Origin of the sequence: Desulfogranum marinum, assembly GCF_016918565.1 — a bacterium.
GTDB lineage: Bacteria > Desulfobacterota > Desulfobulbia > Desulfobulbales > Desulfobulbaceae > Desulfogranum > Desulfogranum marinum.
Genome location: NZ_JAFFQD010000013.1, coordinates 1 through 57,671, shown reverse-complemented (window position 1 = coordinate 57,671; position 57,671 = coordinate 1). Strand labels below are relative to the sequence as shown.

Below are 57,671 nucleotides of genomic sequence, written 5' to 3'. Positions count from 1 at the left end.
TCCGCAATCTACTTTTACCCAACACAGCCCCTACGGTATCCCCAAAAAACCGGTTGCCGAATTACTCGCTCAATCAACAAGCGACCAAAACCTGCCCCTATGCCTATAAACAGACTATGCCCCCTTGCAGAGATGGCTTCAATATTTTCCATGGTGGGCATGGCTGTAGGCTCGGTCAACCATTTTGACAACTGACCGCCTTAACGAATAAAGGTATTTTTGATCAAACTATTGAGACCGAATGGACACGATCTCTCCAAGAGAGACACCCCATGAGCCTTGCATATAAAGAACATTGACGTATCTAAACGAATTAATCCACTCAATTGAGTCTGCCTTGCCGCTCTCTATGCAAGTAGTCCCTCCCAGATTTTTTCTCGTTTTGTTGGCAATCACGGATGTGATTGCATACAAAAGCTAGAGGCTCGGATCATTTTTCATTTGTTTCAATTGATCTTTATGGGCATACATCTCGTGGTCGGCTTTTATCAGCAACTCTTTTGCTGTGGTTCCATCTTCAGGACAATAGGCTACACCGATGGCTGCGCCATATAAATTGATGGAACCACTTCCCATATGCATAGGTTCGGAGAGTGCAGTAGCTATTTTATTGTAAATGACTTTGAGATCGTCGCGTGAATCGATATCGTAAAAAAGAACAACAAACTCATCACCTGCAAATCGGGCAACCATATCCTCCTTGCGCACTTGGGTACGCAGCCGAAGCGCCAACTCAATCAGTACATTGTCACCAATTTCGTGTCCATGTTTATCATTAATCTTCTTGAAATCGTTCACATCGATAAACATAACTGCGAATTTCTCAATCGGTGATGATTCAATACGGCATATCGCTTCTCCGAGCGCTTGTTCATAGGCGTATCGATTTGGGAGTCTTGTCAGATGATCCGTCTGCAATCGCTGCTGCATAGCTTGAAAGCTTTGAGCCAGCTCACCTATTTCATCACTACGCCTGATATTGATGGGATGTTCGAGTGAACCGCTCCCAACCTGATTGGCAGCAAAAGATAATTTTTTGAGATCTCGTGTAACCCAATTGAGAATAGAAAGTCCTATGAGTACGACAAAAAGCGTAGCCAAAGCAGCCAGGAAAATTGTACGCCGGACATTATGACTAATGCCCCCCATGAAATCCTGGTCAGGTATTGCCACAATATTGATCCAGATCAAGCCCGATTGATCCTGAAATCTGGAATAGGCTACATGGACTTTTGCGCCCTCTTTATTATAAAAATAGAAAGGATCTATCTGCACCTTGTTTGTGTTTCCCGCACGGCGCTTTTCAACTTGTTTGTACACCTCAACCAGCATCTGGTTTTCACTTTCCGCTGCATTCAATCTCCTCATCTTCCCATCTTTAAGACTCCTTATATTTGGGCTGCAAGAGGAGGCTATAAGGTCTCCGTTAGGCTCAATGATAAAGGCAATACCATTCTTGGAAATATCCAACGAACTAACAAACGTATTCAGGGCTCGCAACGGCATATCCGTAGCCACCACCCCCTTGAGATTTCCGAATTCATCCAGGACCCGACGTGCCCTGGTAGCGACCAGATCATTTGTTCCGAAATCAATATATACGGAAGTCCAGATATCGATATCACTGGTTTCGGCAACCTGAAACCAAGGACGGACTCTTGGGTCGAATAATTTCTCTTCCTTGTGGCTAAGAACGGGTTTCCCGTTCAATCCTTCAAAAAAATATATGGTTCGATGCTCTTCCGGTTTAAACTTAATCCGCAATTCAGCTCGTTCTTCAGAGTGACGGTAAAGACCAAAAGCCTGGCCGCTGGTTGATCCATAATAAACATAGTTATTGGGATCAGTATGCAACGAAGTGGCTATCCAGAAACGGGTTTTGATATTTTCAAGATCCTGCTCGATTGAATCCGGTGCAACCATCTTCTCAGGGAAAGCCGCTTTGAGTGTCGCCACTGAACCAACAACATGCCTATCCACGGCCAGACTGATACGGCTGGCAGTCTCTTCAAGTAAGTGATTGGAAACCAGCAACACAGCGTCACTGCCAGTCCGATAGGATAAAATTCCAAGCACTGTAGCTAGCAGAACAACAAGTGTTACGTACGGTACGATCAGTACTATTCGCAGAGATGAACCGGGGATTCCCCGATGGAGCTGAAATGACATAGTAAAGCTACTCCTGCACAGCTGAAAAAGAGAAAGGGGGCAACGTGTACAGCGGACTAAACAGCTAGGACATACTATTCTTGTTTTTCTTGACTTTTCATAGTCTCGCAACAAAGAAGGGAACAGCAATAAGCTAGTCTAGAAAGTTATCATAAACTCTATGGTAACACCAGCACCACATTCTTTTTCACTTGAAAGCCGGTTACAAAAACAGACTGACAGCCTGTTTCTATTTTGCCCCGGGAACCTCTCAAATGTCCTCTGTTCATTTATGCCCAGCCACCCCGATGTTTCATGGGACCAACTTTATTAGATAAAGATATGAATCGTTGTCACCCAAATATTGTTTGATACCAAATTGATATCATCATTTCTGTTCAACCAATGGAAGACAGGCCACCCCAAATCGAAGTACCGGCAAGCCTCAACCCACTCTTTAAACAACAAAAACGGATTATTTGCAGAGAACATCCATCCAGTGTATCAATAATGAAAGTTATCGAAAAAATAACGATTCAGCCAATAATCAACGACCTCACCTTCCCCCCGATTTGTAACTTGTTCAGTAGAGCTTCAGATGCATGCAAGCCGGCTGGATAATTTGAATGACGCAGTGTTTTCCTGCCCGATCGTGCGCTGGTGTGCACTGCTGAAGAATAACACGGAAAAGAAATTTGAATGCACTAAAATCTATTGTTGAACAACACAAATCAACAATTTTCGACTACCGACATACATTGCACCGTATTCCAGAAACTGCGTTCACCGAGCGTAAGACCAGCACATTTGTGGAGGAGCAACTCAAAAAACTGGGTCTTGAGCTGGAGACAGGCATCGCCCAATATGGCCTCACGGGCCTGATGAAAGGTCATGGGCCAAAGACCGAAACAGGCAAGACCCTCATGATCCGAGCGGATATGGACGGCCTGGCTGTGACTGAAGAAACAGGCTTACCTTGGGCTTCCACTCATCAGGGTAAGATGCATGCTTGTGGACACGACGGGCACATGGCCATGGTTCTCGGTACGGCCCTGGTTCTCAATACCATAAAAGAAAGGTTTAACGGCCGGATTAAGTTCTTGTTCCAGCCTGCAGAAGAAGGTCCTGGCGGAGCAAAACCCATGATCGATGCTGGAGTCCTCGAAAACCCCCATGTAGATTATGCTCTGGGTGCTCATCTCTGGCCTGCTTTAGAAAAGGGTATGATCGGAGTTAAAGAGGGGCCATTGATGGCGGCTATGGATTTTTTTGATCTGACCATAACCGGAAAAGGTGGTCATGGAGCCATGCCACACTTCTGTATTGACCCGGTCGACACTGCCGCCCAGGTAATCAATGCCCTCCAGCGCATAACCAGTCGCCAAATGAGCCCAATCAGCCCAACTGTAGTCACCATTGGCAGTATACATGGGGGAAACAGTTACAATATCATTCCAGATACGGTGAACCTTAAAGGGACCACACGAACCTTTGACCGGGACGTCTGGGTCTCATGGCCGAAAAGAATAGAAAAGATCATCAAAGGTGTATGCGAATCCATGGGGGCAGAATATACCCTGGATTACAAAACAGGCTATCCCCCGACATTCAACGATACAGAGATGGCGGCACTCGCAGGGGAATGCGCAGCCAGGGTGGTAGGAGAAAATAAGGTTACCATTCCCGACTCCACCATGGGTGGAGAAGACATGTCCTTCTATCTGGAAAAAACCAAAGGGTGTTTTATTTTTCTCGGAACCGGGCACCCCGGATGCTCCCCTCTCCATAACAGCAAATTTGATTTTGATGAAAACGTGCTCTTAACAGGGGTCGAACTTTTCTGTGATATGGCTTTGACTTTACTGAAATAAGATTGATAGGCTCCCCTGGGATGCATTCTTCAGAGGGAGCTTTACTTTCTCACCATCCTCTTTCTTGCCTACCCAATCGCCCTTTTATCGTATTCGCCCTTCCAGGTAAAAGGAGATTCTGTATGCTCAAACATTTTTACTGGGTAATCTTAACAGGGCACCTTTCGCTGGCGTTCCTGGTCCAGAACTCTTTTAATTTCAACCTCCCTACACTACTCTTTGAGATCGAAAACAAGGCAGAGACCTTGCCTCCGATTGTAATTTTATGCTAAACTAACATTAGGTTGGAAAGAGCACATGGTAACGTTCGGAATTTTTCTCGGCCTGATTGTAGTTGGCACAATTGTCATAATAGCCAGACTCACCCTAAAAATTTTTTACAAAGCTCCTGGTTGCTCAACAACACATAGCGGCCTCCGGCATTGTTCATTATGCAACTCTTTCAAATGGATCAAGCTGGAAATACAACGCAGACAATGACAATAAGGCCATACCTTCTTATGTTGTAGTAAATGCGGTAATAAAAAATCGGCCTGAAATGTTGAAAAATCCATTGCCGAAATAGCATCAATTGCTATTAATCCGTCCCCTTCTCTCTCCGAAAAGGAGGCACTAATGATAAATACAACCGACGCCTACAATGCTGTGATTGGCCCAGGCCCTCACTCGGCCAATCACTTGTTTAGGGTATTACCTCATGAACCTGCGAATTGCAAAGCGCTTAATGGTAGGTCAACAATTAGGTGTACTGCAAATCTCCAACCCTAACTGCAGCAGTTGAATGCTTTGCTGTTCGTTACTCTTCATTTCAATCGATATTTGAAAAAAAGACGTTACGTCGTCATCACCTGTAAACAAAGGCAGCAGGAATAAAAGATACAACCATCTCACTCTATTTTTTTACCTTTTTTACAGAGATATAGTTATGCATGAAATAGAAGCTTTAAGCTGGCAACAGGAGAGATATCGCGCCATCCTTTCCCAGCACATTGATAGATTATACAATGCATTGGAGGAACTTCAACGCACCACCCTACTCTGTATGAGTTTAGACACTGCCTCAGACAAACAGATCGACGAGTGGTTGCAACAGGAGGGGTTTGCTGTTGACGAAAACGGTTTTTTCCAAAGCAAACCATTGCTGTCATCGTTTAGACAAGGCACCGCCCCAAAGGAGGCCTTCAGCATTTCCTGGGGAAAACAACTCAAAAGCGACCCAACCGTACGGCGTCATATACACACCCACCGAAATATTGGGAACCATCTCAAGCATATCCACGATCGCTTGGGAAATGTTGGCTGGATCTATTACCAAGATGCCGCAAACACCTCGCTTCAGTATCCATTCATTGATCAATGCACCGCAATTCCCTTTGATTTCGACTGGACCACATACCACACCTACCTTTCCGTATGTCCGCAGAATAATCCCAAACGCTTGATCCGCTGGACAACTCCCACTGTCGATTATGCCGGCGAAGGTATAATTCTTTCCGTTTCTATCCCTGTCTGGCAGGGCGACAGCTTTATCGGCTTGTGGAGCATTGATCTGCCTATCCGCTACATCTACCAAGATTTTGCCTCTGCAAAACCTTTTCCCCAGCAAAAGCAGTTCATTGTGAACAAGCAAGGGATGCTGTTATTGCACGAAAAGCTAGATGCCGAAATCGACAAAACAGAGGGGACCGTTTTTCTGCATCCATTGTCAGATCTCGGGAAACAGTGGCAAGATCTGGACTTGGCAGAGCTTATCGTAAAACAAGCAGGTGTATTGCAAATAACAAACTCTGCCGGCACGAACTGGGTATACAGTTACAGTCATGTGCCAGGTGTCGATTGGATTCTCTTTTCAGGCCTCCCCAAGGTAGCTGTGGAAGAGGCAGCCACACAACGACTTCAGGAGGCCTTTCGACAAATATCCGATGGAGATTTCTCGCACAGAATCGAAGCAATGCCAACCAGCACCCTGTCTACTCTGGTTGACGAATTTAACAATATGACTACGCGGCTGGATGTAGCGGAGAAGCATCGGCAGGAAATGGAACGGCAGTTGCTGCAAAGTCAAAAAATGGAAGCAGTCGGCAGGTTGGCAGGTGGGGTTGCTCACGACTATAACAACATGCTCAGCGTCATTATCGGCTATTCGGAAATGGTCCTGGAAAAAACGCCGGCCGACAACCCTTTATATCACTATATCAAGAAAATTGAGAGTGCAGCAAATCGCTCCAAGGAACTTACCCGCCAACTTTTAGCCTTTGCCCGCTGCCAAACCATTGCGCCCAAAATACTCAATATCAATGAGGCGGTGCAAAGCATGCTCAAAATGGTCAACCCTCTGATCGGTGAGGATATTAAACTCGCCTGGTGCCCGGGAGAGGAAATATGGCCGATAAAGATCGATCCGACTCAAATTGACCAGATTCTGGCTAATCTTTGCGTTAATGCCAAAGACGCTATGAACGGGATGGGAAAAATCATTATCGCAACGGCAAACACAAAATTTGACGACCACTTTTGTTCCCAGCACCAGGGATTCTTTCCCGGTGAATTCGTTCGCCTCTCATTAAGCGATGACGGTGAGGGAATGGAGGCATCAATTTTAGACCATCTCTTCGAACCATTTTTCAGCACCAAGGATAGCGGCAAAGGGACCGGACTCGGTCTGGCAACAGTGTATGGCATTGTCAAGCAAAACAATGGGTTTATTAATGTTAACAGTGATCTGGGTATTGGTACCACCTTTGAGATATACCTGCCCAGGGCCAACGGTCAGCCCGTTGAGACTCTTGCAAAAAGCACCGTGGAAACATCCAGGGGCAATAACGAAACCGTGCTGCTGGTGGAAGACGAAGCTGCGATACTCAATCTAACCAAGAGAATGCTCAGACAACTCGGTTACCACGTTATAGCCACAGACTCGCCCATGGAAGCCATCAGTATCGTCGAAAGCCATGCCGAACCGATTGACCTGCTGCTTACCGACGTGATCATGCCGGAACTGAATGGACGTGACCTGGCAAATAGGTTACAGCAAAATAATCCTGCTCTCAACGTGCTGTTCATGTCCGGTTATCCATCCAGTGTTATTATTAACAGGGGTGTATTGGACAACGACGTTTTTTTGCTGCAGAAACCATTTTCTAAAAGTGAGCTCGCCACCAAAATAAGAGAGGCCCTGGCCACAAGCATATCCCTCTCTTGATAACAGACAGTTCGCCATTATCACACCTCAAATTCAAGTAGTCAAGGTTCGATAAATTTCCGGCATAAGCATCGGTAGCTTCTTCAGGTTATCCACAAAAATATAGTTTGCAGTTCCATACATATGGCTAATATACGATTGCGCCTGTTCATCAATGGTAATGCAAAATGGATGAATACCGGCAGCCTGTGCTTCAAACAACGCGTGCCGCGTATCCTCAATGGCATAGTCACCCTTATAATCATCATAGTCCTGTGGCTTGCCGTCGGAAAGTACAACCAGTAAGCGCAAGGTAGCATCAACTTCCTCAAACAATGATGACATATGCCTGATGGCAGGCCCCATGCGTGTGTATTCCTTCGGTGAGATACCAGCTATACGCTGCCTTATTTCAGGGCTGTACTTTTCATCCAGAGCCTTAACAGGGAAGATCTCACAGCCTAGACGACATCTCCCGGAAAAGCCATAGATCCCATACCTGTCATTGAGCATCTCCATGGCCTCACTTATTAATATAAGCGCTTCCTTTATAGAGCGACCAACCCAGCCTTCGGTGGAACTGGACATGTCCACCAAAAATAAAACCGCGATATCACGGCTATCGGGTAGCAGACGAATAAACAGATTATCAGAGGGGCTACAACCAGCCTTTGCGTCCGCTATTGATTCCACTACAGCATCAAAATCGATATCATCTCCTTCCTTTTGCCGATAGACATATCTGTTTGCAGTTTTCAACATCTCAAACTGTCTTTTCAGCATTGCTATCTGATACTGATACCGACTTAAGGTTGCCTCAACAAAGGAGGACTGTACCTGGGAAACAGGCTTTTCATTAACAATGCACCAGTCTTTGCGATACCCCTTGCGACGATAATCCCACTCATCATATTTAAATTGCACACCTGCCGATACGGTTTCATCACCCCTTTTACGAGGCATGCCCCTGTTCTGGTCGGCTTCCATGACTGCGCTATTCACGTAATTGAGAGGAAGATGCCCCAGGTCATTAATAATTTCCTCGGTGAGTTCGCTAAGCTCTTCAGTAAGTTCGACCTCTTGATCTCCGACAACAATATACACAGGTTTTCCAGCTTGATTCTGTTCTTGCGGCTCTGTTTTCAGAACAGCTTCCTGTTCCACACCAGCAGAATTGCCGGCAGTGCTTTCTTCCGCACCATCCTCATTCGCTACATCGTATTCTAAAGAATCAGCCAGATAGGAAGAGAATGTTTCAATAAACTGTTGCTGCTGTATTTTTCGTTGTTTTTGTATGGCTGCCATTACCTCTTTAAGACGCAACTCTCCTTGAAAAACAAGGGGATCTCCATCAATTGAATAGAGCTCATCTTCGGCAGCCACAAGCACAGCGATATCCCTTGCGGCACGTTGACTGGTTGTACGTACAGCCGACTTGCCTTCACATTGCTCTACCCAGTGGCCAATACGCTGCATAAGGCGTGAATGCACTTCATCGAATCCAACTCCACCAAGCAGCCTTTTTTGTAGATAGGGGATAAGGTCTGTTGTGTTAACAGTATCAGGTAGATCGCGTCGCAACTGAGAAGCAATACAGGTAAATGCTTTCATGAGCCCCGGCAATTCTCGGCGCAGAAAAGCAAGGGTCCGTACCATTTCAAAAAAATGATACAGCTGCATAAGGGTCAGTGGATCTGAACCGGATGTGAAAAAATCCTGCAGTGGATGGATAGTTTTTGCCGGTGTATTTGAGTAGCCGCTGATATTCAAGGTGCCTACCTGTAGGGATGCCCACTGATAAGAAACTATAAACTTGTAGAGAAGAAAAGCATCATTGTCATCCTCGAGCAAATCCAATTCCCAGGGCACGAAAATAGAATGAGTGTCTGTATAGGTTGTGCCGGAGGCAATAAGGGGTAGTTCTCTACCAGCAAGCCCATTAAGATACAGTTGCAAACGTCCGTGCACATCATCAAGCCGCAGCCCTTGTTTACCATGCAGTCGAGCACTGGAAAATCGCACTGTTTCTATACGGGCCAGAACAAAATGCAAACCTTTTTCCTCATACTGCCCCAGCATTTCTTTTACCCATGTATCGAGATTGTCCGACGTGATGTAAGGTATCGCTTTATGCACGTTTGCCAAATACGCAAAGCACAAGGAGTAAGAAACAGACCAAAGAGCAGGAACCTGCTGTAAAATATCGTTTACAATATTTTCCTTTTCACCTACAAGCGGCTGAAGGCTTTCTTCTACATCCATCTCACTGGGTATGCTCGGTGCTACGAGCTCGTAAAACAATTCACTTAGTTCGGTTATATCCATAGCTATAAAAAAGAAGTTGGTTATTTTGGCGAAAATACCGCCGACGCAGGATGCACTCTCTCTGCGCTGGAAAAAAGACTGTGCGCGGGGCGAATTCTCTCACAAAAAAAATCACCTTTTCCTGCAAAGGAGAAGTAGTTATTTAAATTTTCTCTCCATTTTAAGCAACATACATAACATTTCCATAAAATAATCTCCCAGCCGTTTCTTGACTTTTTCCTCAAATGTGTTGCTGCTCTTATTCTGGAGTGTCACAGACACTTGGATTCTGTTCACCCATTCCAAGCAATCACTACCTGGAATTTGCGCCGGTTCGCGTCTTAGCCCTACCGAGACTTTGCTACAAGGGAAATCAAAAGCAGGCCAATCAAACCCGTGCCCTACCCCAATGTGACACCTCTTCGATAACACGACAAAATTCATTACAACCCTTGCTCCTCCCACATATAAAAAACGAAACAATCTCGACCTTGACAGACGGCTATTCCTCCATTAACGATAGAATGTGTAGTATGTAATACTTTTAAATAATAACCAAATGTTAGAGGCAGAGAGCGGACGCACACCGGCACATAAAATCTGTGCGAATGTCCGTCCTTTTAAGTACGAAGCGACAGCCGATCTTCTCTCACGGCAGAACGATTGTCTCTCTTCCCAACACTTAACCCGGATTTTCGGATAAACCATTGTGTCAATTTGTTCCATTGCAAACAATTTCAACATGTTGAGGACAAGTAGATGGAATTATAAATGTTCACAATGTTCACCCAAGGCCATCTGCACTGATAATAGATCCGGGTTAAACAGTGCTCATCCACCTGAATCGAGGAGGTTTGCTATGTTATGGAAACAATTTTTTACTCCGGTCACTTCAATTGACGCCAATCAGGCCAAAAAACTGGTCCTAGACGAAGGGGCCGATAATGTCACCTTTCTGGATGTTCGTCAGCCTAAGGAATATATGGCAGGCCATATTCCAGCCTCTCACCTCATTCCCATGGGAGAGTTGGATAAAAGATTAGGGGAACTTGACCCCAACAAACCTGTGGTGGTGTACTGAGCCATTGGTGGTCGCAGCCGGGTAGCTGCGCAGATGATGGCAGGTAAAGGCTTTACACGAATTTACAATCTGAGTGGTGGCATTAAGGCATGGAACAGCGAGGTAGCCGTTGGCCCTCCAGAGCTTGGCCTGGAGCTCTTTGACGGCGCGGAGAGCGCCGAACAAACAATCATTGTCGGCTATGGCCTGGAGCAGGGTTTACGGGAATTCTATCTCGATATGCAGCAAAATGTCGATGACAAGGAAGCGAAAGAATTGTTCCAAATGCTTGCCGATATTGAACTGCTGCATCAAAAACAACTGTTGAAACTCTACGATCAAGTGACCGGCACAAGCATGCCTGAAGATACATTTGAAAAAGAAAAGGTACAACCAGCCATGGAAGGCGGGTTGACGACAGCACAATACCTGGAACGTTTTAGTCCTGACCTTGAGTCAAAACTGGATATTCTTTCCCTCGCCATATCCATAGAAGCACAGGCGCTGGATCTCTATCAGCGGGCTGCAGACAAAGCTGATCAGGAAGACGTCAGTTCGATTCTGCGGCATATCGCCAATGAGGAACGCACCCACATAAATAAATTGACTCAATATCTCGACGCAATGGCATGAGGTGAAAAAATGGCAAAAAGAAGACTGGTGCTCATAGGCGGAGGCCACGCCCACATGGTCACCCTAGCCAATATCCGCACGATTGTAGACAAAGGGTATGACGTCACCGTTATTCAGCCCTCAACCCATCACTACTACTCGGGCATGGGACCAGGAATGTTGGGAGGAACCTATCACCCCGATGACATTCGTTTTGCCACTCGCAAGGTAGTGGAAAGTCAGGGCGGCACTTTTGTTAAAGATAAAGTGGTTTCTATTGATCCTGAAAAACAGGTGGTTCGGCTTGACAATTCGGACGAGGAGGTTGGATATGATGTCCTCTCATGCAATGCAGGTTCCTCTGTTCCACGTGACATCATACACGCAGATAGCCCGGAAATTTTTACAGCCAAACCCATTGAAAGCCTTTTCCGGGCACAGGAAAAGATCCTTTCCCTGAGTAAAGAGCGAGCTCTTAACATCGCCATTATCGGTGGAGGACCTTCTTCAATAGAGATTGCCGGGAATGTGCAGCAACTTGGTCAGCGCCAGGCACTCCACCAACCGCATATATCCATTTACACAGGTAGAGAAATAATGGTCGGCAAGCCTGCAAAAATTAGAAAACTGGCCTTGGCATCGTTGACCAAGAGGGGTGTAAAGGTGCTGGAAGGCAACTATGTCAAAAATATCGACCAAGGCATAATCCACCTGGAAGATGGGACCAGTCACCCTGCTGATATTATTTTTCCTGCAGTTGGCGTGCGGCCGTCTCCTATTTTTGCCGATTCAGGCTTGGCTACCGGGCCTGATGGCGGGCTGCTGGTAAATCGTTTTTTACAGTGTCCTGCATATCCCAATATCTTTGGTGGCGGTGATTGTATTTATTTTGAACCGGATCCATTGGATAAAGTCGGTGTCTATGCTGTCCGCCAAAACCCGGTATTATATCATAACCTGATGGCCGGCCTTGAAGGGGAAGATCTGGAGGCCTTTCAGCCGGGCGGTTCTTACCTGCTCATCTATAACCTGGGCAACGATGAAGGGGTTTTCTGCAAATGGTCGGTTATTTTTGGCGGTAAGCTTGCTTTCAAGATTAAGGATTATATTGACCGCAAATTTATCGAAAAATTCCAGACTATTGAAAAATAACACTTTAGCAAAATGCAGGTTTTTTCCGGTTATCCTGTAATAAAATGGGATAGCCGGTTCCTTATTAATTGCTTATCCCTATCGACTTGATATAAAAGAGTCAGAATAAAATAACCTCGAAAATTTCAATTAACTCTACCCCTTTTTTCCTTGATTCAATAAAAAGGAAAGAATAATACAATTATTCAACCGAATTCGTTGAAACTCGCCAGTTAAGTCACCCTTCGCCCAAAAAACTCTGAAGGCAAGTATCTCATGAGTAATTCGTCAAAAAATTCAGAAAAGCTCGCCATAGAGAAACAAAAAACGTTTCGTTTTTTGATGACCATAGTCGCCCTGCTGCTCCTGGCAGGCGTTGGCTTCTACGTGCTGCTCAAAGGGACCGAAAAAGGTGGTTCCGGCAAGGTAGCGGTGGACTTCACAGAGGGGAAGTTCAGCCTCGCCTTGGAGAAACCTATTGTTGACCAGATAGCCATAGGTACATCCAAAACAGAAGGTGCTGGCGATACAATTCAGTTTACAGAGGGCTTGATCACAAACCAAAATATTGTTGACCAGATCACCACTCTGGGATCGACGAGTCCAACCGCTTTCTCTGGCAAAAACTTTATCAGTAACGATCTACGTTGCCTTTTTTCCGTGCAGCACCCTGATCAATGGCAGATTCAGTATAATCCGGCAGGCCTGCAAAACTCCTCAGTTCCAGTGTATACCATCTTTAACCAAGAGGGATCTCACCTCAACATTGGAGTGGGATCGATACCACCCAATGTTAATATCCAGCAATTTGTTACGTTGAACATCCAAGCCATGCTGCAGACAGGGCAGCTGTGGCAGCCTCCGCAAATAACCTACGATTTCCCTTCAGAAACCGCTTTTGTTGTTTTTACCAATCCGCAGACAGGGGGAGAGTCATATCAAAAAGTTATAATCAATAGAGCCAGCAACCGGGTATTTATCGCTTCAGCAAATTACAACCATATGATTTCTCACCCGGAAGGTATTCAGGATTTGACCAACATGATAGCCACATTCACCACATTCTGAGCTCCGTATCTCACATCTCCCCATCAGCTTTTGCTTCCCCCACAAAAAAAAAGCACCTGCAGCAAACGCTGGAGGTGCTTGATTAAAATCAAAATGGTCGAGATATCAGCAACAAACCCTTTTACACCTCATTCAACTTTCGTTGCAATATGTTTTTTCTTGTTTCCCGGGAATGGCCTGCGACGCTACAGTCTGTGCATCCTGCAAAAGATGTACATCCCGTTGCGGGAATGGAAAAGATAAACCCTCAGCATCAAAACGTTCTTTCACTATTCGGGTGATATCCCAATAAACCTCCCAATAGTCCTCGGTCTTTACCCATGGGCGGCAGATAAAATTCACAGAAGATTCCGCCAGCTCATGCACTTGGATATTTGGTTCAGGAGTTTTCAGTACTAGTGGATGCTTATCGACAATATCCATCAGCACTTTACGGGCAAGGTCGATATCATCGTCGTAGCCTATACCAAACACAAGATCTACCCGGCGCTGCTTGCTACCGGTAATGTTGATGATGATATTGCCCCAAATTGAGTTGTTAGGTACAACCATGATCTGGTTATCGGCAGTGGTGATGGTGGTGGTTACCAGGTTCATGGAACGAACCACCCCCATAACACCTGCTACATCAACAAGATTACCGACATCAAAAGGCTTATACAGCATGATCATGATACCGCTTGCAAAATTGCTCAAGGTATTCTGCAAGGCAAAAGCAACAACAAAACCGGCGGCACCAATCAATGCCAGCAATGGACCTATATTGATTTCCAGAGCAGATAGTCCAAAAATCAAACCAATGATAAATGTCACCCGCCGCACGGAGTGAACAACAAAATTGCGCAACAGGATAGAACTGTTTTTAGCGATGCCAAATGCTTTTTCAGCCAATTTGCCAAGAATCAACCCCAGAACCCAAAACGCAAACACGGTAGCAATAAACGCAACAATGTTTTTCGCCCAGCGAATACCTCCTTCATCTGATTGCACCCACCCCATAACAGTAGCCCAGGCAGCTTCTTTGTCTGAGACATCGACCTTGATACCGCCTACGGAATCCATATATAGCCTATAGGGAACAACTATTTCGTTATCTTTTCCCTCTGGTGTTCTGCCAAGCTTGGCGTTCAACTCATCAAGCACTACACCGAGTCGATCGATGAGACCGGTGCGCTCGTCTCGAAGAGCTGCGACTGTATCCAGAATCTTACTTTTAAGTTCTGCCTCGGTATCAGCAACCTTATCCATTTCAGTACTAATTTTGGCGAGCTTTTCAGCATCATTCACCATTTTTTCAGTGGAATCTATGACTGCCTTCTTAATCTCTTCCTGCGTGGTTTGCAGCGCCTGCTTGGCATCATCTGCGGCGGCTATCATTTGTTCCGCTTTTCGGGTACGATCGATGTCTTTACCCTTTCCGCCTGCTGCCTCTGTTTGCTTGGCAACTTCGGTAACGGCTGTGGTTAAGGCCTCCGCTTCCTGGGCTGCTTTGGAAGCTTTCGCTAAACCTGGCGGCGGCTGATCCTTTGCAGGAGCTTCTTCACCTGCTGCTTTAAGCGCTATTTTCACTGATTCATCCTGGGCAACCTCTTGAGCCTTGGCCTTGGCCTCCTCAATTTTTGCCACCACCGCTTCCGCAGCTTGCTCTGCCTTTCCAGCTGATTCCACAGCTTTTTCAGCAGCCTTTCCTGTTTTATCCTCCACGGCATCCTGAACAGCTACCTTTACTTCATCCAGGCTCTCCTTGGCTGCCTCAATCTCTTTTTTTACTTCTTTGGCTTTTTCAATCTCTTTATTTTTTTGTTTAACGGCAATTTCCGCTGCACTGACTTCCTCGACCTTTTTCTTCAACAAGTCAAGCCAAGCATCGGCTTCACTAATCAACTCATCTTTTTTCAGCGGCTTAACCAGCAACTCCAACTCATCAACGGGAATATCTATATTTTTGGTGGTAACGGCTTTAGGCGGTGGATCATCTTTGGGTTTGGCTTCTTTGGCCAAACTCTCCGTGATCAAAAACATACTTGCAATCAGCAGGGAAATTGATAACCAGAGCCAACAATTTCTAGGTTTTTCCATTGCTCATTCTCCGTAATTTTTCATTGTAAAATCATTGCATAACCACAGTACTGTTAACCAAATCAGCTTTAATAAACAAGCAAATAAGGTCATTTCATAATACTGCTGATAACAAAACAAAAATAAAGGATGCAGCAGGGGGAAATAAAAAAATCAACGTTCAGCAAAGCTATCACCACGCTCTTTTAAAAATAATCACCCCTCTCTCTCATTTTCACATTTCTTTCATATTTCTTGCGTTATTACGGAGTAAAAGTCTCAGTGTGAAAAGAAGAAAAGATTGCTTGTTTTTGGATAACCAAAAACTGCATACTCACCATTTAATACGGTAGCAAATTGTGCTACCACAACACCCGGAGCCGTGAACAATGAAAAAACCAATTATCAGCAAAATCCACCTCACGCTTTGCAGTTGCCTTGCAATACTCCTTTTATGCTTCAACGTGGCACCGGCTCAAGAGACTGGTCTACCCAAGAGGAGCGCCGACCATGACATAGTGATGAAGCATCTTTTGAATTTAAGTAGTGAACAAATTGAAGCAATCAAGACAATTCGAAACAGTTATAAGGAGCCAATGATCAAAGAACGAGAAAACATTCGTAGAGCCAAACAAACATTCAGACGGACAGCAGAGAGCAGTAATGATGTAGCAGCCATTCATACGGCATATGCTCCAGTAGCTGAGGCAATGAAAAATATGGCTGTTAGCCGCATACTAATGAAAAAAGAAATCGACAATGTACTCACTGCCCAACAAATTGAAAAAGCACAAGCAGTGCGCGCAGAGCTTCTCAAAAACAAACCCAAACAACCCCCTATTGAAAGGCCTGAATGGGAATAAGCCCCCAAGACGCATGAATCCGCCAGACGATGGATTTGCCATTTTCTTTATTTTTCCAGCGTAGGGCAACCGTTTGCATCATCGTAATTATGACCCATCATTTTTTCTGATTACGTACAAAACTCAGCCAATTATCTACCGAAACAGACAGGGGACTGATTTTATTTCTCTTTTAAACCCGGGAGACAGATCGAAGACTCCGATCTGTCTCCCGAGTCCCCCAAAAAAATGGCTGAGTTTCATGGGTAATCAGATTATTTTTTAAACAAAGGAGCATACCTTCCATGGCACTAGAAAACAGTGGCCGGCCAAGCGGTTTCCACACACCTTCACCCGTTACCGTTATTATTATGTTTCTTCTCTTCCAGCTCATCCTTCTCGGCGGTCTGCCATTGCAAGCTGCCGCAGCGCACAAAGGGGGGAAAGATGAACATCGTCAGACAAAAGAAGTAAGTCTAAAGAAAATTATGGAAACACTTACAAATAAACTGGAGCTTAACCAGGGACAAATTGCTGAGGTTCAGCCAATAATGAAAAACTTTTTAACGCAATCTAAGCAATTACAAGAGGAGGCTATGGGTGGCCGACATTCGGGTAAAGGAGGAAATTCCGGAAAACAGATGGCTACCTTGGTTCAAGAAACCATGGATCAAATTGACGTCTTTCTCAATGAGGAACAATCTGAAAAATTTAAGGAACTCGTTCAATCGCTTACGAGGAAAGAAGGATTAAAAAAATTGTTTAGTTGAGCATAGAATTACTCCACTTCACCCAATGGGAAAGCAAAAGGGCTATTGGTCGACAAAAAGTAAAATGATGAAGCAGCAGGCCTATGGGTTTTTAGTAATGAATATATCAAACTATCATCCCATGACCTGCACAGCTCCGTACAGGCGGTTGTTTATTGCTATACCATCCTGATAATAAGCAGGTTTACGCACCCAATAAGAAATCCGAGAAGAGCCCCAAAGAGATTGATATACTTGAACTGTTCTTCCATGATCGACAGCAGCAGACGTTCCAGTTTGAGTAAATCAAGTGAGTTTACCTTTTCGGTAACCAATTCACTAATGTTCAACGAACCAACCAGGCCGGGCACCTCTTTTAATAACATAGTATTGGTGGTCAACACCACATACTCGGTCAACCCTTTTTGCACGCCTTGAGGTACAACCGCATGTAAAGTACCAACCGGTCTTTCCAAAAGGACATCTATGGCTCTATCGGTAAGAATATGGAGTATATTTTCAATATTTGCCGACTGCAGTAGCTCCACACTTTGTCGTGCAATCAGATCACGTATCTCTCCAGCTTCCCCACCTCCATATATCTGCTTGCCAAGGGCATGTAATGTGAGCTCACCCTGCTCGCACCACCCTTCAAGGGTTTCTTGCAGTATACTTCTCTCGCCCTTACCAGGCACGGAATACATAGCTAAGACCTGCTCTGCTATGCCGTCACAGAGCCCTTGCACACTTTCTTCCCCTGCTTGATCGAGCAGCTCGCCAAGGGGACGATCCAGCACTGCATCCACCTGCGCACACAGGACGCCTGCCAAGTGGTCATTCAGGGTCGGTTCTTGTAACCAGCCGACAATATCATCTTCTTTATCAGTGAGATACGCATCAACAGTACTTTCCAGCGAATCCATATCAATAAAGCCGCGTGCCATCGCTCCCATGGGGCCAAGCGATTCAATAAAATGATCGACCCCGCCTAAAATTCCAGTAATAATTCGTTCACGGATAAAGGGTTCTGAAAGCTGACGCCCTAATTGCTCCAACAACGCCGGGGTGTGCTTGCGTATTGCGGCATGAAGCAGCTCAAGGACCTGCTCCGGCAGTTGGTCTTTGAGCGTTTTCTCCTGGTCTGCTTCCGCCTCGATCCAGCATCTTATAAAGGCAGAAAGCCTGGAGGAAGTATCCGGACTTGCAAGAATGTTTTGCACCACACTATCCAGCACATTGTACAAGGTAGTTCTTGCCTCTGGAGCGATGAGCTGATTTATCTTTTTATCGCCCATGGCATCGAGCCGTTCTACGATAAAACCGTGTACCTGTCCTTGCCATTTTTCGCCGGCAAGAAACGTCCCAAGACCAACACCTAAGCGGTACTTCATGGTTTGCACCGCGACTTTAAAATAGGATTGAAACCGTTCAGGGATAAATGAAGAAACTGGGCCGAGCTCTGTTTTCAAAACTGCTTGCACACGTGTATCGACTAAAGAGTAAAGGTGCTCCTGAAAAGGCTCCCTGGAAAGAGCTGTGCCTATTTCTTTGCTTGTCAGCAGGTGTTCGCCAACCATCTCACCTATATTTTCGGCAAGTTCAGCTCTTTTAGAAGGGATAACCCCAGGGGTCATCGGCACCCGAAGGCCGAATATGTGCCACGCTTTAAGCGGCCTGAAAAGCATCCGGATAGCTATCCGGTTGGTAAGATAGCCGATAAAAGCACCGATGATCGGTGGACCTGCATAGGTGGCAAAAAAAAGGACATCTGAATATTGCATTTTAACAAGCCTGCATAAAAAGGGAGAGTAAGAGGTAAAGAAAAAGGAAAATGTAACCAATTAACAACGAATTATATCGATTATTTCTCCAGGATGATTGACAAGATATTTGGCACCATTTTGCTGAAGTTCTTCAATATCTCTGAATCCCCACAACACGCCAACACTATCGAGTTGGGCACCGACTGCTGTCTGCATGTCCACAGCAGTATCACCGACATAAAGAATCTCGCTCGCCTCCATCGCTTCTGCCGCCAGCTCTTCAATTATTTCCAGTGCACCTGCCGGATCCGGCTTTTTGGGAACCTGGTCACGCTGCCCTAGTACAGGCTCAAAATGCCATTTTGGTAGTAATGAATCCACACACACCCTGGTAAACCCGTCGGGTTTGTTGGAAAGAATACAAATTTTAACGCCCATCAAGGTCAGTTCATCCAGCATCTCCGCAACTCCGGGGTACATTTTTGTTTCCACAGCCCAGTTCCGCGCATAGTCTTGTTTGAAGTATTCTATTGCTTGGGCCAGGACGGCAGGTGTCCTATGGTGTTCCGGCAAAATACGCTCAACAAGGCTTGCCATGCCATCACCCACGAAATAACGATATGCTTCGGTTGGATGTGGGTCAAAACCAAGTTGTTCCAAAACCTTGTTCCCTGAATTGGCCAAATCGGCAAGTGTATCAAGTAAGGTACCGTCCAGATCAAAAATAACTGCTTTATAGCGCATCACGTCTTCCTCTATAAAAACAAAGCAAGCAATCTCTCAATTGTTTGACACTTTTTTTAATAACCCTTTTTTCCCAAAAACTAAGAATGTGTTTCGTTGCTGTTCTATTAGTCGATACATGCCCATAGGCCTACGTTAAAATTAAACCTAGGCCAATCGAAAAATGGACTGAAGCCTACCCAACGATTAACATCACCAGCCATATGCAAAGCCATCTTATACCAGTCCGTGAAGGACCGCGTAAATATTTTTTGTACCGTTGCTGCAGGATTTCCTGCATTTTTTTAAAAGTACATTAACAAGAGCGACACTGCGGCAAAAGTGCTCAATTCGGCTGCCGTTTTTTGGTTTTTACTGGGAAAAACAGGGTAGCTAAGCTATATATGCATCACAAGACGGTGTGTAGGATGTCAGGACACAGCCCTCAATAGAAGAGACCTGTATACAGCAAGTCTTGAGCAAGCACCGGCCAAAACATGCAAATTCAATCACTTGAAATAAAACCAGGCATCGATGGAGCAGCAAGAACAGGCCCCAAATATCATAATTGATCTTATCAAGGTCACGAAACTCTATACTCCTGATGTGCATGCACTGACAGATATCACCTTTTCCGTCAACAAGGGAGAGATGATCTTTCTCACCGGCAGAAGCGGCGCCGGCAAGACAACACTACTCAAGCTTATCAGCAAGGTCGAAACCCCGACCAAGGGCATGGTGGAGGTAGACGGCATTGACATAGCAAAAATACCGAGACGCAACCTGTATTCCCTGAGAAGAAAAATAGGTATGGCCTATCAGGATTTCAAATTACTTCCTGAACGGACTGTTGCGGCAAATATCGCTGTTTCCATGGAAGTTGTTTACCGAAAAAATTCTTTTATCATCAAGCGTACCAGAGAACTGCTGGAACAACTGGGACTGCAATCAAAAATAAATACCCCGGCGGCTGAGCTTTCCCGCGGAGAACAGCAACGAGTTGCCATTGCCAGGGCAGTTGCCAACTATCCGGAAATTATCCTTGCCGACGAGCCCACAGGAAACCTCGACGCTGAAACAACCGGGCGCGTGATGTCACTTTTTCATGATCTCCATCAACAGGGAGCGACCTTGTTGATCGCAACCCATGATATGTCGATCTACAACGACCAACATAGAGTTATTCAACTCGAGTTTGGTCAACAAAACAGCTACCAAGCGTCTGGATCAGATATTTCAACACAAGCCACCAACTATTAGCGTCTGTCCATGAGTCTTCTATCATCAGCTTTTCGTCATACCGGGCGCAACATGCTCCAGACCTGGAAATCACAGGTCATGACCCTGTTTACAGTCTCACTTTCCATCTTAATTTTTTCGTTCTTTTACCTCTCGTACTTTAATGCTCTCCATATTGGTCAAGAACTAGGCGATGACCTGCGGCTTATCGTTTATCTTGATGAAGAGCCCTCTCCTCCCCTGCAGGAAGAGTACAGGCGAAAAATTAAAAAATTCGACCAAGTCGAGCAGATTGTTTTTGTCAGCCGTCAGGAGGCTTTTCTCCGTTTTGAGAAGCAACTAGGTGATGACAAAGACATTCTACTTGATATACAACAGGATTTTCTGCCGCCATCAATTGAAGTCTATCCGATTAAAACACTGGACAGCCTTTCGCGGATAAAAAGGTTTTCTGATTACCTCTATACCTTACCTGGTGTACTGAAGGTGCAGTATGGTAAAGACTGGATTGAAAGATTTTACTCTTTTATTCAATTGATGCGCATCATTGTTATCCTATCCGGCTTTCTGCTTATCATGACCACTACTTTCATGGTGGCCCACACCATTCGGTTAACCCTGCTTTCCAGGCAAAGAGAGCTCGAACTTCTCCGCCTTGTAGGAGCTACCGATAATTATATTCGCATGCCTTTTCTTTTTGAAGGTGCGTTTCAGGGACTTATTGGTGCGTGCCTTGGCATTGGGGCCTTATACGCACTCTATAACTGGATTATCCTCCAATTTTCCGGCTCCAGCCTTTTTCAACTTTTCCCTTTTTCTTTTCTTCCGCTCCCCATAGTCGCAGTTTTGATTGTTGCTTCAACTTTGCTCTGTAGCTTTGGCAGTTTCTCTTCTGCCCGCAAAACTCTTCGCCTCTGATTAACGATCAATGCACTTTTTCTCATCCGTCCTCATCTTTCTCTGGCTTTGCATGATCCCCAGCCAGCTGCTCGCTCAAAATATCAGTCAAAAACCGATCCAGAGGCACAAAATCAGCATTGGTAAGCTACGCAAGGAAATAGAACGGCACCAGGGGAAGGTGGTCCAGAGCAATAAACAGGAAAAAACCATCCTTGAAGAGCTTGAAGACATCGATGTTCGGTTAGAACAACAGCTGGAAAAGATAGCGTCCATTGAACAGCAGGTTGCCGAGCAGGATAAGCTTATTGAAGCGAGGCAGCAGGAAATCATAGCTATTGACGAGGAAAAGAGTGCTCTGCAAGCCCACTTGACGAACCGGTTACGATCCTTTTATTTCATGGGAAAAACAAATTTTCTCAAGGTAACTTTTTCTCAAAAAAACCTGCCGGACCTGCTCCTTTTTGACGACGCCTTTCACAACCTTCTCATGTATGATCGTGAAGTTTTTGAGGCCTACAGAGAAAAGAAAAACCAGATCCAGGTTGCAAAACAAGTCCATGAGCTGGAAAAATCCGTCAAGATGGATTTTTTACACCAGGCAGAAGAAGAAAAGAAAGCGCTTGATTATATTGCAGCTGAAAAAAACGCCCTTTTAAAACAGACCAAAAACCAAAAAAGTCTCTATGCCCAAGCACTCAAGGAAATGCAAAAAGCTGAGGGCGATTTAACATCCACCATAATACAGTTGAAAAAAAATCAGGAAAAGTTGAACAAGGGCTTTCTCAACAGTAAAGGCAAACTGCCGGCCCCGGTCAAAGGAACACTGCAATCAGTCTTTCAACCAGATGGTACAGGCACAAGTCCGCTGAGTAACGGCATAACCATTAAGACTGTTGACGGTGCCAAGGTGCATGCTGTATATGACGGCAAAGTCATATATGCGGGTTATATGAAAGGGTTTGGTAAAACAATCATCATTGACCATGGTCGGCAGTACTATACGGTTACGGCAAGGCTAGATTCTATCCTGAGTCAAAAAGGTGCTAAAATAAAAAGCAAACAGATGATTGGCACCACCGGTGATATTGCGACTCTTTTCGGCAGGGGAATGTATTTTGAAATCCGCCATGGATCGATACCTGAGGACCCTTTACGCTGGTTACAACCTGACACTTTTCCTCAATAACGGCTGTTTTCCACGCAAAAACAAGCTGCGGGCAAATTTCCGTACATATGGATTGCGTCTCAGGTACATTCCCGTTAGTTTATGTTCTCTCAATATTTTTCCAACACCACTACAGGCCAGTAGCACATAACGCCATGAAGCTTACCACACTCTTGCCGGACATGATTCTCACCCAAAAAAGGCTATGCCTTTCGCTGCTCTTCTCATTGTTACTCTTCGGTGCCGGCACAACGCAGGCTGACGACAGTCAGCTCAACCGCGACACCTATAAGCACTTGGAGATATTTTCCAATGTACTGGTCTTACTCCAACAGCATTATGTTGACGAAGTTGATACCGAAAAAATAATTAACGGTGCCATCAATGGCATGCTTAATTCCCTGGATCCGCATTCTTCCTATATGTCACCCGAAGATTTCAGTGAACTGCAGGAAGAAACCCAGGGCAGCTTTCATGGTATTGGTATTGAAATTACTGTCCGAGACAACATCCTCACCGTAGTTGCCCCCATCGAGGGGACGCCTGCTGAAAAAAAAGGGCTCCAGGCCGGCGACCAGATTATTCGTATCAACGGTATACTGACCAAAAATATGTCATTGATGGATGCGGTTAAATCATTACGAGGGGAACTCAATACCGAAGTAACCCTGACCATTTACCGAGAAAAATGGAAAGAGATGCGGGAAATAACTCTCTTAAGAGACATTATCCCCCTTTATTCAGTTAAATCCCTGATGCTTGAACCTGGGATTCTCTATACCCGTATTACCAGTTTTCAAGCCACCACCACGCGGGATTTTCGCAAAGCACTTCTTGCTGGTGCAAAGGAACACCCAATCAAGGGGCTTGTTCTTGACTTACGAAACAATCCTGGCGGGCTGCTTGATCAGGCGGTCAAGATAGCAGACATCTTTCTTGATGATGGTATTATTGTTTCAACCAAGGGACGTAACGGTAGAGAACAGATGGTCTTTGAAGCCCACAACGGCGGACCGAAAAACGATTTTCCCATGGTTGTTCTGGTTAATGGTGGCTCAGCGAGCGGTTCTGAAATCGTTGCCGGAGCCTTACAAGACAACAAACGAGCCATCATTCTAGGGACAACAACTTTTGGCAAGGGGTCAGTACAGACAGTGCTCCCAATGCCAGGTGGAGCGGGTATACGCCTCACCACTGCCAGATACTACACCCCCAGCGGCACCTCAATCCAGGCAACAGGTATTCACCCTGACATTGAGGCTCCTTTAAGCACTGAACCAGACAAAAAAAACGAAGACCTCTCGGCACCACAGGTCAGGGAAAAAGACCTGCCCGGCCATTTCATCAACACCACCCAAAAAAAGTCCCAAGCCGAGACGGAAACGGTAGATACAAAAAATGACAATAAACAAAAACAACAGGAAATTACCGAAAAATTAGAAAAGGACAGTCAACTGCGAACTGCCCTTATTATCCTGAAAAGCCTTGAAATAGTTGCTGAAAAATAAGAACTGCCCCTATAAATAACAGAAAACCGAAATTTGGCAGGTACCTCGCCCAAGGCATATTAACTCAGTCCGAATTCTCTGAGTATATGCTCATTGTCGGTCCAGTTTTTTCTGATTTTTACCCATAGCTGCAGCCTCGCTTTACAGCCTAGCATGTGTACAATATCCGCAGTTGCCTGTTTACGGATAGTGGCAAGCATCTGCCCGCGATGTCCGATGACAATACCTTTTTGGGTGCTTCTTTCAACAACGATTGTTGCATGAATAACCACAGACGATGGATTGCTTTCATCAAAGGAATCAATCACCACTGCAGTTGAATAAGGGACTTCCTCCCGGGTAAGCCTGAAAATTTTCTCCCGTATTATTTCGGCCACAATAAATCGTTCAGAAGCATCGGTTGGAATGTCATCCGGATAGTACTTTGGCCCCTCAGGCAACCGGCTCACCATTTCTGCGACCAGGGTATCTGTGCCCCCCCCCTTGAGCGCCGAAATAGGGATCACGGCATCAAAGTCATGTCGATCACTGTACCATTTTGTCAGTGGTAAAAGTTGCTCCGGCTTTATCAAATCTATTTTATTGAGCGCTAGAAGAGTCGGCACTTTGATGTTGCTGAAATATTGCTGATATTCTTCTTCTCTTTTCTTCAATAACTTTTCAGATAATCCCGCACTGTCATCGATGAACAGAACAAGGTCAGCTTCACCAAGGCTTTCCAGAGCAACCTTCATCATCTCCTTATTCATTAAATCCTTTGCCTTGTGCAGACCTGGGGTGTCCAATACAATCATCTGGTAATTGTCACCAGTGACTATTCCAAGAATCCGATTTCTGGTTGTTTGCGGCTTATTGGACACAATGGCAATTTTTTGCCCCAACAAATGATTAAGTAAAGTTGATTTTCCTGCGTTGGGAGGACCGATTATGGCTACGACCCCTGAGCGGTATGATTCTTGATTCACGTGCTACCCTTTAATCTATATTCAATTGACTTGATGGCTTGCTTGAGAAAGTGTTTATTATCTATCATTACTTTCTGTGTACTTAAACTTTCACAGATGCAGATACCAGTGCTTGAGACATAATAATACCGTGTTTACACATTAAGCATAATCCCATGTTCCAACACTCTCTTTTTGCTTGCAGGAATATGAAATATATCTAAAGAAAATAATGACAAAGATACATATTCCTGCTATCCACTGTAACTTACCATGACTTTTGAACTTCGCAATGTGTTAGATAATGATCACTCCCGGTAATATTGTTGACTATATCGATGGCGGTAAATTCATTTGCGCCCTCGTCACCAGAATATCAGAAAAACGCGTCCACCTAATTAATCAAAATGGTCGCGAAATCAGCCTTCCTCAGTCTCGTATTGTCACCCTTTCCAAGCAACACTATTCCGTCCAGGCTTCCCGGGAAGAGCAGATAGACCTGCTCAAAACCGCCGCCGAAAAACGCGCCCTTTTAGCTGGAGATATAAACCTGGAAGAACTTTGGGAAATCGTCAACGAAGAAGAACAACGAAAATATTCGGTTACTTTTCTGGCTGAGCTCATTTATGGCAAAGAGTTTGACGACGACCAGTTAGCAGGTTTTGTCCGCGCTGTTTTTGCCGATCGGTTTTATTTTAAATACAAAAACGATCAGGTTACGATTCACACTCAGGAACAGGTTCAACACCTTCAAGACGAATACGAAAAGCAGCAAGAAAAAGAAAAACTCCTTGAATCAGGGGCCAGTTTTCTCCAAAAAATTCTGGAGGGAGAAACTGTTTCCAATCATGAATGGCCGGATCGCGATAAATGTCTTTACTGGCTGTCACAGTATGAACTGTTCGGCAATGATGGAGAGGAAAGCGCGCTGATGCGCAACCTGCTCAAAAAAGCAGACCTGACAGCTCCCCATACGGGCTACAATATTCTGGTAAAAGCAGGGTATTGGGATGCAGACGAAAACCTGGCTCTGCTGAAGTCGGAACATCCTCAGGAGTTCCCAACGGCCTGCCTGACCAGCGCTGAACAGATAAAAGAAGCCTCGACACAGGAATTACTGAGCGACTCCAAACGAAAAGATTTTCGGGATCTCCCGCTACTCACCATTGATGGAGCGTTTACCCGCGACTTTGACGATGCTCTCCATTTTGAGCAGTTGGAAAACGGCAAAGTAAGGGTAGGGATTCATATTACTGACGTCAGTTACTATGTTTCTCCACGTTCCCCCTTGTTTGCTGAGGCCCAGGAAAGAGCAACAACGCTCTATTTTCCCGAAGGGCATGTGCCCATGCTGCCCAAATCCCTTTCTCTGGATGTGTGCAGCCTTATCAAAGGAAAAATACGGCCTGCCATCAGTTTTCTAGTTACCCTTGACGATACAGGCTTTATTACCCATACCTCCATTGTTCCCTCAGTCATCAAGGTGCAAAGGCAACTCAGCTATCGGGAAGCTGACAACCTGATAGCAAAAGATCAAGACTTGGCCGGACTCAATGCAGTGTGGAAAAAACTACGGCAAAGCAGGGTCGACAGAGGTGCGTTGCTGCTCCCTTTTCCTGATGCAAATATTGACATCAGGGATCGTAATAATATCCAAATTTACCTTGCCCCGGTGGACACGCCTTCGCGAAGCCTGGTCTCCGAGTTGATGATACTCGCCAATGGGGTTGCATCCGATTACCTTGCCGGAAGAGGTGCTCCCGGGCTTTTTCGTTCACAGCCCCCTCCTAGAAAACGTCTGATTTCAGGGACCAGTAACAGTTTGACTGATATAGCACTCCAACGACGTTTTTTATCAAGAGGTGAACTGACAGCCCATCCAAAGCCCCATAGCGGCCTTGGCCTCAACAGTTACACCACCATAACTTCCCCTATACGAAGATTTCTGGACCTTGCTATGCAGCACCAGATCAGTAATATGATTCACGGCAAGGGAATTTTATTTTCAGCAGACGAGTGCAAAACTTTTTCCGGCACTATTCAGCAAAAACTCAGCAGAGCAAATGCCGTACGCCAGCAGCGCCAACGTTATTGGATACTCAGGTACTTGGAACCCAAACAGGGCCAATCGATGAGTGCGCTGATTGTTGGCCAAGGACCCAAGCGAGTCAACCTGCTTCTCACCGATTGCCTCTGCGACATTGACCTGCCACCCAACCCCTACTTTCCAGTAGAAGTCGGGGACACGGTCAAAGTTCGTCTAGTCCGGGTCAAACCATTGGACGGAGTCTTACGTTTTGAATGGTAAAAGGTTAACTATTCATCAGCAGCCAAGGAGTCTTCGCTTACCCGGAGTCTTCGCTTACCTTATCTCTTTACCACGCAAAAAATGAAACTTTCGCCGCCTGGACGTTGAGAAATCCGGATTAACTGTACACTTCGGCGTCGGCAAATGTCACCGCGAGCTTATCCTTTTCAGACAAAAGCGGCTCTGTTGCGAGTGGCCACTCAATACCCAACTGAGTATCGTTCCAGATAATGGCCCGTTCGTGCTGCGGGGCATAGTAGTCGGTGGTGAGATAAAGAAATTCAGCTACTTCTGAAAGTACGACAAATCCATGCCCAAAACCCTCTGGAACCCAGAACTGTTTTTTATTCTCTGCATTCAGGTGGATACCTGTCCATTGACCGAATGTTGGCGAACTACGTCGGAGATCAACAGCGACATCAAACACTTCTCCGGCAATCACCCGAACTAATTTCCCTTGGGCCTGCTTGATCTGGTAATGCAGGCCACGGAGTACTCCGTAGGTTGAACGCGAATGATTTTCCTGCACAAAGGGTCTGGTGAGACCTGTCTGCTCCTGCCACCGTTTCTGGTTAAAACTTTCGTAAAAAAATCCACGTTCGTCGCCAAAAACCTGCGGTTCTATAATAAGTACATCCGGTATGGTGGTTGATGCTGTTATCTTCATATTTTTGCTTATCGTATTTTTAAAGGAACCCTCCCTTTACGGCTGAGAAGCTCCATCTTGTTCAATTTTCCAGCCAATGCTCTGTTACCTGTCGGCATACATCTTTTCATAATACTGCTGATATGAACCGTCGATAACAGCATCCATCCATTTCTTGTTGGCCAAATACCAGTCCACAGTTTTCTCGATGCCTTGCTCAAAGGTGTAACGAGGCGTCCAGCCAAGTTGGTCGGCAATTTTATTGGCATCTATAGCATAGCGACGATCGTGCCCCAGGCGATCCTTGACAAAAGTGATTAATTTAGTTCGCGGCCTGCCCGATGGCAGCAGTCCCACTTTTTGGTCTAAGATAGTACACAACAGTTCCACTACCTCGAGATTTTTTTTCTCATTATGTCCGCCGATATTGTAGGACTGACCGACGGTCCCATCTTCCACCACTCGGACTATGGCCTCGCAATGGTCGACCACATAGAGCCAATCACGAATATTGGCGCCATCTCCATAAACAGGCAAGCTCTCCCCTTTTAAAGCGTTATTAAGGATCAGGGGAATCAACTTTTCCGGAAATTGATATGGCCCATAATTATTGGAACAGTTGGTTATCAGTATCGGCAGCCCATAGGTATGGTAATAAGAACGTACAAGATGGTCTGAGGAAGCCTTGGAAGCAGAGTATGGAGAGCGAGGATCGTAGGCTGTCTCTTCTGTAAAATAACCGGTTTCGCCAAGTGAACCGTAGACCTCGTCGGTACTGACATGAAGGAAGCGTCGCTGGGAAACAGTTTTTTTCTCACTGATCAGCCAGGCTTTGCGCGCAGCTTCCAGCAGGGAGAAAGTGCCGAAAACATTTGTCTGAATGAAAGCATCCGGATTGGTTATTGATCTGTCCACATGAGATTCTGCAGCAAAATGGACCACAGTATCGATGGCGTGCTCTCTGAAGAGTACGTCCATCTGCTCTTGATTACATATATCGTCACATATAAAACTATAACGTGGATTGTCTGCGACATCCTCTAGATTTTCGAGGTTTCCGGCATAGGTCAGTTTATCAAGATTTATCACCTGCCACTCGGGCTGGTTTGTCAGGAGTAACCGAATAAAATTCGCACCGATAAAGCCACAGCCTCCGGTGACCAGTACTTTTTTTTTCATGAAATCATTCACCTCTGATGAGTATACCCATTCATGGGATCATTTGTATGCTTATTGTGTTGCAACTGAGGGTGTGGAAGCCAATATGGCGTACAATATTACACGTAGCCGGAAAGGCAGACCGTTGAATACAGTCTTTACTACAGATCTTCCTCCGCCTGCTCTTCACCATCAGCGGCAAAAATAATCGCAGAACCTGTGGAAAGGGCTTGGGCAACTTTTTTTCTCGCTGAAGTCAGCGTCCGCTGCACCGTTCCTCTTGAAACACCCATTTGCTCACCAGCTTGTTCCTGAAACAGGCCTTCATAATCACACAGCCGTAACGCCTCCAGCTCATCATGATACATGTATACTTTTGCTAAATCACGAAGAGGTGTTCCGGCAGGTTTGAATGATTTTGTGCAAAACGGCCCTTGGCAGTGACGTTTTTTTTTGGGTCTCGGTGACATTTTTCTTCGCTTAAATCGGCTACGGATATTTCTTTTCAGGGAATAGGCTTAGCCCGAATTTCTCTGGATTGACAGCTCGATAAAAATTATCGTTGGCAACAAGAAAAAGATAAAAACGATTGCCGGACAGCCTTGTATGAACCCCGTCACAATGGATCGTCATTCGACACAAAGAAACAGGTGAGGCAGTCATACTTTTTTTCGTTAAAATATACAAGAAATCTTCAACACCTCCCTGTTCATTATTCTCTTTTTCAGCTACGCAAATACCGTTGAGACTCATCGGTAAGCCAGTGTCAATAGATGGACAAAACCAGACCAATGAAGTAAAGTAGGGCGCTTATAAAATGATCCCTCTTATTGTACCAGTTACGTGCAACCCATAACCACATATATATGACACGCTTTGTTTTCCAACTCACACTGCTCTTTTTTTGCCTGACAGTTATCGGTGCAGGACAAATCTCAGCTCAGGACGATATTTCACCAGAGCTGAAAGATATTATCGTTACCACCTCCAATACCGACCTGCTCCTTTTCGCTACGGTGCTCAACGCCTTCACCCCTGAAATGATCACCGGCGTACAAAACGGCATTCCGATCACCTTCACCTTTTATGTTGAGCTCAATAAATTACGCAGCAACTGGTTGGATTCCTCCCTGATTGATACAACCATTACCCACACCATGACCTATAACAGTCTTAAAGAGGAATACGAGATTTACCACTCCGACAAAAATGGAAAGGTGAAAAGAACCCGTTCACTGAAAGAGGCCAAAGAATTGATGGCGGAACTCAACGGTCTCCGGGTCATTCCCCTGGAGCAACTTCAACCTGAAGCCCAGTATGCCCTGCGCCTGAAAGCAACATTGGAAAAAAACAGCCTGCCTCTTGGCATACATTACGTTTTGCCGTTTACTTCACTGTGGGATTTCGAAACAGACTGGCGAACCATAGAATTTCGCTATTGACTGCTCTTTACCGGAGGGTAAATGCTCACACCTGAACAGAAAAAAAAGAAACAACGGCTTATCCGCTATGTTATAATTTTCTGTATCCTGCTGATACCGGTTCTCGGCTATCTGCAAAGGGGTCTTCTTAAAGGCGACTTCCACCTCCCCTTTTCCAGTACGGTTCTTATATTTGCCCTCATCAACATAAACGGATTATTGTTATTGTTAATGGTCTATCTGGTGTTACGTAACCTGGTAGAACTGGTTTTTGAACGTAAACACAACATTCTTGGATCAAAACTTAAAACCAGGCTGGTTGTTTCGTTTATAGCACTCTCGCTGGTGCCAACCATACTTTTGTTTTTTATCGCTCTACGCTTTGTTTCGACCTCCATGGATTATTGGTTCAACTCCAATGTGGAGGCCTCCCTGCAGGCCTCTCTTAAACTTGCCCAATCAATTTTTCACGACACGGAAAATAGAGCTAGCGGGATTGGCACCCAACTGGGCAAAATGCTTGAAAACAACACGGTGGACATTGGGGATATGGTTGCTCTTGAGCAGCTTTTTCAAAGAACTTTGGCCATTGCTCCGCCGGGCGCACCTGACAGTATCGTCCTGATTGACGACAATGGGAACCAACTGCTAGCGCGTCGTGGGCCACGTTTACAGCCCATTGTGTTGCCGGCTGTCCCCTCCGAAGCCATGCGTCAAGCCGCCAATAACAATGCCACCGAGATAATCACGACCAACACCGGCGTTGGTGAACTGATCCTGGCTATCGTCCCCGTACACTTGCCGCAGCATTATCGACAACCAGTTTTTCTTGTTACCTCACTTTTGATTCCCACCACCAAACTGGAACGGATGCAAATCGTTTCAGAGGGCATCACCGACTACCGACAGCTGGTTATCCTCAAGGCGCCTATCAAACTCAGCCTGATTATCATGATGCTGATAATCACCCTGCTTATTCTGTTTGGAGCAATCTGGTTCGGATTTTATATAGCCAAAAGTTTGACCGGCCCTATCAACAAGCTTGCGCTTGCAACCAGACGTGTGGCTGACGGAGATCTCAACTTTATTATTGAAAAAGAATCCGACGATGAGATGGGGTTGCTGGTTGATTCGTTCAACTCGATGACTACCGATATCAAGGCATCCAACGAAAAGCTTGCCGTGGCTCATCAAGCAGTGCAGGAAAGCAACATTATCTCAGAACAACAGCGACGGTACCTGGAAACTATCCTGGAAAATGTTGCAGCAGGCGTAATTGCGCTTGATGAAAACAGCCAAATTACCACCATCAATCGTTTTGCAGAAGAATTACTCCACATCCAGCCCGTCCAACTGATCGGGAAAAACTTCCACGATTTCCTGCCGAAGACCCATGTTATGATAGTGGAAAGTTTTCTCAAGGAACTCCTTTCCACAGGCAAACATTCCATTGAGCGCCACCTACGGGTTACTGTCCGCAGAGGCGAAACCTTATCTCTTCAGGTCAACATAACCAGAATGGTCGACGAACAGTCAAATCCCATCGGATTTGTTATAGTGTTTGATAATCTCACTAAACTGGAGAAAGCGCAGCGGCTTGCCGCATGGCAGGAAGTTGCCAGACGAATTGCCCATGAAATTAAAAACCCATTAACGCCTATCCAGCTTTCAGCGCAACGGCTTCGAAAACGTTACATGGACAGCATCCCCAAAGATAGAAATATTTTTGACCAATGCACTGCCACCATTATCAACCAGGTGGAAGAGATAAAACGCCTTGTCAGTGAATTTTCAGATTTTGCCAGAATGCCCCAAATACATAAACAACGCTCTGACATAAAAAAAATGGTAGAAGAAGTCTATATCCTCTACAAAGAAGCGCACAAACACATTCACTTTACCTTGGAAACAGACGACCAGTTACCAGAGTTCTTTTTTGATCCGGTGCAGATCAAACGAGTAGTCATCAACCTGCTCGATAACGCCGCCAACGTCCTTGAAAACAGCGGCACCATATCGCTCAAACTTGTCTTTCACAAACAGCAGCCACAGGCTGTTCGTCTCATAGTTTCCGATAACGGACCAGGCATCACCGAAGAGGTGAAACTCCGTCTGTTTGAGCCCTACTTTTCCACCAGGAAATCAGGAACCGGTCTTGGCCTGGCCATAGCCCATACCATCATTACCGAACATAACGGGTCAATCATTGTCCACGATAACAAGCCCAACGGGACGGTATTTACGGTTGAATTACCCTTGGACACCTGATACTGTTAGTTGCCTCAACTTACTAATAAATTTTGCCTGAACGGATCCCTTTAGACCGCTGATGTCAATCCACATACTGATCATAGACGACGAACAACCCATCCGTGAATCCCTGTCGGGAATTCTTGGCGATGAAGGATTCATTCCGCATTCCGCCGGCTCTGCAGAAGAAGGTCTTCAAGTACTTGCAGAAGAAGAAATCCATTTGGTACTCCTCGACATCTGGATGCCTGGCATGGATGGACTTGAAGCCCTGAAACTGATCAAGGAGCAATACGATCTGCCGGTTATCATGATATCCGGCCACGGCACAATCGAAACGGCTGTTCAGGCAACACGAATTGGCGCATTTGACTTCATCGAAAAGCCACTTTCCTATGACAAAGTCATCCATTCTATCAACAAAGGACTCCATGTTGCCCGGCTTGAACGTGAAAACAAACTCCTCAGGGAAAGCGGGCCGACCAGGCCAGACATAACCGGGGAGAGTCATGTTATTAACTCGCTTCGAGAGCAAATTGAGCGAGTTGCACCGACCGATGCCTGGGTTCTCATCCGTGGTGGGCATGGAACCGGCAAAGAACTGGTGGCACAGACCATCCACCGTAAATCCAATCGCAATGCTCACCCCATGGTGGAGGTTAACTGCGCCGCTATCCCTGAAGAATTAATCGAATCTGAACTGTTTGGCCATGTCAAGGGTGCTTTCACCGGTGCTACCGAGCCTAAAAAAGGTAAATTTGACCAGGCCAACGGCTCAACCCTTTTCCTTGATGAAATTGGCGACATGAGTCTCAAAAGTCAGGCAAAGGTATTAAGGATACTGCAGGAACAAAAATTTGAACGGATCGGCGGTGCGAGAACCATCAATGTGGATGTAAGGGTCTTGGCTGCCACCAACAAAAACCTGGAAGAGGAGATGCATAAAGGTAATTTCAGGGAAGACCTTTTCTATCGCCTCAACGTGGTGCCCATCAATGTCCCCGCTCTGATGGATAGGCGCGAAGACATCCCCCTGCTGGTTGCGGATTTTCTCCAAAATTTTCGTAAAAAAGGGTTTGGGGATAAACAATTATCCAACGAGGCACTCACCACTCTCATGCAGCATAACTGGCCGGGTAATGTCAGGGAGCTAAGAAACATGATAGAACGACTGGTGATCATGAGTCCAAAAGACATCATTGCCGACAGTGACGTCGCCCTTTTTCTCGGTAAAGAGGTCGCTCCAACCGAGGCAAATACATTTCCTTTACAAAATATCCAGCACCTCCCCTACAAGGATGCACGGAAAGCATTTGAAATCGAATACCTCAAAGCTAAACTTACAGAAAACGATGGGAATATTTCCAAAACAGCGGAACAGGTTGGGATGGAAAGGAGCCATCTGCATAAAAAATTAAAAACTCTCGGCATCGATGCCGCAAAAATAGGTGAACACTCTGCGTAAGTAGTTTCCCCCTAATCTTTTATATTACACACATATAGGTACATCCATGGTTTTTCCAGAATATCGCCCCCGTAGAATGCGTCAAAATGAAACAATTCGCTCCATGATCCGTGAAACCCATTTATCCCCGGATCAGCTCGTTTACCCTCTCTTTGTCCTGCCTGGTAAAGGGCAAAGAGAGGAGGTTTCTTCCATGCCTGGTGTTTTCAGATTCTCCATTGACCAACTGCAACAAGAGGCAAAAGAGTGCCTGACCCTAGGCATACGCTCAGTGATCCTGTTTGGTTTACCGGAAAAAAAAGATGCAATTGGCTCTGGGGCCTATGCCAGAAACGGCATTATCCAGAAAGCGATTAAAGAGCTCAAAAATAAGGTCCCGGAGCTTAATGTTATAACAGATGTATGTTTATGCGAGTACACAGACCACGGACACTGTGGCTGCCTCCAAAATAACGAGGTGGATAATGATGCCACGCTCGAGCTGCTGGCAAAAACCGCTCTTTCCCATGCCGAAGCAGGGGCTGACATGGTTGCGCCATCGGATATGATGGATGGCAGGATTAGTGAAATTCGTAGTGCCCTGGACGAGAACTCGTACCATATGACTCCAATCATGTCCTATGCGGTCAAATATGCATCCGCTTTTTATGGCCCATTCAGGGATGCGGCTGATTGTTCGCCACAATTTGGAGATAGACGTAGTTACCAGATGGACCCGGCAAACAGCAGAGAGGCGCTGCGAGAGGCAACTCTTGACGTTGAAGAAGGAGCAGATGTCCTCATGGTGAAACCGGCTGTTGCCTATCTGGACATCATTCGACAATTACGAGATGAATTCGACCTGCCGATTGCCGCCTATCATGTGTCAGGCGAATACGCCATGATCAAGGCTGCGGCTGAAAAAGGCTGGATTGACGAAGAACGGGTAATGGCTGAGACACTATTATCCATCCGCCGTGCCGGCGCTGATATCATTTTAACCTATTTTGCCAAGGATATGGCAAAACTGCTGGCAAAATAAAAACACCTAAATCCTGCAATTGGAAATTTCGGAGTCTACGCTACCTGCCGAAGATGTGAGGCAACGGAGGTGCAGACGTATAAAAATACTTCAAGCCTTCGGTAACGTAGCAGATTTGGTGAAATTGCCGATCCCGAAGGGCGTTGAAGGTGAGAAAAAATAGGTTCACTCAAACAGTGAATAGAACTTCAAATCAATTGTCTGCTCAATATGTTGTTTTTTAAAGTAGAATTTATTTTTTCTAACATTCGACGTGCGGGATTTAGGAAACAATCCAAACTCGTATGAATGCACCAGGTATTTTTCCTGATGCATTCATACCTTTCCACTTGCCTCATTCACTCCTGCATACTCTTGTGCAGCGACTTTTACCCACCACAGAATTCCCAAAAAGATACAGAGCAGCCGCAACAATTGCTCCAGTTACATCCGCTACAACATCGGCTCCGGAAGAGTCTCTCCCAGCAATAAAGCTTTGATGTATTTCATCGGTTATACCAAACATCAGGCAAAAAAAAACGACACCCGCCGATACCAGTGTAGGTTTCTGCCGCCACACACGCAAAGGAAAAACAAAACAGCAACATACGCTCAACGCGGCATAAATGCAGGCATGGAGTACCTTATCCAGACCGTTAATCAGAAGAGGGAGCTGAAAAGTGCCGCCTGGTTGATGAGAAAGGTAAAAAATTATCCCCATGACCACTGCCATGGGGATAGCTCGAAACCCATATTTCCCGACGCCTTTCATACTATAGGCTCCTTGTTTACGGGTTAAATATGCACCTGATCCAGTAATTCTTGCGAATACCGCTTCTTCACCCTTTTCATGGCTGCATTGATCTGCTGGGTCGGTGCGCCGGACAGTTGCATTTCCTCTTGGTCTGCATAGGAAGTTAAAAAGAGCTTTTTCTCACGCAGGGCGTAGGTGTGGCTCCAGTTGATCTCGATAGTCTCACTATTCTCTTCTATGGGCGCTTCAAGCGCTTCTCCATCCCGCGCAACCTGCACAGCATCAGAGTCGGTTACTTCCAGCAACCAGGCATCACCTTTTGCACTGCTAAAGAAAATAAACACACCGAGTTCAAAGAACTCTTCTTTTTTCTTCTTTGCTGCCCCCTGTACTTTTGCAATGGCATTCATCAGGGTGACTTTGATCTGATCTTCTTTGACAGCTTGCCGCTCCATCTGCCGTGCAGTAAGGCAGCAATGCTTGTATTTTTTCCCTGACCCGCATGGACAGGGTTGATTTCTACCGATCTTTCCCATTTTCTCTAGTCCTTGCTTTTATAAAAGGTACTCTCAGCACACAGCCAAATAACATACGCCACTCTTGCCTTTCTGCATATTTGCTAATCCTTATAAGCACTTAACAGATTACGACCTCACAGGCAACAGACAAAATTGATGAAGCTCATTGCCTGTTACCTCCTGCGTAGAAAAATTACTTCCATATTGCCTTTAACCCGTTACGAACACTTTGAGTACCCGCAATCATGACAAATCTCACATCCTTCCTCAAACACTAACTTCCCTTTGCATTCAGGACAGACAGAAGCAAATCCGTGATGGGTTCCAGCCATGAAGGATTTCAACAGTTTACCTAGCTGCGCCGGCAAATCAAGCATATGTCCGCTGGAGCGATCAAGCTGCTTGATAATCTCTTCCATCGGAATCTGATAGCGGAGAGCCAGGGAAACCAGGCGACAGGTCGTGGTCCACATGGTCGACTTATCCTTAAGGTCAACCCGGTTATCAAAAGGGAACTTTGCAAAAACTTCCATCGGGTTTTCATTGTCATCAAAGCAAACAATTAAATAGATGGTGTTTTCATTGACATCCTTTAAGCGGTAACGTTTGGCACTGAGCATATCGGGCAGGGTTGTTTTTCGTACAACGCCTGTTGAAGAGACTACGGCACTTTTTTCATCCTTTGATGCAGTTGTATTCAGTACCTGGTGATCACGGGAACCATCCCTGTAGACCGTCAGCCCTTTACACGCTAATTCATAGCCAAGCAGGTAGGAAGTCCGTACATCTTCCAAGGTGGCAGACGAAGGCAGATTAATCGTCTTACTGATGGAAGAATCCACCCCGTTTTGCTGAAGTATGCCCTGCATGCGGATATGTTTTTCCGGCGAAATATCCTGTGCTGTCCGAAAAATTTCCTGCCATTGCTCCGGGATATCTTCATTATCTATGACAGAACCATCCCTGGCAACATTCTCAAGTAATTCAGTAGAGTAAAACCCTTCCCTCTTTGCCACGGTTTCAAAATGCTTATTCACCATGAGCAACCGGTCGCCATCCATAACATTTTTTTCCATAACAATAGAAAAATAGGGTTCACAGCCTGATGCACAATCGGCAATCATGGACACCGTCCCGGTTGGCTGAATAGAAGTTAAAGCAGCATTCCTGCGGGGAGGATACGTATTTTCCTCCGCATCATAGGCAGGAAAAGGGCCTTTGATTTCTGCAAGCCTGATGGATGCCAGTTCTGCCTCTTTACGGATAAACGACATTACATCAGCTGAACAGGTACGCCCTTCTTCGGTTCCATAGGGGAGCTTCAACTGAATCAGCATGTCATGCAGCCCCATGATGCCTAATCCCACTTTGCGTGTCTTTTGGGTCATTTCTGCAATCTCGGGAATGGGAAAACGATTACAGTCAATAACATTATCAAGAAATCGAACCGCCAGATGTACTGTTTTCCCCAAACGTTTATAGTTAACTTTGCCGTCAACAACAAACTGACCAAGATTGATAGAACCAAGGTTGCAGGATTCATAGGGAAGCAGCCACTGTTCTCCACATGGGTTGGTTGCCTCAAAATCTCCTAACTGGGGAGTGGCATTATCACGATTGGCAGCATCAATAAAGAGGACCCCCGGCTCACCATTATGCCAGGCAAGATCTATAATCTTATTAAACACATCCAGGGCACGTAAACTTCTAACCACATTACCGTTGGAAGGGTCTACAAGACTGTACTCCTGATCTTCTTTTACTGCGCGCATGAATTGATCTGTAATAGCCACGCTGAAATTAAAGTTGGTGTACTTCTCTTGGTCTTCTTTGGCTGAAATAAAATCGAGAATATCAGGGTGATCGACCCGCAATACGCCCATGTTCGCCCCACGCCGTTTACCCCCTTGTTTGATGGTTTCGGTGGCGGCATCAAAGACCGCTGCAAAACTCAAAGGCCCGGAGGCTACGCCCTGGGTTGAGCGAACTGCTGAATTCTTAGGGCGAAGCCTGGAAAAAGAATATCCAGTACCACCGCCTGTTTTATGAACAAGTGCTCCGTTACGAATGGAGGTAAAGATACCATCCATGGAATCTTCCACCGGGAGCACAAAACAGGCCGAGAGCTGCCCCAGATCTGTCCCGGCATTCATCAGGCAAGGAGAGTTCGGCAGAAAGTCGAGGTCGTAAATCATCTTAAAAAATTCATCGCGGATACGCTCATAATCATCCAGATCCTGATCCACCACAGCTACTGCATTAGCAACACGTCGGCAAAGCGTTTCCCAGTTTTCAATGGGACGCCCCTGCTCATCCTTTAAATAATAACGACGATTTAATACAGTTTCAGCAGTTTCAGTCAAATGGTGTCTAGGCATATCTTTGGACATATATTCCCCTCTCTCAAAAAGGTTCTTTTCTTGCTTTTGATAAAGCAATACAGAAATAAAAAATTCGCTTACCTACAAACACAAATGGCGCTACGAGCCCCGCTTCAAGCAAACCGTCAAGTGCAACTCAATTAGTACGACTACTAAAGAAATTTTAATCAGGAAATTTGTGCTGAAAAAGCTACAGTCTGGCAATACGAATATAAATAATAAACATAACTGTTCAGCAGCACTCCAACTCTCCACGATCTGCCCGCCCAGCATACCAATGTATAGCTAATCGGTCAGCTTGTGAACATTTGGAGCACTGCTGAACAGTTGAAGTGCGTGGTAGATTGACAGTTTTCAGTTCTTTGCTGAATAGTTTCTAATAAACAACCTTCGAACAGGTATGATGCGTATGTTGCTTGTCCCTTGGTATATTGATGGGTAAGGCCCTGACTCGAAAGTAATATCGAACAAACAGGGAGAAAAACGTTAAGGCTCCTGACTTGTTCGTTGGCAACATTATCACAACATATAGGACTCATCAAGCAGAAAGCGCACTATATATTGTGTTTTTGGTGCCGACAAAAAAAACCTCACATTTTCAAGAGGTTCAGGTCAGCAGGTAATTATTTACTATTGCGGAAAAACTTGAAAGCATAAAATGCAACAAAAAAAGTGACTCTAAAAACGAAAAAACTTGTGCCATGAAAGAGAGGCATAGAACTCTGGTTGAGAGCCTTCATTTTTTATTCCCGCCCGTACTTGTAGGCCAACATTACTAGACCAGTAAAAGCTCTGTACTGCTGAAAAGTCATATAACGTCATTTGCCTGTCCATAACCATGTACGACACCTGCCCAGTAAGCCCTACAGTCTGGTTTTCATCCACATTTGTTACTATGCCGGCAAATATGGCTGGTCCAGCGTCCAGAAAATGATCAAATCGGTCGGCAACCAGCACTCTGCCTCCAGCCAAACCGTACAAAAGAGTCTCTTTGCCCAATTCCCGACTAAAACCAAAGCCGACTTCAACGTTGCCTGTCAATTTTCGTCGGCTGTCAGCCTCTTCCAACCTTTGCAATCCTAGCCTGGTTTTCCAGGCAAGGGGGGCTGCTACTACTGTTGCTGGGGTAACGGAGAGGATATCAAGCACATCAAAGGATTCAAGCTGAACCCTTTCCAGCTCGGGATAATAGCGAAACTGCGGATAGAGCGCCTCTATCTGTACACCCTTTTCAAATCCACCCTGTGGATCAAAGACATCATGAAAAACAGGGCGGATACCCATTTGCAGATAAGGTTGCTGCCCATAGCTTCCAATATCGACATTGAACCGACTGACAGCATGCCCCTGGTCAGGACGTATACCAGGTACCTCTATGATAGAGGACGGCACAGGCACGGTGTTGGAGCTACGCATAGTGCCGATAAGATGCAGGCGACCATCATCGGTTTTCTCCTCTTCCATCACGCCGACTGCCACTGCGTATTGATAATAAAGGTGGGCAAATTCAAGCAACTGAGCTGTATCTACTGGACTCAGTCCGTAAACGCTTAAATCAGCAACGGCAACTCTGCCGAAAGCCACTTCTTTGGCCAAGGCAACGAGTGACGGCCCCATTGCAGAGGCACGCGACTCGAGCCGTGTCTTTAAACTGGGGCGGTAGGTTGCCTTACCGAGCATACCAACGCTTTGCACAATATCCCTTACCGTATCAACCGGAACATTCCAAAAACGGTACGATGAATCTGCTAAATCCAAACTAGGCCGGACAGCCTCCATTAGTGCCAGCAACTGAAAGGAACAGTTTTCGTCAAAAAAATAATAGGAAAAACCTGCATTCCGGAGCTCCCATACATGGAGCAGGAGAAATTGTGTTTCCTGTACACTCAGATTGAGTGGATACTCCCAGATATCCCGACTTTCTATTTGCCCGTATCGATTTGCCTGGATGTAATAAGGTTCTGCGGTAAAAGCACCTGTATAGCCCCCAAATATCCCCTTTATAGCATACCCCAGGCCGTGTTCTTGTTCGGTAACGGCAGCAAAGCCTACACTGGCCGTCAACAAAGGGTGCGCCGGAGAAAACTCACTGGAATCTATACGCAAAAGCGTATGACCGAACATGGAGGCTGGATTATTGAGGTAGGAAACAGGGAAAACAAGAGTAACACCAGCCGGTTTTATCCCGGCCAACCACAAGTTGAGTTGCTCACACTTCGGATCTGGTCCAGGAAAAACAGAGAGGTCTACTGCGAGCTTTGTTTTGAGAAAATGGTAGCGTGCCGGGTATTGACAACGCTTGTCTACACCACCGTTAATTGCATTGCCACCAAACAGCTCGACAAGGGTGGCCTCCCCTTCTGCAATCGGATCGTATTGGCCCGCCGGGCTGAGAAAAAAAGAACCACTGTCTATACGGCTTTCTGCTTTACCAAATTGACTATCGTGCTCATAATGCAACAGTCGCAACCATGCTGGAGATTGCCACAGTTGCATCTGCGCTGCGCGTTGACGGAGCATAGCCAAGGACGACGAATGCACGCTGGATACACTTTCCGCTGCAGAGACGAAAAACAATAAAAACGTCCAAAGAATGAGAGGCAACGTTCTATACACTTTGCCTCTCATTCTTATCAATCACCCTTTTGCCGGAAAAGCAAATTCAAAAAATCCTTATTGATGTGGTATGTTTGCTGCAATCAGTGCACCATTTAGAGTGACAAGCATTTGCTGGGGCGTTGTGGAGGAGGATGGGTAAAGCTGGCTATAGGTATTTTTGGTAACCAGGAAAAAATGCTCCTCTTCATATGCAGGCACATGCAGCAAGCCGCCCAAGGCAGCAAGATGTTCGCCCTCGCCGGCAGCCATCTCGCCTTTGAGCGCTATAAAATTTTCCTGGGTAAAGGCCTCTACGCCGGCACTGCCGCTTCCAGAGGAACCAGGGCTGGTACTCGATGTGGCGTCAAGGGTCGCGTTGGTTGTTTTATCAAACGTTTTGGTAGAGCTTTCTGTGGGAGCGGTTGTAGTTGCGCACCCTGAGAGGAAAGCAAGAACAGCAAGCCCAAATAAAAGAGTAGAAAAAAAATTCAAAGACATATCTCCTGTAAATAATCATCAAAAAATATTCATAGGCCTCGTGGCCTCAGCATGAACGACAAGACAAGATATTCTAAGTCAATCAGCTACGTCAACCCGTATCCTTGATTGCATACAATTCAAATACCCATGCAACTTGCTAATTGAGACAACGTTCATTATAGTAGGCAGATATATTTATCAATATTTTTAAATTTCAGGCCTGTTAAGGCCTTTTCTCATTTTATAAGGAACAATTTCAATGCTGAAAAGACTTGCTTTTTGTGCTTTGCTGACCCTCCCGGCTACTCTTCACGCTGCTGAAACAAATGTCATGAAGAGCTCGGGCAACCTTAACTGGTCGACTCAAAAAAGCTGGAAAATGGATGCTGCCCCGGTTGCATTTGTCCAGTCTCTTGATAATAAAAAAACTTTTGTTCTTGGAGCAGATGCCAAAGTCCACATCTTCGATACCAACGGCAAAGAACTTGGTGCTTTACCGGTATCCGCAGATGTTATAGATATTGACATTGCCCCGCGGGGAGAAATCCTGTACCTGCTCAACAAGGAAGAGAAAAGTTTTACGGCACTGAATATAAGCTTTACTCAAGATATCGATGTCAGCACAGCCCCCATCCTGGGCAATCCTGATGCGCCTGTCACCCTGGTCGAATTTTCCGATTTTGAATGCCCTTACTGCAGCAAAGTAAAACCGATTCTCGACAAGCTGCTCAAGGCCAATCCGAACACGGTAAAAGTTGCATTTAAGCACTTACCTCTTCGTATGCATCCCCAGGCTGAAACAGCAGCCCTGGCATCTATAGCGGCGCAAAAACAAGGCAAATTCTGGGAAATGCACGATGAACTTTTCAAGACCAAAAAAATAAGTGCACAAACCATAGAAGCTTCAGCTCAAAAGATTGGCCTGAACATGGAGCAATTTAACAAAGACAAAGAGGCTACAGCAACCAGGCAGCAGCTAGCAAGAGACCTTTTCGAGGCCCAAAAAGCTGAGATAACAGGTACTCCCACCCTCTTTATAAATGGTGTCCGCGTTAAGAGCCGATCTTTACAAGATCTTCAGGCAATGGTTGACCAGGCACTGGAGAAAAGCAGTGCGAAATAAAGTCAAAAATGGAACAGACATTAACTCAACAGTCGCGAAAGATCTTGATTTCATAGACAATACGACAGCACAAATCCTGTTTGGTGAATTCAACAAAAATCTGAACACCATTGAACAGGCAACCGGGGTCAGCATCCACGTTCGCGGGAGTCACGTACAACTTGAAGGGAAAAACCATGCCGTTGAAATAGCCGAATCAACCTTGAAACAGTTATACGCTCTTATCCGGAAAGGCTATCCCGTCTTTACCCAGGATATTGCGTTTGGGGTAAAGATCCTCGAATCTTCGCCCACAACAGCCTTGGAAGAGATTTTTTTAGACAAAGTGTACATCACCTCTCGCAAGCGGGTCATCTCTCCAAAATCTGTAAACCAGAAGCGCTATATAGAAAAAATACGCAACAATGATATTGTCTTCGGCATTGGTCCTGCAGGCACAGGCAAGACCTATCTGGCAGTTGCCATGGCTGTTTCAGCCTTGACCAGTGAACAGGTTGACACCATCATCCTCACCCGACCTGCAGTAGAAGCTGGAGAAAAACTCGGTTTTCTCCCAGGTGACCTGGCTCAGAAAGTGGATCCATACCTTCGCCCTTTGACAGATGCAATAAACGATATGCTTGGCCAAACCAAGGCTCAGGAGCTGATTGAACGAGGCATCATCGAAATTGCCCCCCTGGCTTTTATGCGTGGTCGCACCCTGAACAACGCTTTCATTATCCTGGACGAGGCCCAAAATACAACCAGAGAACAGATGAAAATGTTTCTGACCAGGATAGGATTTGACTCACAAGCCGTTATTACAGGTGACGTCACCCAGATCGACCTGCCCGGCAATCAACACTCAGGCCTTGTTGAGGCTAAACGGATTTTAAACGGTATCCAGGGGATCGGGTTCAGCCACTTCTCAAAATCCGATGTGGTCCGTCATCCATTGGTTCAGGAAATCATCCATGCCTATGAAAAACAATCAACACCCCAACAATAGCGTGCTCACCATAGCTACCGCCCTTTTCCTCTATGAACATTGCTTACTCACCTGCCGTCGACACGCTCAAGCTTAACCATATTCTGCTTGAACACAACACTGCCGGCCTCCTCTCTTTGTTGGAGTTACACGATGTACAGCTCAGCATCGTGTTTATGAGTGATCCGGAAATAGCTGATTATAATATACAATATCGCAACAAATCCGGTCCCACCAATGTCCTTTCTTTCCCTGTAGATTCCTCTGACAACTGCTTTACTGTACCGGAAAATGAACTCGGAGATGTACTTATTTCAGTCGATACGGCTCTACGGGAGGCTACAGAACAAAGGGTGACACTCCATCACCGACTCACAGAGCTTATCATCCATGGGGTGCTGCACCTCATCGGCTATGACCATGAACGATCAGAAAAAGAAGCCATTGAAATGTGGGATAAAGAAAAAATTCTTTTTCAGCAACTTAAAACATTCAGGAGAATTACTATGCCGCATCTTGCCATCAATGTTGACCATGTTGCAACAGTACGACAGGCCCGTGGAATTAACGAACCAGATCCGGTTCTCGCTGCCGGTATATGTGAACTCGCTGGTGCGGAAGGCATTGTGGCCCATTTGCGGGAAGACAGGCGCCACATGCAGGACAGAGACATTCGTCTGCTGCGCCAAACCGTTAAAACCAAACTCAATCTTGAGATGGCAATAGCCAATGAAATAATTGACATCGCCCTCGAAATAAAACCAGACATGATCACCCTGGTGCCGGAAAAACGGCAGGAGTTGACCACAGAGGGTGGGCTTGACGTTGTCGGCAATCTCAAAAAGGTAAAAAAGACCATCGCAAAAATGAACAAGGCAGGGATACCAGTCTCACTGTTCATTGATCCAGATGCAGAACAGGTAGAAGCATCAGCAGAAATAGGTGCGACCTTTGTGGAATTACATACCGGCCGTTACTGTGATGCGCAAAGCGAAAAAGAGCAGACACAGGAATTTCGCCTGATCGAACACGCTGCAGAACTAGCCTTTGAATCAGGCTTACGGGTTAATGCCGGCCATGGCCTGGATTACAGAAATGCAGGCCCCATAGCGGCCTTACCGACCATCGAAGAGCTCAGCATCGGTCATTCGGTCATCAGCAGAGCGGTCATAGTAGGGTTGGATCAGGCTGTTCGAGAAATGTGCGCAATTGTCAAAGCTCCTTACCTAACCCTGTGATGTCTTCATAAGAGCCTAGAACAATCAGAATATCCTCTGCGTAGATACAGGTCGATGGTTTTGGGTTAAAAAGCATTGTGCCATCTTCCCGTTTGATGGCAACCACAATCACATCATATTTTTTTCTAATTTCAGATTCTATCAGGTTTTTACCAATCAGGGGTGAGCTCGAGCTCACCCTGAGTTCTTCCATGAGCAGGTCCAATTCTCCAGCCCGCATAGTCAAATCTATAAAATCAGTGACCGTGGGCCGCACAACCAGATGGGCCATCCTCCGCGCCCCTATTGCATAAGGCGATATAACCTTTGAAGCTCCTGCCCGCATTAGTTTTGTCTGCACGCCACCAGCACCACTGGACCGGGTTAAAATGTACAACTCCGGATTGAGCCCTCTTGCCGTCAGTGTAATGTACAGATTATCGGCATCAGTGGAAACCACAGAGATCAGTCCCTTTGCTTTTTTTATACCAGCAGTGAGCAGAACATCATCGTCAGCGGCCTCTCCCTCGTAAGCAAGATAATTAAGTTCTTCTATCTCCTGGACAACCTCTGGATCATTATCGATAACTACAAATTGCCGTTTGTTTTCCTGTAAAATCTTACAAATTTCTTTGCCAATCCTGCCAAAACCACACACCAGGTAGTGATCTTGAAGACGTGCAACATGCTGCTTCATTTTCCTTCTCCTGAACAAGCCTCGAATTTCGCCCTCAATCATAGTTTCGGTAATCTTGCTGAACGTATACATCACAAAACTGACGCTAGTGATAACAAGAAAAACCGTAAAAACTTTACCGGTAGGATGAATCGGGACAATGTCACCGTAGCCAACGGTGAAAACGGTAATAATGGTCAAATACATACCGCCCCAAAAGCTGGTATTTTCAAACAGCATATAGCCGATGGTACCAACAACAAGGAGCAATAAAAATAAACTACTTATGATAAGAGCTTTACGCATCTGCCAGCCAATGGAAAAATACTTTTAATCTCTGATAATTAATTTAGCATAGCACACAATCTTCATTTTTTCTTTATGATAAACTCCCGAAACAGCTGCTCCTTTGTCGCATTTGTGGTTTGACAAATTTTGCCCGGCTGTGTATACAATAGCGCACCAAGCCCGGATGGCGGAACTGGTAGACGCAAGGGACTTAAAATCCCTCGGTCGTATGACTGTGCGAGTTCGATTCTCGCTCCGGGCACCAAACACAAAAAGGGTTAAAAAGCTAAAATTAAACAGCTTTTTAACCCTTTTCTTTTTCACACCACATCTCTCCTCACGCCTCACTTTAGTTTTAATTTGCTTTTTCCTGCTCTTTTTTACTATATTTTGCCGAACAAAATGGAGCAAAAATGGAGCAAAAAAAGTAGAGACAAAAAAAATGGCCAGGATTGTCGCAAGAAAAGGAAAGAAAAAAATATCATACTCCGTGACTATTCGCCTTAAAGGGGAAAAATCTATTACCAGATCTTTCGACACAAAGGGTGAAGCACGAACATGGGCCGCTGAAGTCGAAACTGAGATAAAAAATAAAAGATTTAAAGATCCTCGCCGTGCTCAGATAACTTTTGATGATGCACTGGATAAATACCTCAAGACAGTTACCCCTCAAAAAGCTCTGACAACACAAGAGCGGGAAAGAAGAATTGCAAAAATTCTGAAAAAAAATTTTGGCAGGAATACATTGTTGCCTGAAATCACCCCGTCTGTTGTTTCAAAATATCGAGATAGACGTTTAGAGAATGTATCTGCATATGCTGTTCGACTAGAACTAGCGCTCCTTTCTCACTTATTCACCAAGGCCCGTAAAGAATGGGAACTCCCATTAGAAAACCCTGTTAAATCCATTGAGCGTCCGAAGGTTCCCAAGGGCAGAATACTTTTTCTAAAAGAAGATGAAGCTGTACGGTTACTTAAAGAATGCAAGGTAAGCCGTAATAAAATGCTCTATCCCTACATTTTGGTTTTACTCCAGACGGCTATGCGTCCCAGCGAAGCGGCAGGGTTGCGGTGGAGCCAGATAGATTTCGACCGTCGGTCGCTCATACTTTATGTTACCAAAAATGAACCCAGGACCGTTCCGTTAACAAAAACAGTCTTAACGGTTTTACAAAAAATAAAAAAAACAAATTCGGACCACGAGTTTGTCTTTCTTAAGGGAGAAGGAAAAAGTTCGCAGGCACAAAACATACCCTCCTCCAGATTCAGAACATCGTTTGATAAAGCACGAGAGCGTGCCAATTTACCAAAATTACATATGCATGATCTCCGCCATACTGCTGCGAGCCACATGCTAATGGCGGGTACCGATATCCGTACATTAGCTGCTATCCTCGGTCACAGTACACTGCAAATGGTATTACGTTACACCCATCTTCTTGATGAACATAAATTGAAGGCGGTTGAGCGAATCAACTCTCTCGGAATTGAATAACTTCCGTCAATTCTGTAAGTTGACACATTAAGCAGCTATGTCTCAATCAAATCTGACAATCTCCCATCCTTTTCATGCAGCGATGGAAAAGTTTACAGTTTGTTGTTGCGTATAAACAGGAATTATGTTGAGAGGTTAGTTATGTTGTGTCTTTTTTCCTTTTTCCTCTGCTTGTTTTTCTTCCCTCTTTCTGTAGTCGTAATTCTATCTATTCTTCCTCCTTTTTCTTTGGATTTTCTTTTTTTACTTTTTTTGTATTTACAAACTCAAAAATTCTTATAACTGTTCATAGTGTAATGGTGCGAGCCACTAATAATGTTAAATTATTTCTTGTGATATGAACGCTTTAACGATTGGATTTGTTTCCTTAATCAATTATTTCTCACTTAGGTAGCCCTTCAGTACCTATAGAAATTTTACCGTCGTAATTTAATTAAGGTCGGAAAATTATGTTGCGAGCTTAATAGTACCAATTCCCAAATGACCTATAACTATCTGATGTCTAAAGAAATAATAATTTTTCAGAAAATGTCTTGAAAGATCTTTAATTTCAAGTAGATAGGGCAACTCGCAACATAACAGGAATTATCTCTTATTCCAGCTCGTAAAAGCCCCCTTCCCGACAACCCGAGAGGGTACAGAGTAGACTTGTACCGTTCTGCGCAAAATATTGGCAACTCGCCTTCCCCTCTGACTCTGCAAAAAAATACCACTATCAATGCAAATATATTCAATCACCCGGAATCCTGAAAAATATTTGAATTAAATCGGCGACAGAGGTATCGTGTAAATTACTGAATTTGTATGACAAGTTGCAACTTGCGCCATAATATAGCAGGTCATTTGACGATCTATTTTGGGAGAAAATATGGCGTTGCAACGGCTACAAGCCAACTACAGAATTTCACATCTTCTGTGACACGAGGTCAACATATAATGGAAATACGTTGACTTCTGATGGTTCAATTTTGCAGGATAAGTAAACTTCATGGGCAGAATAAAAAGCTTCTTTTTATTTAGTCAAAAATGAATGATAAAGAGTTAGTGTAAGGTATAACTAATTGATTCCATGTTAACCCAACTTCGTGACTTAAAACAAAAATGCCTTTTATTTTAAGTATGTTAGCCACAAATTTCCGTTCAGTATGGCACTACATCTTTCATTTTGTTGCAATGGTTGTTTTCTCCACATTCCCCGGATGATTTTTCAGACCCAATGCTGAATATATTTTATGCTGCTCAGAATCAGGTCGCACACTTTTTCTGACATGTACGGTATCCCCATTTTTGCACTGCATCGAAATGGTGACCCGATTGTGAGGCAGGAGGGTATTACGTAATTGGCACTGGGCTCATATCATTCAATTTTGTGTTTACGATCCCGACTGTGCAGAGCTTTGATGTTTCAAATAGCCCTTCGTGTGGTTAAAATTTCTTCAAGAGACATGGAATGCGTCATAATTCCTAAGGCAACAGCAGGCACTACTCCTGTTGTCCAGTGTGGCCTTACAAAATTATGTATCAGTTGATGCACATCCAGAGTGCGTTGCAAGCCACCTTCAGTCTTGGCATATGTATTTGTTCTTCGCCTGTACGCGCTATTTCTTCTTCTAAGAGCAGTATTTTGAGCTTCGACATGATTTGCATGAATTTCAGACACCTGTAAATACTGCCTTGTATCGGGATGCTCTTTTTGTGATGCTTGGTATTTCTGACGTTTCGGTCCTTTTTTATGCTTTTGGCTACCCTTGTTCTTGATACGCACCCGGGACACCCGGAGGAAGAACTTTACGAGGACGTCCAGGCTTGCCCGTCCGCAGGGTTTCACAGCATAGTTCAAAGAGCATATTTCCATATCCCATATCGTCTTTCACCATCGGACAAGAAGGTAAAATCATTGGTCTGGGCGGAATATTCACAGATTGTTGCCATTACAGATTTGAATAAGGACGCATTCTTTTCTCCGGCTCGTTGCTCTACAATAAACCGACTGGCACGCTCCATAATAACAGCTGTCCATACTCTGGAGTCCATGGGTGCTGTGCGTTTGCCCACGATGGTGTAGAATTCATCACCTTCGAAGGTAAGGGAAACAAACTCACTGCAAAAGGTATACAACATTAGTGATTCTTTTTGGGCTGCAAATCGTTCCTCCCACTCGGTAATCGTACGCTTGTTTGCTTGCAAAACACGACCTGTGGCCCGAAGGCCAAGCCCTTCACTGCGAAGTTTTAATGCACAGGCGACCCTGCTGATTGGAGATTTTAGACCTTCTATCGATGTGTTACGAGTTTCGGAAAATATTGATTGGCAGGTGGCGCATCGATACAGCTAACGGGGTCCGTTATTAATGTTCTCGTAGCGTTTGAAACATGGCACGTCGGATAATTCGCAGTCAGGGCATTTAAGCAGGCTTGTATCTTTCATGAATGGCTTTAAATCACAAAAGCGGATTCATTGAAAGATTACAGTGCAATGGTGGGAGCCTAGTGCCAGCCCAGTAAATTCGAGCTTAATTTTAATTTTTATTCTGTTTTGGACAGCAGTGTTCTTATTTTAAATAATAGGGCATTAGGAGAAAGCGGCTTGGAAATAAAATTGAAACCTTTTTCATTAAGCCCTTTGTCAAAGACGACATTGGCGGTATAGCCACTCATAAATAACGCCTTGACATCAGGATTCATCTTTTTCATTTCATTGTATGTATCTATCCCGTTTTTCTTGGGCATAACAACATCAAGAACGACGAGTGATACCTGATCAATGAAGACCATGTACTTCTGAACAGCGTCCGATCCATCCACAGTTTCGATAACAGTGTATCCTTTACCCTCCAATACTTCTTTTATAAGGCTTCGTGATTCATCATGGTCCTCAGCGATCAATATTGTCTCAGTACCACCTTCTACTTCATTGAAATGGTTGACTGTATTTTCTTTTTCGCATGTCATCGCTACAGGAAAATAGACGTGAAATGTCGTTCCTTCATCAGGCTCACTGTACACAGTAACAAATCCATCATGTTTTTTGACAATACCGTAGACGGTGGAGAGACCAAGCCCCGTTCCTTTTCCCACTTCTTTTGTGGTAAAAAAAGGGTCAAAGATTTTCTTTTTGGTCTTCTCATCCATACCGAGCCCTGTATCAGAAACAGATATCAATACATACCCTCCGGGTTTTCCAAAACCATGGGTCTTTATAAAAAGATTATCGAAATTCACAAGATGCGTCTCGATTGTAAGATTGCCGCCTTTTGGCATGGCATCTCGTGCATTTGCAATAAGATTTAACAACACCTGGTCTATTTGAATACTATCCGCAATTATAGTTACATCTTCATCGGTCAATGAAGTCTTGAATTCAATATCCTCTGAAAGTAAACTTTTTAAGATTTTTTCTATGCCATAAATGACGGTGTTCACATTATGATGCCTACGTTCTGTGATCTGTTTTCTGGTGAAGGCCAAGAGGTTCCTGGTAAGACTTGCAGCCTTTTCTGACGATATCAGTATCTGGTTAACATACTCCTGCAATGGATCGTCCGGGGCTATTTTCACCTGTAACAGGTTGCCGTAACCGATGAGCGCAGTCAGGATATTATTAAAGTCGTGCGCAATCCCCCCAGCCAGTGTGCCAACAGCCTCCATCTTCTGAGCATGGTGGAGCTTTTCATTGAGGTTTGCCTTCTCTACCTCCGCTTGTTTACTCTCGGTTATATCGCGAATTGATTCGATGGCACCTACGATATTTCCACTGCTGTCGAATAAAGGCCTGGCTATTAGCCACAAATTACGAACCGTCCCTTTTAGAGTCACGTCCGCCTCGGCAAAAATACAATCCCCTTTTTTTCTTACAGAGGTGTCTTGTCTCTGTATCTCTTCATCCTGAGTGAGCACTAAATCAATCAGGATCGGTCGTCGAACCCCATAAAACACAATACTATATTCATAATTACTTTTGCCCATCATATCTTCAGCCTTGACTCCGCTCATCTCTTCAATTGCATGATTCCATGCAATGACATTACCATCGATGTCGATGGCAAAAGTCGCGTCGGGCAAAAATTCGATAATTTGAGATAATCGCCTCTCGGATTCCCGTAAGGCATTCTCCCCCCGCTTGCGTTCGGAGATGTCGCTGACGGTGGCCAATACCCTGTATTCACTGTTCATTTCCACGCGTTGCATCTTCACCTCGACCCAAAACAGACTCCCTGCCTTATCCTTCGCATTCCACTCAAAGTGCTGCGGTTGTCCCTGGGCAGCCTTTGAGAGGAATCCCAGAGCATCTTGACGGGTATAGGGAGCAACGCCAGCGCTCAAAACCCCGATATCAATCTGACGTGCTTCCTCCTGGCTGAAGCCGTACATCTCGCACATTTTTTGGTTTACGTCCAGAATGGAGCCGGTCTTCAAATCGTGGATAAAGAGCGCATCATTCGCAGAATCATAAATTGTCCGATATTGTTCTTCGCTCTTCTGAAGTATTTGCTTCTGCTGGTCAAGTTCATCGACCATCTGGTCGAAGACCTGAAAGAAAATACCGACTTCATCTTTCTGGTTGATATTGAGCCTTAAGGTGAAGTTCCCTTTGCCAATGGCCGCAGCCACGGTCGTGGCCTTAGCCAACGGTCCGGTGATGGAACGTACTATCATCATACCCAAACCGCCTGCCAGCAATACTCCAAAACATACAGATATAATGGTTATTATTTTACTCCGTTCATATATCCTGAAAATCTTATTATGTTCCGACTCCGCCAAGTTGAGTTGCAAGTCTACCAATTCACTTATCTTCTCCGATACCGGATCAATGACCGGATAGAGACGGGTGACTGTAAATCTTGCCAAACCTTCCCTGTCCTCTCGTTGCAAGATATCGATCAACTCAGCCACACCACTGCCTGCCTCTTTCAACAATGGCTTTAATTGTTCAATGGTTTTAACCTCTTGAGCCACCATGGTGGTCGCCAGGTATTCTTCCCAGTTTTTCCGAATAATCTTCAGGGCCTCTTCGACATTGGCCCTCCCTTTCCCCCATTGTAGATTTCCATTGCGAACCTTATGGGAGGTATCAACGATATTGACCGCATACATGTCCGCAATAACTTTCAAACTTTTCAAAGGAACAACGCGGTCCATAAAAACTGTATCAAGTCCGTCGAAACCTTGTTTTATACTGTGCACCCCCAGGAAGCCGATCATGATCAACAGCACGGATAGAAAACCTATAAGCGCGTAAAGTCTTGTTCCTATTTTGAGATTCTTCATTATCAATACTATTTGGTTAATATTTTACAATTAGGCAACAAAAGACATAAAATAGTTGCATGCAGATACACCTGCTCATACGCCACGGCTCTCCATAAACGTTCGACTAAGGGGTTTCTTGAATAGTAAGTATCCACCGGTAAAACCGGTGGATACTTACTAGTTTTTTTCACCATAAGCAGTCATCAGGACGACCGGAGTTGTATTGTCGTACTCCTTTGCTGCATGCAGCAATTCTATACCGTTCATTTTAGGCATCATATAATCGGTGACAACGATATCGATACCAGTCCGTCGCTCAGACAATAAAACCAGAGCCGTCGGTCCGTCAGAAGCCTATATAGTGGTATATCCACTTGTTAATAATCCGATTTTTATTGATCGCAGGATGTGCGGATCATCGTCGACAAGCAAAATCGTAGTCATTGCTATTACGCCTCCGGGGTGGATTGTACGTTTTCAACCGGGAGTTAATAAGCAACTAGTGTGCCAACGCTGTGCTGTTCTCTGCAATATACTAATTGTATTAAGGATAATATATTCAAGGCGAGGAGGCGCTGCCTGCCGAGGGACGGTACGTTTTAACTCAACAATGCCGTTAGCGAGGGAGCAAGACATTAAGATTATAGGTAAAAAAGGGGAGCGGAACAAAATGTATCAGTGGTACGAAACGTAACAACAATACCATCGACTGTGGCTAAGATTCGTATTAAATGATATCGGGCGGATTCTTGTCTACTGCAGCCAGAACCGCTGCACCGTTGGGGTGCACCACCGCCCGATATCCGGCATTTAGGATACTATATTGCAAGAACGAGGGTTGCCGATGTGTCATCCACCGGCATGACTATTGTCTGGGCTGTGTCCTTCTTCATCCGATGGCACCCCTTTCCCAGCAAGCAGAGCATTTATACGAGGGTAGTCGAATACGTCGGCCAGTTTGCGCAACTTCCTCGCCAATTCAGGACTGGATTCAGCCGCTTGCTCGAGAAGTTTCATGAACAGAACCATATCGCCATCCTCAACCGCCTGCCTTAGCTTCGTCCGCAGCGCTTCAGACAGCTCAGATATTGCCTCGACCGTCAGCGTGGGAAGTTTCTGGTCGTCATTCTTGTGCACATACCGTAATCCCAGGCATTGGCCGAGGATTTCGTACAGCTCCCTGTGTAGAAACGGCTTGCGCAGGTAAGCGTCCGCGCCAGCATCCAGGATTTTTTGCTTCCCTTCTTCAAATACGCTGGCAGTCAAGGCAATGACAGGCGTGGCAAGGTCCGCAGCAGTGCATTTAATCTGCCGCGTGGCCTCGTATCCGTCCATATCCGGCATGCGCATATCCATCAGCACCGCAGCGGGCCGGATCTTCTTAAACAGCGCAAGGGCTTCTTTGCCGTTGAAGGCCTGGTATACCTCAAAACCGATGGGTGCCAGAAGGGCTTTTACCAGCACCTGATTGTCAGGATCGTCCTCCACCACCAATATCCGCACCGGGCCGGTGCCCGATTCAAGACCGATTACTTCGCGGTATGCCGGCGCACCAGTTCCTGGAACCGCTTTTCCCTGTGTCATCTCCCCCGTAAAGCAAAAACAGCTGCCCCGGCCAGGCTCGCTGACAACCCGAATATCCCCGCCCAGCAAGGCGGCATACTCCCGGCAGATGGCGAGGCCCAGGCCGTTTCCGCCTGTGTTTGCCGCAGATTCGACCTGATCAAAGGGACGGAAGATGGCTTCCAGGTTCTCTAAGGATATGCCGATGCCGCTGTCCTCCACCTCGATGGTCAGCTTGACGCGCACCTTTCGCGGCAAATCCTTTTCTTGATAGACATCACTGCGGACCCGGACGCTGATGCCGCCCTTTTCGGTGAACTTGATAGCATTGCTCAGCAGGTTCGTAACAACCTGCTTTAGTTTCGTGCGGTCGCCATATAGGAACTCCGGCAAATGATCATCCCGCTCCACCACTAGGTGCAGCCCTTTGGCCTCACAGCGGGAGCGGAACAACCTTTCGAGGTCCATCAGCAGTTCATGGATGGAAAAGTTGACCGGCCTGATTTCCAGACGCCCTGCTTCGATTCTGGAAATCTCAAGAATGTCGTTGACGATCTCCAGCAGGTCCTGGCCGCTGCGGAGGACAACCTGCACATCACTGTGCTGCCGTTCAGTGAGCATCGGGTCCTTTGCCAGCAGTTGGGAAAATCCGATCACCGCATTCAAGGGGGTCCGCAGTTCGTGGCTCATGTTAGAGAGGAACAGACTCTTGGCCTTGGTGGCAGCCTCGGCTTTTTGTGCGAATTCCTTAGCTCGGCTGATGGACGATTGAAGTTTAATGTTGGCTGTGCGCAACGCCTCTTCTGCCTTTTTGCGTTCGGTTATATCAATGGCTATACCCGTGTGCTTTAAAATATCACCGTCTCTATCTCTAACCGGGAAGGATTTAGAATGGATCCAGCGAATCTTGCCGTCAGGCCGCACTATTCGATAGACTTCATCAAAAGTATTTGTTCTCATTAACTTTTCAAAAGCCGCGAATACCGCAGGTTTATCCGGATCATATACTGAGTCAATGAATGATTCTGGGTTGTTATACAAACTCTCACTGGTGCGGCCCCATACCTTTTCATAGGCAGGGTTTATGTAAAGCATTTTTGAATTATCCGCGCTTCTCAGCCAAATAACTTCACCTACATTTTCGGCTATCTGGCGAAACTTTTCTTCGCTTTGTTCAGCATAGTCTTTTGCTCTGGTTAGCTCAAGACTGGATTCATTTCTCTTGTGAAGGTTGATCAGCATGAGGCTAAAAACCTCCAGAATGCTCTGTTCTTTGTCAGTATAGTTATGATGCTTGTGCACGCTATCGAAGCCGACAAAACCGACACAGGTATCGCCCCGCATTAGCGGTACGCTAATAATGCTTTTAATACCCTGAGGCTCAAGAAGCTGCCTGATATCGCTTTCAGGAGAAAGACCCATAACGTCCGGAATGTAATTAATGCTACCTGCTCTGTGGTTTTTGACCCAGTCAGGTATTAGTTCGAGGGGAATATTCTGTAAATATTCTATCTGTGGTTCAATACCATCACGACACCATTCGTAGGTGTTGCTGGTGGTCTGTTTGGAAAAATCATAACTGAACACATAAGACCTGTCGGCATCCACCAGAAGACAGATCGCCTGGAGAGATTCCACTACAATATCGTCAGTTTTGTCGGGAGGCACATTGATAAACCCGCTGGAAATATCAACAAGCGCCTTCAGCATGCCAATATGTTCACGCTGTTTTTTTTCACTATCGTCATTGATACGTTTAAGTACTTCTTCGGTACGGCTCTTCTGAATACTCAGGGCATATATGGTGCTCAGCCGTTCGACCACAGCCATGTCCTGATCGCTATAGTCTTCCTCCGAATTGGCAAGAGCGATCATCCCCACCAGTTCTTCGCCATGGAGCACCGGGACTCCAAGAAAACGCCGAATTGGAATGTGCCCCTGCGGAAAGCCTGAAGAGCGATGGTCGCTCTCCGGGTGGTTGGAAATGAGGGGCAGGCGGTTGTTAACGACCCAGTCCCACAGGCCGATGGGTTTTTCGAAAACAACGGTCTTGTCTGCAACACGGCACCCATCCGATATATTCCTTGTGAATGTCGAGGCGACGAATCTTTCTGTGAACGGTTCCATATAACCCGCAAAACCGCATAGGCTGCCTGTGAGTTGCGTGGCCTTTTCCAACAACAGGTGCGATATTTCTTCAAAAGATCCGGCACCGAGTAATTTCAGGAAAACTTCGGCTGCGGCCTTATCCACCATGTTTTGTCGATCCAGTGCTGCTTCGGCCTTTTTCCGATCGGTGATGTCAACATGGCACCCGACCATACGAATTGGCGTTCCGTCCTCGGCCCATTCGATGATCCGTCCTGTGCAGATAACCCATATGGTGGAACCGTCCCTATGCTTGAAGCGGACCTCGTTGTAGAATGGTTCCCGGCCTCGGCTCTCGACGTGTCGGTCAAACACCTCAAAGACTCCGGGTAGATCCTCAGAGAAGATGATCCGCTGCCAGGCTTCCGGCGAGCTTTCCATTTCGTGATCAAGGTAACCGAACATGCGCTTGAAGGACGGGCTTAGGTATTCGGTGCTGTCCACCAGATTCCAATCCCAGAAACCGGAAAGCGTATTTTCCACGATGTCCCTGAGGATTCGTTCGCTTTCCCTGGCTTTCTCCTCCGCCTGCTTGCGACCGGTTATATCACTGAGCACCAAGTAGCATACGGGGGGGCCGTCTTCCGCCTGGGCTGCGTTTACCGTCAGTTGAGCCCAGAGCAATGCGCCATCCGGCTTGACCAGCCGCAGATCACATTCCTGGGGTTCGCCCGTCTCAATGAGCTGTTTCCGATGC

General features: G+C 45.5%; 40 protein-coding genes, 1 tRNA gene and 1 pseudogene. 21 read left to right on the top strand and 21 right to left on the bottom strand.

What is annotated here, in order from left to right; translation table 11 throughout:
* Positions 1–14 precede the first annotated feature (14 nt).
* Both JWH17_RS09140 and JWH17_RS09135 read right to left on the bottom strand, forming a co-directional pair.
* Positions 15–191, bottom strand: a complete 177-nt coding sequence (locus JWH17_RS09140; RefSeq protein ID WP_205222300.1) for a hypothetical protein — start codon at positions 189–191, stop codon at positions 15–17.
* A gap of 226 nt (positions 192–417) precedes the next feature.
* A complete protein-coding gene (locus tag JWH17_RS09135; RefSeq protein ID WP_205222299.1) occupies positions 418–2,169 on the bottom strand; it encodes a sensor domain-containing diguanylate cyclase in 1,752 nt (583 codons plus the stop codon).
* Positions 2,170–2,843: 674 nt separating this feature from the next.
* Here JWH17_RS09135 and JWH17_RS09130 point away from each other — a divergent pair.
* A complete protein-coding gene (locus JWH17_RS09130; protein WP_205222298.1) occupies positions 2,844–4,019 on the top strand; it encodes a M20 metallopeptidase family protein in 1,176 nt (391 codons plus the stop codon).
* A gap of 925 nt (positions 4,020–4,944) precedes the next feature.
* Positions 4,945–7,221 (top strand): response regulator, encoded by a 2,277-nt coding sequence (locus JWH17_RS09125; protein WP_205222297.1) that lies wholly within the window; start codon positions 4,945–4,947, stop codon positions 7,219–7,221.
* 33 nt (positions 7,222–7,254) lie between these two features.
* On the opposite strand, the gene JWH17_RS09120 is transcribed toward JWH17_RS09125, so the two are convergent.
* A complete protein-coding gene (locus tag JWH17_RS09120) occupies positions 7,255–9,462 on the bottom strand; it encodes a nitric oxide reductase activation protein NorD (RefSeq protein ID WP_205222296.1) in 2,208 nt (735 codons plus the stop codon).
* Between the two features lie 901 nt (positions 9,463–10,363).
* Between JWH17_RS09120 and JWH17_RS09115 the strand changes: the two genes are divergently transcribed.
* The 3 genes from JWH17_RS09115 (at position 10,364) to JWH17_RS09105 (ending at position 13,375) form a co-directional block, all read left to right on the top strand.
* Positions 10,364–11,197, top strand: coding sequence for a rhodanese-like domain-containing protein (locus tag JWH17_RS09115; protein WP_205222295.1), 834 nt, complete (start codon positions 10,364–10,366; stop codon positions 11,195–11,197).
* Positions 11,198–11,206: 9 nt separating this feature from the next.
* Positions 11,207–12,328, top strand: coding sequence for an NAD(P)/FAD-dependent oxidoreductase (locus JWH17_RS09110; RefSeq protein WP_205222294.1), 1,122 nt, complete (start codon positions 11,207–11,209; stop codon positions 12,326–12,328).
* 255 nt (positions 12,329–12,583) lie between these two features.
* Positions 12,584–13,375, top strand: coding sequence for a hypothetical protein (locus JWH17_RS09105; RefSeq protein WP_205222293.1), 792 nt, complete (start codon positions 12,584–12,586; stop codon positions 13,373–13,375).
* 132 nt (positions 13,376–13,507) lie between these two features.
* Here the strand turns inward: JWH17_RS09105 and JWH17_RS09100 are convergent, their stop codons facing one another.
* Positions 13,508–15,454, bottom strand: coding sequence for a mechanosensitive ion channel family protein (locus tag JWH17_RS09100; RefSeq protein ID WP_205222292.1), 1,947 nt, complete (start codon positions 15,452–15,454; stop codon positions 13,508–13,510).
* Positions 15,455–15,822: 368 nt separating this feature from the next.
* On the opposite strand from JWH17_RS09100, the gene JWH17_RS09095 reads away from it, so the two are divergent.
* Together JWH17_RS09095 and JWH17_RS09090 are read left to right on the top strand one after the other, a co-directional pair.
* On the top strand, positions 15,823–16,296 hold the full coding sequence (locus JWH17_RS09095) for a Spy/CpxP family protein refolding chaperone (RefSeq protein ID WP_205222291.1): 474 nt from the start codon (positions 15,823–15,825) through the stop codon (positions 16,294–16,296).
* Between the two features lie 284 nt (positions 16,297–16,580).
* On the top strand, positions 16,581–17,045 hold the full coding sequence (locus tag JWH17_RS09090) for a hypothetical protein (RefSeq protein ID WP_205222290.1): 465 nt from the start codon (positions 16,581–16,583) through the stop codon (positions 17,043–17,045).
* 158 nt (positions 17,046–17,203) lie between these two features.
* On the opposite strand, the gene JWH17_RS09085 is transcribed toward JWH17_RS09090, so the two are convergent.
* Positions 17,204–18,805 carry a DUF445 family protein gene (locus JWH17_RS09085; protein ID WP_205222288.1) on the bottom strand — a complete coding sequence of 534 codons (1,602 nt, stop codon included), beginning with the start codon at positions 18,803–18,805 and terminating at the stop codon, positions 17,204–17,206.
* A gap of 60 nt (positions 18,806–18,865) precedes the next feature.
* A complete protein-coding gene (locus tag JWH17_RS09080; protein WP_205222287.1) occupies positions 18,866–19,531 on the bottom strand; it encodes an HAD family hydrolase in 666 nt (221 codons plus the stop codon).
* A 513-nt stretch (positions 19,532–20,044) separates the two neighbouring features.
* Here JWH17_RS09080 and ftsE point away from each other — a divergent pair.
* The 4 genes from ftsE (at position 20,045) to JWH17_RS09060 (ending at position 24,322) form a co-directional block, all read left to right on the top strand.
* Positions 20,045–20,770: a cell division ATP-binding protein FtsE gene (ftsE, locus tag JWH17_RS09075; RefSeq protein ID WP_205222286.1), complete on the top strand. Its 726-nt coding sequence runs from the start codon at positions 20,045–20,047 to the stop codon at positions 20,768–20,770.
* A 9-nt stretch (positions 20,771–20,779) separates the two neighbouring features.
* A complete protein-coding gene (locus tag JWH17_RS09070; RefSeq protein WP_205222285.1) occupies positions 20,780–21,667 on the top strand; it encodes a cell division protein FtsX in 888 nt (295 codons plus the stop codon).
* A gap of 52 nt (positions 21,668–21,719) precedes the next feature.
* Positions 21,720–22,835, top strand: coding sequence for a murein hydrolase activator EnvC family protein (locus tag JWH17_RS09065; RefSeq protein ID WP_205222284.1), 1,116 nt, complete (start codon positions 21,720–21,722; stop codon positions 22,833–22,835).
* Positions 22,836–22,969: 134 nt separating this feature from the next.
* Positions 22,970–24,322 carry a S41 family peptidase gene (locus JWH17_RS09060; protein WP_232371003.1) on the top strand — a complete coding sequence of 451 codons (1,353 nt, stop codon included), beginning with the start codon at positions 22,970–22,972 and terminating at the stop codon, positions 24,320–24,322.
* A gap of 59 nt (positions 24,323–24,381) precedes the next feature.
* On the opposite strand, the gene era is transcribed toward JWH17_RS09060, so the two are convergent.
* On the bottom strand, positions 24,382–25,287 hold the full coding sequence (gene era / locus JWH17_RS09055) for a GTPase Era (protein ID WP_205222283.1): 906 nt from the start codon (positions 25,285–25,287) through the stop codon (positions 24,382–24,384).
* Positions 25,288–25,570: 283 nt separating this feature from the next.
* Here era and JWH17_RS09050 point away from each other — a divergent pair, with 283 nt between their 5' ends.
* Complete coding sequence (locus JWH17_RS09050; RefSeq protein ID WP_205222282.1) at positions 25,571–27,574, top strand: ribonuclease catalytic domain-containing protein; 2,004 nt, start codon at positions 25,571–25,573, stop codon at positions 27,572–27,574.
* Between the two features lie 118 nt (positions 27,575–27,692).
* On the opposite strand, the gene rfbC is transcribed toward JWH17_RS09050, so the two are convergent.
* From rfbC to JWH17_RS09035, 3 genes are all read right to left on the bottom strand, one after another.
* On the bottom strand, positions 27,693–28,241 hold the full coding sequence (rfbC, locus tag JWH17_RS09045) for a dTDP-4-dehydrorhamnose 3,5-epimerase (RefSeq protein WP_205222281.1): 549 nt from the start codon (positions 28,239–28,241) through the stop codon (positions 27,693–27,695).
* An 84-nt stretch (positions 28,242–28,325) separates the two neighbouring features.
* Complete coding sequence (rfbB, locus tag JWH17_RS09040) at positions 28,326–29,399, bottom strand: dTDP-glucose 4,6-dehydratase (RefSeq protein WP_205222280.1); 1,074 nt, start codon at positions 29,397–29,399, stop codon at positions 28,326–28,328.
* A gap of 140 nt (positions 29,400–29,539) precedes the next feature.
* Positions 29,540–29,848: a DUF134 domain-containing protein gene (locus JWH17_RS09035; RefSeq protein ID WP_205222279.1), complete on the bottom strand. Its 309-nt coding sequence runs from the start codon at positions 29,846–29,848 to the stop codon at positions 29,540–29,542.
* Positions 29,849–30,244: 396 nt separating this feature from the next.
* On the opposite strand from JWH17_RS09035, the gene JWH17_RS09030 reads away from it, so the two are divergent.
* From JWH17_RS09030 to hemB, 4 genes are all read left to right on the top strand, one after another.
* Positions 30,245–30,820: a DUF4390 domain-containing protein gene (locus JWH17_RS09030; RefSeq protein ID WP_205222278.1), complete on the top strand. Its 576-nt coding sequence runs from the start codon at positions 30,245–30,247 to the stop codon at positions 30,818–30,820.
* A gap of 21 nt (positions 30,821–30,841) precedes the next feature.
* A complete protein-coding gene (locus JWH17_RS09025) occupies positions 30,842–33,067 on the top strand; it encodes a sensor histidine kinase (RefSeq protein WP_205222277.1) in 2,226 nt (741 codons plus the stop codon).
* Positions 33,068–33,128: 61 nt separating this feature from the next.
* On the top strand, positions 33,129–34,514 hold the full coding sequence (locus tag JWH17_RS09020) for a sigma-54-dependent transcriptional regulator (RefSeq protein WP_205222276.1): 1,386 nt from the start codon (positions 33,129–33,131) through the stop codon (positions 34,512–34,514).
* A 46-nt stretch (positions 34,515–34,560) separates the two neighbouring features.
* Complete coding sequence (gene hemB, locus JWH17_RS09015) at positions 34,561–35,535, top strand: porphobilinogen synthase (RefSeq protein ID WP_205222275.1); 975 nt, start codon at positions 34,561–34,563, stop codon at positions 35,533–35,535.
* Between the two features lie 334 nt (positions 35,536–35,869).
* Here hemB and JWH17_RS09010 read toward each other — a convergent pair whose 3' ends face one another.
* From JWH17_RS09010 to JWH17_RS08990, 5 genes are all read right to left on the bottom strand, one after another.
* A complete protein-coding gene (locus JWH17_RS09010; RefSeq protein WP_205222274.1) occupies positions 35,870–36,286 on the bottom strand; it encodes a VanZ family protein in 417 nt (138 codons plus the stop codon).
* A 23-nt stretch (positions 36,287–36,309) separates the two neighbouring features.
* Positions 36,310–36,804, bottom strand: a complete 495-nt coding sequence (locus tag JWH17_RS09005; protein WP_205222273.1) for a YecA family protein — start codon at positions 36,802–36,804, stop codon at positions 36,310–36,312.
* A gap of 200 nt (positions 36,805–37,004) precedes the next feature.
* Complete coding sequence (locus JWH17_RS09000; RefSeq protein ID WP_205222271.1) at positions 37,005–39,176, bottom strand: adenosylcobalamin-dependent ribonucleoside-diphosphate reductase; 2,172 nt, start codon at positions 39,174–39,176, stop codon at positions 37,005–37,007.
* 669 nt (positions 39,177–39,845) lie between these two features.
* Positions 39,846–41,783 carry an Lnb N-terminal periplasmic domain-containing protein gene (locus JWH17_RS08995; protein WP_205222270.1) on the bottom strand — a complete coding sequence of 646 codons (1,938 nt, stop codon included), beginning with the start codon at positions 41,781–41,783 and terminating at the stop codon, positions 39,846–39,848.
* 57 nt (positions 41,784–41,840) lie between these two features.
* Positions 41,841–42,263 carry a DUF3015 family protein gene (locus JWH17_RS08990; protein WP_205222269.1) on the bottom strand — a complete coding sequence of 141 codons (423 nt, stop codon included), beginning with the start codon at positions 42,261–42,263 and terminating at the stop codon, positions 41,841–41,843.
* Between the two features lie 241 nt (positions 42,264–42,504).
* Here JWH17_RS08990 and JWH17_RS08985 point away from each other — a divergent pair, with 241 nt between their 5' ends.
* From JWH17_RS08985 to JWH17_RS08975, 3 genes are read left to right on the top strand one after another with little or no spacing between them, the layout of a single operon-like run.
* Entirely contained in the window at positions 42,505–43,368 is an 864-nt protein-coding gene (locus tag JWH17_RS08985; protein WP_205222268.1) for a thioredoxin domain-containing protein, read from the top strand.
* Entirely contained in the window at positions 43,358–44,356 is a 999-nt protein-coding gene (locus JWH17_RS08980; RefSeq protein WP_332468397.1) for a PhoH family protein, read from the top strand. The genes JWH17_RS08985 and JWH17_RS08980 overlap by 11 nt, the downstream gene beginning before the upstream one ends.
* A gap of 32 nt (positions 44,357–44,388) precedes the next feature.
* Positions 44,389–45,573, top strand: coding sequence for a pyridoxine 5'-phosphate synthase (locus JWH17_RS08975; protein ID WP_205222266.1), 1,185 nt, complete (start codon positions 44,389–44,391; stop codon positions 45,571–45,573).
* On the opposite strand, the gene JWH17_RS08970 is transcribed toward JWH17_RS08975, so the two are convergent.
* Positions 45,548–46,534 carry a potassium channel family protein gene (locus JWH17_RS08970; RefSeq protein WP_205222265.1) on the bottom strand — a complete coding sequence of 329 codons (987 nt, stop codon included), beginning with the start codon at positions 46,532–46,534 and terminating at the stop codon, positions 45,548–45,550. The genes JWH17_RS08975 and JWH17_RS08970 overlap by 26 nt on opposite strands.
* 160 nt (positions 46,535–46,694) lie before the next feature.
* Here JWH17_RS08970 and JWH17_RS08965 point away from each other — a divergent pair.
* Positions 46,695–46,781: transfer RNA gene (locus JWH17_RS08965), tRNA-Leu, on the top strand.
* 177 nt (positions 46,782–46,958) lie between these two features.
* The gene (locus JWH17_RS08960) at positions 46,959–48,011 is read left to right on the top strand and encodes a tyrosine-type recombinase/integrase (RefSeq protein WP_205222264.1); all 1,053 of its coding nucleotides are present in this window, start codon (positions 46,959–46,961) and stop codon (positions 48,009–48,011) included.
* A gap of 1,405 nt (positions 48,012–49,416) precedes the next feature.
* Here the strand turns inward: JWH17_RS08960 and JWH17_RS08955 are convergent.
* The 5 genes and pseudogenes from JWH17_RS08955 to JWH17_RS08935 form a co-directional block, all read right to left on the bottom strand.
* A complete protein-coding gene (locus tag JWH17_RS08955; protein WP_205222263.1) occupies positions 49,417–49,776 on the bottom strand; it encodes a hypothetical protein in 360 nt (119 codons plus the stop codon).
* Positions 49,777–49,847: 71 nt separating this feature from the next.
* Complete coding sequence (locus tag JWH17_RS08950; protein WP_205222262.1) at positions 49,848–50,198, bottom strand: hypothetical protein; 351 nt, start codon at positions 50,196–50,198, stop codon at positions 49,848–49,850.
* Between the two features lie 338 nt (positions 50,199–50,536).
* Positions 50,537–53,281, bottom strand: a complete 2,745-nt coding sequence (locus JWH17_RS08945; protein ID WP_205222261.1) for a PAS domain S-box protein — start codon at positions 53,279–53,281, stop codon at positions 50,537–50,539.
* 159 nt (positions 53,282–53,440) lie between these two features.
* A pseudogene (locus tag JWH17_RS08940) lies at positions 53,441–53,605 on the bottom strand (response regulator transcription factor); the annotation flags it as partial.
* A gap of 507 nt (positions 53,606–54,112) precedes the next feature.
* Positions 54,113–57,598: a PAS domain S-box protein gene (locus JWH17_RS08935; protein ID WP_205222258.1), complete on the bottom strand. Its 3,486-nt coding sequence runs from the start codon at positions 57,596–57,598 to the stop codon at positions 54,113–54,115.
* Between the last annotated feature and the right edge of the window lie 73 nt (positions 57,599–57,671).

Excerpts from the sequence above, each read along its gene's own strand:
- rfbC (WP_205222281.1), bottom strand. The coding sequence starts at position 28,241 with ATGAAGATAACAGCATCAACCACCATACCGGATGTACTTATTATAGAA.
- JWH17_RS09000 (WP_205222271.1), bottom strand. The coding sequence starts at position 39,176 with ATGTCCAAAGATATGCCTAGACACCATTTGACTGAAACTGCTGAAACT.
- JWH17_RS09090 (WP_205222290.1), top strand. The coding sequence starts at position 16,581 with ATGGCACTAGAAAACAGTGGCCGGCCAAGCGGTTTCCACACACCTTCA.
- JWH17_RS08975 (WP_205222266.1), top strand. The coding sequence starts at position 44,389 with ATGAACATTGCTTACTCACCTGCCGTCGACACGCTCAAGCTTAACCAT.
- JWH17_RS08990 (WP_205222269.1), bottom strand. The coding sequence starts at position 42,263 with ATGTCTTTGAATTTTTTTTCTACTCTTTTATTTGGGCTTGCTGTTCTT.
- JWH17_RS09135 (WP_205222299.1), bottom strand. The coding sequence starts at position 2,169 with ATGTCATTTCAGCTCCATCGGGGAATCCCCGGTTCATCTCTGCGAATA.
- JWH17_RS09080 (WP_205222287.1), bottom strand. The coding sequence starts at position 19,531 with ATGCGCTATAAAGCAGTTATTTTTGATCTGGACGGTACCTTACTTGAT.
- JWH17_RS09070 (WP_205222285.1), top strand. The coding sequence starts at position 20,780 with ATGAGTCTTCTATCATCAGCTTTTCGTCATACCGGGCGCAACATGCTC.
- JWH17_RS09005 (WP_205222273.1), bottom strand. The coding sequence starts at position 36,804 with ATGGGAAAGATCGGTAGAAATCAACCCTGTCCATGCGGGTCAGGGAAA.
- JWH17_RS09120 (WP_205222296.1), bottom strand. The coding sequence starts at position 9,462 with ATGGATGTAGAAGAAAGCCTTCAGCCGCTTGTAGGTGAAAAGGAAAAT.
- JWH17_RS09020 (WP_205222276.1), top strand. The coding sequence starts at position 33,129 with ATGTCAATCCACATACTGATCATAGACGACGAACAACCCATCCGTGAA.
- JWH17_RS08945 (WP_205222261.1), bottom strand. The coding sequence starts at position 53,281 with ATGAAGAATCTCAAAATAGGAACAAGACTTTACGCGCTTATAGGTTTT.
- JWH17_RS09035 (WP_205222279.1), bottom strand. The coding sequence starts at position 29,848 with ATGTCACCGAGACCCAAAAAAAAACGTCACTGCCAAGGGCCGTTTTGC.
- JWH17_RS09010 (WP_205222274.1), bottom strand. The coding sequence starts at position 36,286 with ATGAAAGGCGTCGGGAAATATGGGTTTCGAGCTATCCCCATGGCAGTG.
- JWH17_RS09065 (WP_205222284.1), top strand. The coding sequence starts at position 21,720 with ATGATCCCCAGCCAGCTGCTCGCTCAAAATATCAGTCAAAAACCGATC.
- JWH17_RS08960 (WP_205222264.1), top strand. The coding sequence starts at position 46,959 with ATGGCCAGGATTGTCGCAAGAAAAGGAAAGAAAAAAATATCATACTCC.
- JWH17_RS09095 (WP_205222291.1), top strand. The coding sequence starts at position 15,823 with ATGAAAAAACCAATTATCAGCAAAATCCACCTCACGCTTTGCAGTTGC.
- JWH17_RS08970 (WP_205222265.1), bottom strand. The coding sequence starts at position 46,534 with ATGCGTAAAGCTCTTATCATAAGTAGTTTATTTTTATTGCTCCTTGTT.
- JWH17_RS08985 (WP_205222268.1), top strand. The coding sequence starts at position 42,505 with ATGCTGAAAAGACTTGCTTTTTGTGCTTTGCTGACCCTCCCGGCTACT.
- ftsE (WP_205222286.1), top strand. The coding sequence starts at position 20,045 with ATGGAGCAGCAAGAACAGGCCCCAAATATCATAATTGATCTTATCAAG.
- JWH17_RS09050 (WP_205222282.1), top strand. The coding sequence starts at position 25,571 with ATGATCACTCCCGGTAATATTGTTGACTATATCGATGGCGGTAAATTC.
- JWH17_RS09105 (WP_205222293.1), top strand. The coding sequence starts at position 12,584 with ATGAGTAATTCGTCAAAAAATTCAGAAAAGCTCGCCATAGAGAAACAA.
- rfbB (WP_205222280.1), bottom strand. The coding sequence starts at position 29,399 with ATGAAAAAAAAAGTACTGGTCACCGGAGGCTGTGGCTTTATCGGTGCG.
- JWH17_RS09025 (WP_205222277.1), top strand. The coding sequence starts at position 30,842 with ATGCTCACACCTGAACAGAAAAAAAAGAAACAACGGCTTATCCGCTAT.
- hemB (WP_205222275.1), top strand. The coding sequence starts at position 34,561 with ATGGTTTTTCCAGAATATCGCCCCCGTAGAATGCGTCAAAATGAAACA.
- JWH17_RS09125 (WP_205222297.1), top strand. The coding sequence starts at position 4,945 with ATGCATGAAATAGAAGCTTTAAGCTGGCAACAGGAGAGATATCGCGCC.
- JWH17_RS09060 (WP_232371003.1), top strand. The coding sequence starts at position 22,970 with ATGAAGCTTACCACACTCTTGCCGGACATGATTCTCACCCAAAAAAGG.
- JWH17_RS09110 (WP_205222294.1), top strand. The coding sequence starts at position 11,207 with ATGGCAAAAAGAAGACTGGTGCTCATAGGCGGAGGCCACGCCCACATG.
- JWH17_RS09100 (WP_205222292.1), bottom strand. The coding sequence starts at position 15,454 with ATGGAAAAACCTAGAAATTGTTGGCTCTGGTTATCAATTTCCCTGCTG.
- JWH17_RS09085 (WP_205222288.1), bottom strand. The coding sequence starts at position 18,805 with ATGCAATATTCAGATGTCCTTTTTTTTGCCACCTATGCAGGTCCACCG.
- JWH17_RS09030 (WP_205222278.1), top strand. The coding sequence starts at position 30,245 with ATGACACGCTTTGTTTTCCAACTCACACTGCTCTTTTTTTGCCTGACA.